Annotated in this window: 49 protein-coding genes (2 of these 49 only partly in view); 28 read left to right on the top strand and 21 right to left on the bottom strand. The window is 47.0% G+C overall.

All coding sequences use genetic code 11. The annotated features are described in order from the left end of the window. Both MSG33_RS01290 and MSG33_RS01285 read left to right on the top strand, forming a co-directional pair. Window positions 1–129, top strand: partial view of a PLP-dependent aminotransferase family protein gene (locus MSG33_RS01290; RefSeq protein WP_182018749.1) — the final stretch only. Its footprint begins 1020 nt before the window's first position; 129 of the gene's 1149 nt are visible here — the last part of the coding sequence; its start codon lies beyond the left edge, outside the window; it ends in the stop codon at window positions 127–129. Window positions 130–541: 412 nt separating this feature from the next. Continuing rightward, on the top strand, window positions 542–1570 hold the full coding sequence (locus MSG33_RS01285) for a hypothetical protein (protein ID WP_134645462.1): 1029 nt from the start codon (window positions 542–544) through the stop codon (window positions 1568–1570). Window positions 1571–1673: 103 nt separating this feature from the next. Here MSG33_RS01285 and MSG33_RS01280 read toward each other — a convergent pair whose 3' ends face one another. Further along, window positions 1674–2003, bottom strand: coding sequence for a DUF4156 domain-containing protein (locus MSG33_RS01280; RefSeq protein WP_005392758.1), 330 nt, complete (start codon window positions 2001–2003; stop codon window positions 1674–1676). A 195-nt stretch (window positions 2004–2198) separates the two neighbouring features. Here MSG33_RS01280 and MSG33_RS01275 point away from each other — a divergent pair, with 195 nt between their 5' ends. Then, window positions 2199–2909 carry a lipoate--protein ligase gene (locus tag MSG33_RS01275; protein WP_248379518.1) on the top strand — a complete coding sequence of 237 codons (711 nt, stop codon included), beginning with the start codon at window positions 2199–2201 and terminating at the stop codon, window positions 2907–2909. Between the two features lie 62 nt (window positions 2910–2971). Here the strand turns inward: MSG33_RS01275 and MSG33_RS01270 are convergent, their stop codons facing one another. Genes MSG33_RS01270 through MSG33_RS01260 form a run of 3 tightly spaced genes read right to left on the bottom strand, consistent with a single transcriptional unit; the run spans window position 2972 to window position 6669 of the window. Then, window positions 2972–4009 carry an HlyD family efflux transporter periplasmic adaptor subunit gene (locus tag MSG33_RS01270; RefSeq protein ID WP_248379515.1) on the bottom strand — a complete coding sequence of 346 codons (1038 nt, stop codon included), beginning with the start codon at window positions 4007–4009 and terminating at the stop codon, window positions 2972–2974. Between the two features lies 1 nt (window position 4010). Then, a complete protein-coding gene (locus tag MSG33_RS01265; protein WP_248379513.1) occupies window positions 4011–5327 on the bottom strand; it encodes a glycosyltransferase in 1317 nt (438 codons plus the stop codon). Beyond that, the gene (locus MSG33_RS01260; protein ID WP_248379511.1) at window positions 5314–6669 is read right to left on the bottom strand and encodes a diguanylate cyclase; all 1356 of its coding nucleotides are present in this window, start codon (window positions 6667–6669) and stop codon (window positions 5314–5316) included. Before MSG33_RS01260 ends, MSG33_RS01265 begins: the two co-directional genes overlap by 14 nt. Before the next feature lie 717 nt (window positions 6670–7386). Here MSG33_RS01260 and MSG33_RS01255 point away from each other — a divergent pair. Beyond that, entirely contained in the window at window positions 7387–8955 is a 1569-nt protein-coding gene (locus MSG33_RS01255; protein ID WP_248379506.1) for a DEAD/DEAH box helicase, read from the top strand. 105 nt (window positions 8956–9060) lie between these two features. Here MSG33_RS01255 and MSG33_RS01250 read toward each other — a convergent pair whose 3' ends face one another. After that, window positions 9061–11940 carry an amylo-alpha-1,6-glucosidase gene (locus MSG33_RS01250; protein ID WP_248379504.1) on the bottom strand — a complete coding sequence of 960 codons (2880 nt, stop codon included), beginning with the start codon at window positions 11938–11940 and terminating at the stop codon, window positions 9061–9063. Between the two features lie 220 nt (window positions 11941–12160). Here MSG33_RS01250 and MSG33_RS01245 point away from each other — a divergent pair, with 220 nt between their 5' ends. Then, entirely contained in the window at window positions 12161–13072 is a 912-nt protein-coding gene (locus tag MSG33_RS01245; RefSeq protein WP_248379501.1) for a LysR family transcriptional regulator, read from the top strand. On the opposite strand, the gene MSG33_RS01240 is transcribed toward MSG33_RS01245, so the two are convergent. Beyond that, window positions 13025–13960, bottom strand: a complete 936-nt coding sequence (locus MSG33_RS01240; RefSeq protein WP_248379498.1) for a LysR family transcriptional regulator — start codon at window positions 13958–13960, stop codon at window positions 13025–13027. The two genes, MSG33_RS01245 and MSG33_RS01240, sit on opposite strands and share 48 nt — an antisense overlap. A 198-nt stretch (window positions 13961–14158) precedes the next feature. On the opposite strand from MSG33_RS01240, the gene grxB reads away from it, so the two are divergent. Continuing rightward, window positions 14159–14788, top strand: coding sequence for a glutaredoxin 2 (gene grxB, locus MSG33_RS01235; RefSeq protein ID WP_248379496.1), 630 nt, complete (start codon window positions 14159–14161; stop codon window positions 14786–14788). 10 nt (window positions 14789–14798) lie between these two features. Continuing rightward, a complete protein-coding gene (locus tag MSG33_RS01230) occupies window positions 14799–15923 on the top strand; it encodes an alkene reductase (RefSeq protein ID WP_025547529.1) in 1125 nt (374 codons plus the stop codon). Between the two features lie 83 nt (window positions 15924–16006). On the opposite strand, the gene MSG33_RS01225 is transcribed toward MSG33_RS01230, so the two are convergent. The 3 genes from MSG33_RS01225 to MSG33_RS01215 are packed head-to-tail and all read right to left on the bottom strand — an operon-like array spanning window position 16007 to window position 18393. After that, the gene (locus tag MSG33_RS01225) at window positions 16007–17065 is read right to left on the bottom strand and encodes a zinc-binding dehydrogenase (RefSeq protein ID WP_248379485.1); all 1059 of its coding nucleotides are present in this window, start codon (window positions 17063–17065) and stop codon (window positions 16007–16009) included. Window positions 17066–17069: 4 nt separating this feature from the next. Next, the gene (locus tag MSG33_RS01220; RefSeq protein ID WP_025633388.1) at window positions 17070–17582 is read right to left on the bottom strand and encodes a 2,4'-dihydroxyacetophenone dioxygenase family protein; all 513 of its coding nucleotides are present in this window, start codon (window positions 17580–17582) and stop codon (window positions 17070–17072) included. 49 nt (window positions 17583–17631) lie between these two features. Beyond that, entirely contained in the window at window positions 17632–18393 is a 762-nt protein-coding gene (locus MSG33_RS01215; protein ID WP_047008061.1) for an SDR family oxidoreductase, read from the bottom strand. A gap of 131 nt (window positions 18394–18524) precedes the next feature. Here MSG33_RS01215 and MSG33_RS01210 point away from each other — a divergent pair, with 131 nt between their 5' ends. Next, a complete protein-coding gene (locus MSG33_RS01210; RefSeq protein ID WP_248379483.1) occupies window positions 18525–19526 on the top strand; it encodes an AraC family transcriptional regulator in 1002 nt (333 codons plus the stop codon). Between the two features lie 68 nt (window positions 19527–19594). Here MSG33_RS01210 and MSG33_RS01205 read toward each other — a convergent pair whose 3' ends face one another. Further along, a complete protein-coding gene (locus tag MSG33_RS01205) occupies window positions 19595–21577 on the bottom strand; it encodes a beta-L-arabinofuranosidase domain-containing protein (RefSeq protein ID WP_248379482.1) in 1983 nt (660 codons plus the stop codon). An 11-nt stretch (window positions 21578–21588) separates the two neighbouring features. After that, on the bottom strand, window positions 21589–22971 hold the full coding sequence (locus tag MSG33_RS01200; protein ID WP_248379481.1) for an MFS transporter: 1383 nt from the start codon (window positions 22969–22971) through the stop codon (window positions 21589–21591). A 410-nt stretch (window positions 22972–23381) separates the two neighbouring features. On the opposite strand from MSG33_RS01200, the gene MSG33_RS01195 reads away from it, so the two are divergent. The 5 genes from MSG33_RS01195 to araC all read left to right on the top strand — a co-directional run bounded on the left by MSG33_RS01195 (window position 23382) and on the right by araC (window position 29261). After that, complete coding sequence (locus tag MSG33_RS01195; RefSeq protein ID WP_248379480.1) at window positions 23382–25058, top strand: ribulokinase; 1677 nt, start codon at window positions 23382–23384, stop codon at window positions 25056–25058. A gap of 2 nt (window positions 25059–25060) precedes the next feature. Then, window positions 25061–25777 (top strand): L-ribulose-5-phosphate 4-epimerase, encoded by a 717-nt coding sequence (locus MSG33_RS01190; protein ID WP_248379479.1) that lies wholly within the window; start codon window positions 25061–25063, stop codon window positions 25775–25777. A 63-nt stretch (window positions 25778–25840) separates the two neighbouring features. Next, the gene (gene araA / locus MSG33_RS01185) at window positions 25841–27343 is read left to right on the top strand and encodes an L-arabinose isomerase (RefSeq protein ID WP_248379478.1); all 1503 of its coding nucleotides are present in this window, start codon (window positions 25841–25843) and stop codon (window positions 27341–27343) included. Between the two features lie 196 nt (window positions 27344–27539). Further along, a complete protein-coding gene (locus MSG33_RS01180) occupies window positions 27540–28364 on the top strand; it encodes a Cof-type HAD-IIB family hydrolase (RefSeq protein WP_248379477.1) in 825 nt (274 codons plus the stop codon). Window positions 28365–28424: 60 nt separating this feature from the next. Beyond that, on the top strand, window positions 28425–29261 hold the full coding sequence (gene araC, locus MSG33_RS01175) for an arabinose operon transcriptional regulator AraC (RefSeq protein WP_025540604.1): 837 nt from the start codon (window positions 28425–28427) through the stop codon (window positions 29259–29261). A gap of 42 nt (window positions 29262–29303) precedes the next feature. Here araC and galM read toward each other — a convergent pair whose 3' ends face one another. The 6 genes from galM to MSG33_RS01145 form a co-directional block, all read right to left on the bottom strand. Further along, window positions 29304–30392: a galactose-1-epimerase gene (gene galM, locus MSG33_RS01170; RefSeq protein WP_248379476.1), complete on the bottom strand. Its 1089-nt coding sequence runs from the start codon at window positions 30390–30392 to the stop codon at window positions 29304–29306. A 56-nt stretch (window positions 30393–30448) separates the two neighbouring features. Beyond that, window positions 30449–31387, bottom strand: a complete 939-nt coding sequence (locus MSG33_RS01165) for a glycoside hydrolase family 43 protein (RefSeq protein WP_248379475.1) — start codon at window positions 31385–31387, stop codon at window positions 30449–30451. Window positions 31388–31397: 10 nt separating this feature from the next. Beyond that, the gene (locus MSG33_RS01160; protein WP_025522719.1) at window positions 31398–32792 is read right to left on the bottom strand and encodes an MFS transporter; all 1395 of its coding nucleotides are present in this window, start codon (window positions 32790–32792) and stop codon (window positions 31398–31400) included. A 227-nt stretch (window positions 32793–33019) separates the two neighbouring features. Further along, window positions 33020–34297 carry a TRAP transporter large permease gene (locus MSG33_RS01155; protein ID WP_248379473.1) on the bottom strand — a complete coding sequence of 426 codons (1278 nt, stop codon included), beginning with the start codon at window positions 34295–34297 and terminating at the stop codon, window positions 33020–33022. Beyond that, on the bottom strand, window positions 34294–34851 hold the full coding sequence (locus tag MSG33_RS01150) for a TRAP transporter small permease (protein WP_226420398.1): 558 nt from the start codon (window positions 34849–34851) through the stop codon (window positions 34294–34296). The genes MSG33_RS01155 and MSG33_RS01150 overlap by 4 nt, the downstream gene beginning before the upstream one ends. A 132-nt stretch (window positions 34852–34983) precedes the next feature. Then, window positions 34984–36417, bottom strand: a complete 1434-nt coding sequence (locus MSG33_RS01145; RefSeq protein WP_104973447.1) for a PLP-dependent aminotransferase family protein — start codon at window positions 36415–36417, stop codon at window positions 34984–34986. A gap of 273 nt (window positions 36418–36690) precedes the next feature. Here MSG33_RS01145 and doeA point away from each other — a divergent pair, with 273 nt between their 5' ends. The 10 genes from doeA to MSG33_RS01095 all read left to right on the top strand — a co-directional run bounded on the left by doeA (window position 36691) and on the right by MSG33_RS01095 (window position 47418). Beyond that, on the top strand, window positions 36691–37878 hold the full coding sequence (gene doeA, locus MSG33_RS01140) for an ectoine hydrolase DoeA (protein WP_005392731.1): 1188 nt from the start codon (window positions 36691–36693) through the stop codon (window positions 37876–37878). A gap of 54 nt (window positions 37879–37932) precedes the next feature. After that, window positions 37933–38940 (top strand): N(2)-acetyl-L-2,4-diaminobutanoate deacetylase DoeB, encoded by a 1008-nt coding sequence (gene doeB, locus MSG33_RS01135; protein WP_248379471.1) that lies wholly within the window; start codon window positions 37933–37935, stop codon window positions 38938–38940. A 332-nt stretch (window positions 38941–39272) separates the two neighbouring features. Next, window positions 39273–40286 (top strand): TRAP transporter substrate-binding protein DctP, encoded by a 1014-nt coding sequence (dctP, locus tag MSG33_RS01130; protein ID WP_248379461.1) that lies wholly within the window; start codon window positions 39273–39275, stop codon window positions 40284–40286. Window positions 40287–40377: 91 nt separating this feature from the next. Continuing rightward, the gene (locus tag MSG33_RS01125) at window positions 40378–40857 is read left to right on the top strand and encodes an Lrp/AsnC family transcriptional regulator (RefSeq protein WP_006741393.1); all 480 of its coding nucleotides are present in this window, start codon (window positions 40378–40380) and stop codon (window positions 40855–40857) included. A gap of 155 nt (window positions 40858–41012) precedes the next feature. Further along, window positions 41013–42533 (top strand): NAD-dependent succinate-semialdehyde dehydrogenase, encoded by a 1521-nt coding sequence (locus MSG33_RS01120; protein ID WP_248379458.1) that lies wholly within the window; start codon window positions 41013–41015, stop codon window positions 42531–42533. 41 nt (window positions 42534–42574) lie between these two features. Further along, entirely contained in the window at window positions 42575–43981 is a 1407-nt protein-coding gene (locus MSG33_RS01115; protein ID WP_139059271.1) for an aspartate aminotransferase family protein, read from the top strand. An 86-nt stretch (window positions 43982–44067) separates the two neighbouring features. After that, on the top strand, window positions 44068–45042 hold the full coding sequence (gene eutB, locus MSG33_RS01110) for a hydroxyectoine utilization dehydratase EutB (RefSeq protein ID WP_248379457.1): 975 nt from the start codon (window positions 44068–44070) through the stop codon (window positions 45040–45042). Between the two features lie 14 nt (window positions 45043–45056). Further along, window positions 45057–46016 carry a cyclodeaminase gene (locus MSG33_RS01105; RefSeq protein ID WP_006741389.1) on the top strand — a complete coding sequence of 320 codons (960 nt, stop codon included), beginning with the start codon at window positions 45057–45059 and terminating at the stop codon, window positions 46014–46016. 56 nt (window positions 46017–46072) lie between these two features. After that, window positions 46073–46849 carry an Asp/Glu racemase gene (locus tag MSG33_RS01100; protein ID WP_248379455.1) on the top strand — a complete coding sequence of 259 codons (777 nt, stop codon included), beginning with the start codon at window positions 46073–46075 and terminating at the stop codon, window positions 46847–46849. 47 nt (window positions 46850–46896) lie between these two features. Next, complete coding sequence (locus MSG33_RS01095) at window positions 46897–47418, top strand: DUF2058 domain-containing protein (RefSeq protein ID WP_006741387.1); 522 nt, start codon at window positions 46897–46899, stop codon at window positions 47416–47418. A gap of 93 nt (window positions 47419–47511) precedes the next feature. On the opposite strand, the gene MSG33_RS01090 is transcribed toward MSG33_RS01095, so the two are convergent. The 3 genes from MSG33_RS01090 to MSG33_RS01080 all read right to left on the bottom strand — a co-directional run bounded on the left by MSG33_RS01090 (window position 47512) and on the right by MSG33_RS01080 (window position 49471). Further along, the gene (locus MSG33_RS01090; RefSeq protein ID WP_006741386.1) at window positions 47512–48126 is read right to left on the bottom strand and encodes a LysE family translocator; all 615 of its coding nucleotides are present in this window, start codon (window positions 48124–48126) and stop codon (window positions 47512–47514) included. A 79-nt stretch (window positions 48127–48205) separates the two neighbouring features. Next, window positions 48206–48598, bottom strand: coding sequence for a ribosome recycling factor family protein (locus tag MSG33_RS01085; protein ID WP_048624767.1), 393 nt, complete (start codon window positions 48596–48598; stop codon window positions 48206–48208). A 3-nt stretch (window positions 48599–48601) separates the two neighbouring features. Then, the gene (locus tag MSG33_RS01080; protein ID WP_005392712.1) at window positions 48602–49471 is read right to left on the bottom strand and encodes a LysR family transcriptional regulator; all 870 of its coding nucleotides are present in this window, start codon (window positions 49469–49471) and stop codon (window positions 48602–48604) included. Window positions 49472–49576: 105 nt separating this feature from the next. Between MSG33_RS01080 and MSG33_RS01075 the strand changes: the two genes are divergently transcribed. Next, entirely contained in the window at window positions 49577–50833 is a 1257-nt protein-coding gene (locus MSG33_RS01075) for an adenylosuccinate synthase (protein ID WP_248379453.1), read from the top strand. 370 nt (window positions 50834–51203) lie between these two features. Further along, window positions 51204–52268: an L-asparaginase 2 gene (ansB, locus tag MSG33_RS01070; protein ID WP_104970498.1), complete on the top strand. Its 1065-nt coding sequence runs from the start codon at window positions 51204–51206 to the stop codon at window positions 52266–52268. Window positions 52269–52348: 80 nt separating this feature from the next. Here ansB and MSG33_RS01065 read toward each other — a convergent pair whose 3' ends face one another. Then, complete coding sequence (locus MSG33_RS01065) at window positions 52349–53185, bottom strand: pyruvate, water dikinase regulatory protein (protein WP_005392709.1); 837 nt, start codon at window positions 53183–53185, stop codon at window positions 52349–52351. Window positions 53186–53436: 251 nt separating this feature from the next. Here MSG33_RS01065 and ppsA point away from each other — a divergent pair, with 251 nt between their 5' ends. From ppsA to MSG33_RS01050, 3 genes are all read left to right on the top strand, one after another. After that, complete coding sequence (gene ppsA, locus MSG33_RS01060; RefSeq protein ID WP_006741382.1) at window positions 53437–55809, top strand: phosphoenolpyruvate synthase; 2373 nt, start codon at window positions 53437–53439, stop codon at window positions 55807–55809. A 169-nt stretch (window positions 55810–55978) separates the two neighbouring features. Further along, window positions 55979–56758 (top strand): hypothetical protein, encoded by a 780-nt coding sequence (locus MSG33_RS01055; RefSeq protein WP_248379449.1) that lies wholly within the window; start codon window positions 55979–55981, stop codon window positions 56756–56758. A gap of 193 nt (window positions 56759–56951) precedes the next feature. After that, window positions 56952–57671: the 5' portion of a helix-turn-helix transcriptional regulator gene (locus tag MSG33_RS01050; protein WP_046876144.1), read on the top strand. 87 nt of this gene lie beyond the right edge of the window; only the first 720 of its 807 coding nucleotides appear in the window; its start codon is at window positions 56952–56954; the stop codon falls past the right edge of the window.

Below are 57671 nucleotides of genomic sequence, written 5' to 3'. Positions count from 1 at the left end.
CCAAGCCCGGTATTTTATCCGGAAGGTTCAAAGGTAAAAGCCGCTCTGCGTCTTAACTTTACCAATGCAACACCAGAAGAACTGACGACTGCTGTCACTCGACTTGCGGATGTACTCAACGCTTTGTAATTAAGCGCATGCGTTAGAATCTGCCTTTGAGATTCGAAAAAGTCTCAAAGGCAGCATCAAAAAAGTTCCCCAAAAAAATTTATATTTTTCTCTCAAATCAACTCTCTACAGTAAGTGCCTGTTTTCTCTTGATCCTCTCACTCATATAAAAATGAGAACCTAATCACGTATTTGATGGTTAGAAAAGTTACGTCTATCTTTCAAACAAAAGACATCAACTTCGCAGCATTAATGTTCTCAATTTCAGACACTTTACTCAGTCGTGGCTTAGCGATTGAGAAAACGACTAGAAAGCATCTGCGGGCATACCCACTACGAAGGATTGACCAGAACCATTCTGAATGTCGCGAGCCAATCTTTTGATTGGCAATTACGTCAGTGAATCGCACCAAATGACAGAGGGGTTATCAGGATGAACACTCGAACCACGACAGGACTCGTCGCCACTGGCTGGTCCGTTATCTTTTCACTTTTTACCGCATTCGCCACGTATGCGAATACGTCTCCAAACTGTAGTGATGTTTTAGCGGGCAACACAACTGCCGTATCGCAAAAAATGATGGTTTTACTGGGCGAAGACATCACTAAATCCAACCGCATCACCACGGTGATTCCAGCCGAAAACAATCCATTTGTGACCGAAGCACTGGTCTCGGTTTCCAACGACGTGTCACCCAATGGACGTTTGCCACAAAAGACATTGGAAGAGATCAGAAAAGTACGCTCAGATTTGGAAAAAGCCGCACAGGAAGTGAGCCGATTACAAGGTACTTTTGAAGTCGCATTTGTTAGCTTGATTGATGGTTACTGCCAGTTCTCGAACCACGAACTTACTCAGCATGCCAAAATCGACTTTGACCATTTGGAAGGTCTCACGTTGTATTCAATCCCCGCTTTGTTAGCAATGGTGGATCAATCCTACGCCATGGCAGAAAATAGAATTGCTAGCGAGCAGGAACAGTTAAGCAACATCGAGAAAGAACAACAGAGACAGAAACAGCAAGCCAGTGCTGCCGCAGCAGCTCGTTACCAAGACGGTAACGTGTTGGTGAAAGTCGAGAATTTTGATGGCTCTAATGTGACGTTTTCCGTCACTAACGTCGGTTCACAAGGTTCATTACAGCCAAACTTCAACACGTTTAATGCCTATCGCACCGAAAGCGGAGAGCTAGTGTATAAATCGGAGTCTTTATTGAACTTAGCAGATACTGCGGGTAATACGCTTGAAACCATGGGAATCGCAGAGCTCTCATCACGAGGGGGAAACAACTTGTCAATCTCTCCGGGTGAAACCCGAAAATTCGTCACCAGTATCGCGTCAGAAGTCGCACCACACGCACAGTTAAGCTTAGAGTTCCCAGCCAAAGTATTAAATACCGAACAAGACTTCACGCTGTCGTTTTCTGACACGACGGCTGTGGCTACAGCGAATGTAAATTAGCTGAAAAGTGCTCATCACAACGCGCACAGACGTAAACTTGTTGTTTGGCAGCAAGAGCAAAGACAGGCACATTTCGCCTGTCTTTGCTTTCGGAAAAGTAAAATTATGGCTGTTTGCACTTATAAGCATTGGCAAACATGGTAACCGATGTGGAGAAGTCCAACGGCTCATATAAATACAATGTATCTGCGCCCAAATCTGCCGCTTTGATGCGCATTTGGTTTAACGTACCCCAAACCATGTCTTTATCTGCGTGCAGCCAATAATCATAAAAGTGCCCTTCCGAGCCAATTACCGTTCCCATTAGCTCACAGTTTTCAATCGCATTCACGTTGTCCCAAAGCACTTGGACTTGCTCAGATTCTTGGGTCGGGAACGTCACACATCCCGTCAATGATGCCGCTAACGCAAGACACATCACTCGCTTTTTCATAGTCATATCGCCTAAAAATTATTTAGATGGCGGATTTTATGAATTGCTTATGTGATGACCAACAAAATATTTCTATCGCCCCTTTAAATAGAAATAATGGAAGCGAAGAAAACTCTAAAGGCAGCGTATACCGCTAGTAATCACATGGCATCTAAGATAAAACAGTAGCGATAATATACGGATGAGGAATAGAGTTTGGTTTCTAAAAACAAGCTAATTCGCTATACGGCTACGGAAGTCGCTGATGCATTTGAAAAAGAAGATGAGCTCATTAAACAAGTTCAGTCCAACCAACTCTCGCAAGTGCTATTACTTTGGCAAGTAAAAAGCCCGACGCTCGTGCTTCCCGCAGGTAAAAAGTGGCCTATTTCTAACGAGTTAGAACATGCGTTAAATGCGTCTGGCTGGAAACTCTTTTCCCGTAAAACTGGTGGTGCCCCCGTCCCTCAAGTACCGGGTATTATTAATCTATCCCACATCTATCACTGGCCAGACGGTGAGCCTTACGACATCAAGAAAGCGTATCTCGATTTATGTGCGATATTAACGGTTTTCTTTAAACAGCTCGGCGTGAAAGTGGATGTTCATGCTACGCCTTATTCCTACTGCGATGGCGAGTACAACCTCAACATTGGCGGGCAAAAAGTCGTGGGAACCGCGCAGCGTGTTTTACTTAAAAAAGGCGGCGGACAAGTGGTATTGTCACAAGCATGCATTCTGATTGATGCCGACGTCGAGAAGATTGTCGAACCAGTACGAATGTGTAATCAGCTTTGTGGTCACAGCGATGATATTCGTGGCGATGTCCACACACCGCTCTTCAATCATATATCCGACCGCCTCTCGATAGATTCACTCTTTCAGCAACTGACTAGCGCGTTTTTAATGCATGCTAAAGGCCACTAAAGGCGCGTTAACAACCAAAAGGAAAGGAGCTTTTCGCTCCTTTCCTACTCAATCAACCAACGTTAAAAGCGAACTTCCACTTCGACCCCTTCAATCCATCGACTTTTTTCCAACGGCTCATCAAAGCTCAGTGTGACTTTTAAATAGGCAGGCTGCCCTTCAAATGGGCTTTGAAGTTCCGAAGGCAATTTGTTCACAACCTCAACCGGCTTCGATACCGTCGCATTAAACTTTCGACCATCAGGAAATACGACTTTTGCTTTGGTTTCCATATTGCTGTATTCGAGGTATTTAGGATTTAGAAAAGCCGTAATTTCAGGTGTCACGTTGCGAGCAATCGTGAGCAATGGCGTATTTTCCGATACATTTTGCCCCTCATGCACATGAATATCGAGTACACGACCGTCCATAGGAGAACGGAAGGTGAGATCTTCTTGTTGAGCACGCTTTACTACCAGCTCACGCATTAAAGAACGATACTCTTGTGTCACTGGACCAGCCAACTCTAACTCTTCCAAGTTACGCATCGCATCCACATAAGCAATTTTCTGACTGCTTAACTGATTGCTCAGTGAGTTATTCACACTCACAATAGCCGCGTAATCCACCTCAGACACTTGCCCTTTCTTTCTGTAAAGGTCGTATTTTTTCTGAATATCACGGACCTTCTTCAAGCCTTCGGCTGAGCTTTCAATAGCACTTTTGTATAGCTCATCAGTACTTTGCACCTGATTTTTAGACAGTTTCACCAGCTCATCTTTAATGAAATCAATCTCTTTATTCAACGCATTATCTTTTAACAACAGCAGCGCTTGATCCTGAGTCACTTCCGTACCGACATTCACAGGCACTGGCCCAACAATCGCAGAGCGAGTTGCCGTCACCGTAAGTGGATGTGACGTGATAATAGCAGGCGCCGTCACTAACACTTGCGTTCTAAACAAGTAATAAGCCATAAACAAAAGCGGACTGATTACAATCGCTAAAATCAAGTACCAACGGAGACGATAACCGCCACGCTTTGCCTGTCCGTAGACGACTTTCATCCCGTTCTCAGACTGCGGTTTGTTTTTCTTATCTAAGTGAAAGTTAACTTTCATACTAAAACTTTTTACCTCGCTTCAATACCCACCAAGGTGCCATACTCGACTCTTCATGACTTCTCCTCACAACTTCATTAACCATTGAGAAAGCGGTAATCAAACGCATGAAAAACTGGTAGACAGGGTAAAGAAATAACCATTTCGCTGACTTCAAATCCTCTTTTTTTCTCTCTGATACAAGCCCAATGTAGACAACAAAAATCAGAGCAGATAAAAAGAGGTAGACAAAATAGAGCATTAGCATCAACGCCAATACAAATTTAAGTGGATAGACAATCACCATGTACACGCTAAATATCACCACAAGCAGCGGCAATAAAACGTTTTGAATCACGCCATAAGCCAAAGTGAATAAGAAGTTTCCCCAACCAAGTAACCGTGGAGACAACCCTTCATTGTGTTTACGCAAAAACAAAAACAATAAATCGCCATCCCAACGCAGCCGCTGCAATACCAAACCTTTCAACGTATCTGGCACATCAGTATGGCCGATGGAGTGCGTCGAAAAGGCCAATTTATTATCAGGGTAACGACGTTTGTATTGCTTCAAGCGCATGGTTAAGTCGAGATCTTCTGCGGTATGCGTATCCCAGCCCCCCACTTGCTTAAGCAGGTTCTTACGAAACGCTCCGAAGGCGCCAGAAATGTTATTGAGCACTCCCCATGTCGCCATCCCCGTTTTACCGGCTTGCATTGACAGCATGTACTCCAAGGATTGCATTTTGGTCAACAAGTTGGCGTTGTGGTTGCGAACTCTTAACGCACCACCGCTCGCAATCACATTTTTATCCGCAAACTGTTTCATCATGGTGAAGACCATGTCGTTATCGAAAGACGTATCTCCATCCACGTTAATGACGATTTCACCACTAGCCATTGATAAGCCGGCATTCAGTGTTGAAACCCGGCCTCCTCGTTGCCATTTGGGCAACACGCGCACTTTACGATTACGAACGCCTGCATGCTTTTTCTCACCATTTAACGCGGCTTGATAGGTATCTTGGTTTTGTACCGCCCCATCAACCACAGCAAGTACTTCAATATGACCTGGGTAAACTTGCTCAACTAACGTATCGATAGTGATCCCAATCGCGTCACCTTCACCATAACAAGTAATAACGAAACTCACTGAAGGAAACCGCTTTAATTCTGGATCTTCTTGCGCATATGACCAACGAAATATCCCTGTTAGCACCAGCAAATATAGAGGTAGCTCGATAATGATCATGACAGGAAACAGCAATAGCCATAACTCTTCATTGTGAAGTAGCATGCCTCGAAGATAGTCGAGCAGAACGAGACTATCTTGCAGCATAAATCTCACCCATCAGCGATTCCATCCAAACAGAAACACCGTCTTCAATGATCGGATCGGGCAGGTCCCAAGCAAAGACATCCAACTCAAACTCTTCGTCTTCAACAAGCTCACCCAGATCCGATAATTTTTGCTGTAAAATGGACAGGCTCGCGTTGGTCGTATTTGGCATTAGGACAAGCAGCACATCCTGTTTGTACTGGCAACAGATATCGGTATCTCTAAACAAGCCGCTAAGACGACGCGTCAGTTGATCCATCAATGAGAATAATTTTGCATCGCCATATTGCTTACCGTATTCATCGATCGTCGGTAAATGCAGTCCAAGTAGAAGGTGCTGTTCTTTGTGCCTCAGCGCGACTTTATTTAACCATGCAAGCAAATTTTGGAAAAAGCTGACTTCCACTTTGCCTTTGATCGATAGTTCAGGAGCTTGAATGGACTTACCGTGTTGGAAAATGTATTCACCCACTTCACCAAGTCGATATTGGTAAATTTTACGGACAACAAGCTCTTCAACTTTGATCTTTGAGTCACAACTTAAACATTGACTGATCGTCGCCGCTTCAACAAATAAACTGGAGCAACTATTACAAACGTGGTTTTCAAGCGGGCGGTCATAATCAACGCCGATATGGCGCAGCTGGGTCAAACATTTAGGGCACTCGAGCTTTCCACGGCGCTGAAAGCTGTGTTGTTCACCAACATGGCCACAAGTGAAACAGTGCAAAGAGCTTTGAGAGTCGATATCGATGCTGCTGCAATCCGGGCACACCTCTACATAATTCAAGTGTCCGCTGTTGCAATGAGAACAAACACGAATTCTATCGATCAGTACTTCCGCTTCTAATACTCCGCGACCTTGCTCTGAGAGCACGTATCGATAAGTCGAATAAATATCAGGAAACAACATATCGATGATTGGGTACGAATAAACCGACATAGACTCTAAACTTTTTAAAGCAGTCACTCTTCGCTGACGATTGACCCCAAGCCAACCAATCAAAGGGTCTAACACTTCCGGTTCATCAATGGCATCGAGCTTATTTTGAATAGATCGCCAAATTTTTATTGATTCTCTAACTTCAAATACACCGTCGGTAACGCATCGAGAATAAGGGGTTTCCACGGAGACATAAACCGCCCAAGACCAACGCCCTTTCTCCTGATAAAACGCTTTCAGCGCGGTATCTATTTGGTGTGGATCTTGATAAGCAATACACACCATGCCACCGAGTCCCGTTGCCACCTCATCAATATGATTAACCAAAACCATATCTTCAGCTAACTCACTGACAGGCTGTTCACCAACCCAGTAGAAATTGTTATTTATTGACGACATTTTATTAGTTCTCACAACCACAAAATTAATTCATAACATCAGAAATATAGAACTTGCAGTAACAAAGCACTCTAGGTAGACAAGCCTTGCCACCGTTAAATACAACAATAGAACAAATATTTAGAGAGCTTTAACTCAGGCAGTAAAAGCAGAAAGATCTCTGAATAAAGTGTGAAGGAGGCCGTGAGTAGAGAAATCGGATAGCAAAGCGCATAGTACAACCTTTGTTAGCAAGCTGGGATAATAGTGCGATTTGATGCTGAATGAGATCCTTGCATTCACATCAAGCTCATTGTTTTATATCAGTCGATTCCTTTCTGCTCAGCATTTAACCACACCGACATGTATCAAATCTGAGACTTGGTAATACTTTACTAACTAATTTCCATTAAAATTGAGTGGCAAAACACTGAATAACATTCAATCATTCTGATTATTTATCAAACAAGTACTTTTAAGCCGTTTGAGTGATTAATAATCACCATTTGTCTCGCTGTTTTTTCCGAAAGAACACGTAACACATTCAAACTACAGAATGAATCTACGTCACTTTTCTATGCTCTTTTTTGTTCAAAAAAGAAATGAGATCCGGTTCAAATATTTATCCATAACAGAATTAGTTGAAGCCAGCGCGTAAAAGCCTCAGAATGTCGCACTTTTCGTACCGATTTGTTTTCGGCGCGTTGTTATCTAACTCTACAATTGAGAATCATACATATGGGTTTTACCTCTTTAGGTCTATCTGCTCCAATCCTTAAAGCTATTCAAGAAAAAGGCTACGACACCCCTTCGCCAATTCAGGCAAAAGCAATTCCTGCTATTTTGGAAGGGAAAGACGTAATGGCAGCAGCGCAGACTGGTACAGGTAAAACTGCAGGCTTTACGCTACCGATTCTTGAGCGTTTATCGAACGGCCCTCGCGTTCGTGCTAACCAAGTTCGTGCACTTATCCTGACGCCAACACGTGAGCTTGCGGCTCAGGTGCAAGAAAACGTATTTATGTACGGCCGTCATCTTCCACTAAGCAGTGCGGTTGTTTTTGGCGGTGTGAAGATCAACCCGCAAATGCAGCGTCTTCGCAAAGGTGCGGATGTGTTGGTCGCGACACCAGGCCGCCTAATGGATTTGTACAACCAAAATGCGGTGAAGTTCGACCAACTGGAAGTTCTGGTACTGGATGAAGCAGACCGCATGTTGGATATGGGCTTTATCCGCGACATTCGCAAAATCCTAGCCCTGCTACCAAAACAACGTCAGAACCTACTTTTCTCGGCGACTTTCTCGGATGAAATCCGCGACCTTGCGAAAGGCTTGGTGAACAACCCGGTTGAGATTTCCGTTAACCCGGCAAACTCGACAGCGAGAACGGTTGAGCAAAGCATCTACCCAGCAGACGTGAAGAAGAAAGCACCGATGTTGGTTAAATTGATCAAAGACGGCGATTGGAAGCAAGTGCTGGTGTTTACGAAAACGAAACACGGCGCAAACCGTCTGGCGAAGTTCCTTATAGAACAAAACCTACCTGCTGCTGCCATCCACGGCAACAAGAGCCAAGGCGCGCGTACCAAAGCACTGGCGGATTTTAAATCGGGTGAAATTCGTGTGTTGGTCGCGACGGACATTGCTGCACGCGGTATCGATATTCCTCAATTGCCGCAAGTGGTGAACTTTGAACTACCTAAAGTGGCAGAAGACTACGTTCACCGTATTGGTCGAACTGGCCGTGCTGGCGAAGTAGGTAAAGCGATTTCACTGGTGTGTGCGCTAGAAGCATCTGAGCTGTTTGCGATTGAACGTTTGATTCAAGAAGTGCTACCACGTAAAGAGTTGGAAGGTTTTGCGCCAACCAATGTAGTGCCAGAATCTAAACTGGATACTCGACCAATCAAACCAAAAAAACCTAAGAAGCCGAAAAAACCAAAAGCGCCAAATGCTGCGGGTGAAAACGCTCCAGCAACCGAAAAGAAAGCAGGCAATGGTGCAAACAAACCTAAACGTCGCTTCAACGGTGGTAACAACGGCAACAAAAACAGCACCAATCAAGGTGGTGCGGGCAAGCCTAAAGGTAACCGTGAAGGCCAAGGTCGTGCACACAGTAAACCAGATGACCGTAAACCTAACGGCAACAAGCCAAATGGCAATAAACCGAATGGAAATAAACCAAACGGTAGTAAGAGTGGCAACGCTGGTAAACCGTCAGGTAACCGCAAGCCAAACAATGCTAAGCCTGCAGGAAACAAACCGTCAGGTCAGCGCCGTAAGCCTCGTCCGCAAACTGCAAACTAACCTGTAAACGGCCTCCGATAGCAAATACAACAAAGCCGCTGATAATCTCAGCGGCTTTGTTTTTCTTAGAACACAGTTTTTAGAACGCAGCTTTGTTAAAACAGCCTACATTAAAGGTGTGATTCGAATATCTGCGATTTGAGCTTCGTTCTTTTCACCCTCAATACCACCAGCGTAGATGTAGGTTTCATTCGATGTGAGGTAACTCATATTGAAGTGGTCCTTCAGCGCGATCTGATAGGTTTTCCCCTGCTCCAACGCCACTTCAATTGGCGTTGAGTAACGCATACCTTGGTTTTCACCAATATGGCCCATCTGCAAGTAACCTTGACCAACCACTTTACCTGCATCATCCAATACCTCTAACAATTTCACGGTGTTCGTAATGCCAGTATTAAGTTGCCCTAGGTTATTGTTGTACCAAGCATCGAACTGGTAAGTGCCCGTTACAGGAGCTGTAAACGACTCTGCACCCTTTACGATGCCACTGTCTTTGCTCACCGTAACCACTGAGACATTGTCTTTGAGTGGCTGATATTCGCCAGCAAGTTTGATGCGGCTCTCTTCACCGACACAAACTGGTTGGCTTGGGTTAGAACGGAAGCCTTTATCGTTAATGCTTTCAGCCAAATAACAAGCAAAACCTGTTGGCGTATCGGAATAAGATTGAGCAATCACGTTCTTTTGAATCAGCTCGCCATTGCGATACAAGTTCACGTTGTACTTGCTCGTCACGTCAATCGAAACCGAATTATCAACGCTTTTTACTACCAGTTTTGGCTCTTGCGGAGAATAAACGCGGCTGTCTTCACTCACATACGGTTTCACACCAGAAACTAAAGTAATGCTGCTATCTACATTCACAAGCGCGCCCAGTGTCACGTGGAAATGCCCCTCTTCGTCCATCGTGACATTTTCAACTGGGTAGTAGCCTGTTTCATCTTTGCTTACTTCAGGCAAGTCAATCGTTACCGAGTAGTTCTTTCCTTTGAAGGCAAAGTTTTCCAACGTGATTTGTTCAGACTGAGCCAACAAGTTATTGCGCACCCAACTTGTGATAAATGGCTTCACTTCCAACTTACCTGTTTCGGTATGGATGCCAAATAGGGTCTCTACCACCATGTTCAAGTAGCCACCCACAGACCAAAGCTGACGCTGAGAGTTAATCACTGGGCCATCCAAGCTCGGATCTTCGCCATGATCACTATGGATGATGAATGACTTACCAGAAAGCCACTCTAAGTTTTCCATGTTGGATAAATTGGTCGCTGTACCACGAACCAACGATTGAATGGCATTGTTCGCCGCAGCCACGTTTTGTGTTTGATGCGCGGCGCGCAAGCTGTACGCGGTAACAAATGGCCAAATTGCGCGGTTATGGTACACAGGCACATCCGGTTGTTGAGGGAAATAAACCGGCACGCCAAACTCACTGTGTGGGTAATTGGCCATGATTTGTTTCGCCTGCGCATCACTTGCCACGCCACTGATGATCGCAAGTGCTTCGCCCAACATGTCGTATTTGTCGACCGCGATGTCTTTGCCATTATCAAACAAATAGCTTACGTACATACCGCGTTCGGCATTCCAAAACTGCTCGTTGATAGCGGTTTTTAACTGCTCAGCCCAATCGGTGTATTTGACCGCGTTGGTTGAATCGTACTTCTCTGCCAACTTAGCCGCGAGCTGAATCGCGCGGTAGTGAACCACGTTTGTCGATAACGCTTTACTGCTCCCAATCGCATTGACATCGTTTGGCGTCCACGTTGAGTAAGTTTGCTCACGCCAATCGAGGAAGGATTGTTCGCCAGTGTATAAACCGGACTTCGCATCAAAAGCCGCCAGGCGATCGGCTTCAAGTGTATTACTGATGGCTTTATATGCGCGCTCAGCAAACTGGTTGTACTCTTCTCCATCCAATGCCGAAAGTAAGCGTTCTGCACCAAGCGCCCAAGTCGTGCGGTCGGTACTGATTGGCCAGCTGCCGCCAGTGCCCGTGTCTTGCACAATCTGCTCGCCATCATATTGCTGATCAGTCGTATCGCGGAAAGCAGACAATTTAAAGTTAAGACCATTTTGCACGCGAGTTGGATTCATCAATGCAAGCGAAAGGTCTGCTGCGTACGCCAAATCACGCGTCCATACGTAATGCCACTTCGCGCCCGTCTCAAAAACTTCCGCTTTGATTGGGTTGTTGTAGTTGTAATTGCCGTCTTTGATTTCAGAAACGGCAAGCTGGTCTAGCTCTTTCATCGTCAACGCAAACAACGCGTCAAACGCGACATCACCCGATAGCACTCGCGGCCCTGTTTGCTCATTAATCACTAAGCCTTGGTCGAGCGCATCACGCAATTCTGTCGTCGTTGAAATACCAAATTCACGCAGCTCAGCTTTAGGATCTTTCACCGAAAAAATCACGGTATCACTCGAGTCATCGTAATTGGCGAACAGTTTCACTTCTTTATTCTGATGCCCTTCATGCACCATTGCAGGGTCGAGAATCGCATCAGAGTAGTATTTTTCCGCTTCTTCTTGCGTTGCTTTCGTCACAGTCATTGTCGCGCGACTTTCATCGGCAAAGCTCACAGAAAACTTGTAATACCCTTTGTCTTCAAACGTGATCTCAGAGTTACAATCATCGTTCATACACGCTTCATTCGTGTCTGGTTTTGGCAGGTACTCCTGAGCTTTATCGAACGCCGCGGGCTCCTCAAAATAGGTGTATTGGATCTGCCAACCCGGATCAGCAATCTTGAACTGATTGCTACCTCGAGCGACGCGCAGTACGGTTTCGTACTCGTTATTACCCAAATAGTTTAGCTTGGCATGCTCTGCCGTGCCCCAATCCCCATTTAAACCACGTAAATATAAGTCGGCTGAAATAATTGGTTTGTCGACCGGCACAGGCGCATCAGAAGAATCTGATCCACATCCAGCAAGACCAATACAAGACGCGACAGCAAGCGCAATAAAACTCGGTTTCATGTTCATCCCTTAGATTGTTGTTTTGGCGACAGTCTAAAGAACACCCTTTTGAGGGGAAAATAGGAAGTCAGGAGCGAGCTATAGATAACATCTATACGTCAAACCCCAACAGTGATGTAGATCTATGAAATGCGCATAATTTCAATCAAATGAGATTACAGATTTGTGATTTATAAATGAAATTGTGCAAAATACCCCTCGTTATTAAAGGGGAAAGAAAATGGACAAATCTCTGCAGCAATTTTTACTGGTTGCACGCTGCCAAAGCATCAGTGCTGCGGCAAGAATGGCAGGGTTAAGCCAGCCAACGGTAACAAGCAATTTAAAGAAGCTGGAAGAGAATCTCGGCGTGACGCTGTTTGAACGTCACCCTAATGGCATGGTGTTGACCGAATACGGGCGCATCCTCTATCGCCATAGCAACGCAATGCAGCATGAATACAACCAAATGATGCAAAGCATTGATGAACGGAAACAGTACCAAGTCGGAAAAATTAAAATGGGTACTGGCGATGCGTGGTGGCCGCTGTTCGTCAAACAAGCACTCAATGAACATCTGGCCAAGCAGCCATCGGCATCTACGCACGTCGAATTTGGCAACCACTTAGGCTTGATGGATTCATTAATCAACGAACAGATTGAATTCTTCATCGGCCACGAGATTGTCGGCTTGTCGTCTAAATGCGATGTTACGTTTATTCCACTATTTCAAACGGTTGATGCCTATTTTGTTTCCCCAAACCACCCACTTCTAGGGAAAACCGTCACCGAAGAAATGCTGCACGAATACCCCGCTCTTTCGGTCACTTATGACGCTAAGAAATTCTCTCACGTCATCGATAACCCAATCCCGAAACAAAATGAACGCGAAAGGCAGCAACTGGATGACAGACCGACTTACGAAGTGGATTCTCTGCTCGCCAGTATTGATGTACTGAAAGAAAGCGTCGCGGTGATGTCTTATACCCGCCATCTGCAACCGTATTTGGAATCCTTTGGCTTACGATGCTTAACCATGGTAAACGAACCAAACCCTGGCACCGTCGGGATTTATCGCCACCGACGAGAAACCTCGGAATCGCATCTAGATCTGATTGCTGGCATCACTCAGCGCGCTAAATTGCTCAACTAGAAAGTCCAAAAACAGGCGAACTCTTTTCGCTTGATATTGGCGGCTTTGATAAATGACGTGCAGATCCGCTTCTGCGCCTTGCGAAAAGGCGCTGAAGTTTTTCATATACCCATCCAAAACCGTTACTAAACGTTGTTGTTTTAGGTCTTGCTGAATATCTAAAATCGATTTCAACGCAATCCCCGCACCGTCCAACGCCCATTGTCGAATCACTTCACCATCATCAGAAAATCGCTTTGGCGTGACCGTGATCGTTTGGTGAGACTCTTCATCTTTAAAATGCCACGTTTTTAATTCTTCATTGCTGCGCACCATGGCTAAGCAGCGATGAGCCGCGAGATCTTGTGGGCGGTTTGGGACACCTTGCTTCGCCAAATAATCAGGTGACGCGCACAGCACACGTTGACTCGATGCCAGCTTGCGCGAGATGAGATTACTGTCCGCTAACTCACCGTAACGAATCACCAAATCGAGCCCCGATTCAGCCAAGTTCGATAAATTGTCATTAAGATAAAGATAAGGCGTCACATCCGGATATTGCTCAGAAAAAGCCGACACCATCGGCGAAATAATTTGTTTGCCAATATCTCGTGGAGCTGAAATTTTCAACGTTCCGCGCACTTCCGAAATACCCGTTTGCAGCAAGTTTTCCGTCTCTTTCACGCTATCAATGATGTTCAGACAAGCTTGATGGTACATTGCCCCTGCGTCCGTGAGTGATACGTGGCGTGTGCTTCGGTTGAGCAGCTTTACGCCATAGCGTTCTTCTATCGCTTGCAGTCTTGCCGTTACCGTCGCCGGAGATAAACCTAACTCCCTTCCCGCCGCTGCCAGACCTTGATGTTTAACGATGCTGACAAACAACGTCATATCCGAAAACTTATCCATCTTCGCGCCCTTATTATTTGGAAAAACTGAATAATCAATTCAGATATTACCCAATTATCAAATTAAGTCGAATCCATATACTGACCCTATCGACATTGTTTAGACCCAGAACGTTATGTGACAGGGCAAAGTTAAACGCCGTAATACTGTTCAACGCACAACAACACGCCCTGCCCAGCCAGAGATAGGAAACAAAAAATGAAACTGTACATTTATGAACATTGCCCCTTTAGCGCCCGCGTCCGTTTTGTTGCAGGCATGCTGAATATTCAGCTCGACGTCATCAACATTGCTTATGACGACGAGAGCACCACCACAAACATCATCGGCACAAAACAAGTTCCTCTTTTGATCAAAGGCGATGGTGAAGCCATGGCGGAAAGCTTAGACATCATCAACTACTTCCTTGAGCTGGCATCTTCCAGCGAGAACAGCCAACCCTCAACAGCGGTTTTAGACTGGCAAAAACAAGCGTTTTTACCGCTACAAAAAGTCGGGTATCCGCGTTGGTCAAACATGACGTTACCGGAATTTGCAACAGAAACCGCTAAACAAGCATGGCGTGCAAAAAAGGAAACCGAAGCGTTAAATTTTGAAGCTTTGATTAACGATACACCTGCGATTGCGAAAGAAGTCGCCGCTTTGATAGAACAAACCAAACCCTTGCTCAACCTAAGTTCAGAAAAGCAAACGTCACTGGTTGATCAGGCCATTATGTTCTCCATTCTACGTGGTTTTTTCAGTGCGCCCGAAGTGCAATGGGATCCAGCCGTACTTCACTGGATGGCAACCGCTCGTAAAGCGACCAACGTGCCAGTACTTATCTAAGGAGCGCATCATGAAACAAAGAACAAATAAGCTGTTTGAACCAGCTCAATTGAAAGCGTTGTCACTACAAAACCGTATTGTCATGGCACCAATGACTCGCGCACGCACCACTCAGCCGGGCAACATCCCGAATGAGATGATGGCAACGTATTATCAACAGCGCGCTTCTGCCGGGCTGATCATTTCCGAAGCCACACAAATTTCGGACGATTCTCAAGGCTATTCGTTCACACCTGGCGTTTACACCGATGCGCAAGTGGCGGGCTGGCAAGGTGTGACCCAAGCGGTCAAATCACAAGGCGCAGCGATGTTTTGTCAGCTATGGCATGTGGGCAGAGTGTCTCACCCAACATTCCAAAATGGTGAACAGCCTATCGCGCCATCTGCGCTCGCTCCGGTAGAGACGCAAGTTTGGATTGCGGATGAACAAGGCAACGGCAATATGGTCGATTGTGTTGAGCCACGCGCCATGACACAAGCGGATATCAACCGAGTTGTCGGTGATTTCGCGAACGCAGCCAAACGCGCCATTGAATCGGGTTTTGATGGTGTAGAAATCCACGGCGGGAATGGGTATCTGATCGATCAGTTCTTAAGAACCAACTCAAACCATCGAACAGACAACTACGGCGGTTCACGAGAAAATCGTATCCGTTTTCTTATCGAAGTAGTGGATGCAGTTATCGCCGCTGTTGGTGCGCATCGAGTTGGAGTGAGATTGGCACCATTCATTACGTTTAAAGATATGGACTGCCCAGATATCGTGCCAACAATCTTGGAAGCATCAAAACAGCTACAGGAGCGCGACATTGCCTACTTGCACTTGTCCGAGGCCGATTGGGCCGATGCACCAACGATTCCCGAGACGTTTCGAATCGAACTTAGAAAGCGCTTTCGCAACGCTATCATTGTCGCAGGTCGCTACGATCCTCAACGAGCAAACGAAGTATTAGAGAAAGGCTACGCGGATCTTGTCGCATTCGGACGACCATTCGTAGCAAACCCAGACTTAGTCTCTCGCTTGCAACATCACCATCCGTTGGCAGAACTCGATGGCTCAACGTTGTTTGGCGGAAACGAACGAGGCTACACCGATTACCCTGCTCTGCAACAGGAATACGCAGAACAGGCCTAACAAAAAAAGCCCCAACCTAGCTGCTACGGTTGGGGCTGTCACCAAACTAAAATTGGTTTTAGCTAGCTTAATCTGGCTAAGAGTTAAATCACTTCTAACGCGCCGCTGCGCCAAGGCTCGATCACCACTTTGATGTAATCATTTGGCGTCATTAACTGTCTAAACGCGTCTTCCACACCATCGATTCCCACTTTGGCTGTAAGCATTTTCTGCCAAGGCAACTTGTGTTCGGCAATCGCTTGAAGGCATTGCTCAAACTCTTGCGGTTGGTAGTAGTAAGAGAATCTCAAATCGAGCTCTTTTACCGTCGCGTACGCGTAGTTAATGGTTGCTGGAGCCGTATGAATGCCTGATACAACGATTCGTGCTCGAGCAGGAGCACGGCGCATGAAATCATCAATTAAAGTATGTTTGCCAACACACTCATAGATGACCAAACGTGAATTCATTCCATACTGTGCCCCGACGGCGATCTCGTCCTCCTTGGTCGGGTTGATCAATCGATTTGCGCCAAACTCGCTGGCAAGTTGCAGCTTCTCTTCCTGAAGATCGACCGCAAGAATGTTGCTCACACCGCGTTGTTTGAGCGCTGCAATCACCGCCAGCCCTATAGGGCCGCAACCGACAACCAGCGCTGTATCTTCCGTTTCGATTTCACTGCGATTGACCGCATGCAAACCGACCGCCAGCGGCTCGGTTAACGCTGCCGCTTCAGACGGTATTTCGTCGGGCACTGGCAGTAGGAGCGCTTCATCAAGTAGGAAATACTCAGAGTAAGCGCCGTAAGTACCCGGAGTGACACCAACGCCTGCGCCATTTTGGCTGAGCAACATCGGCACAGAGGTGACTCGGCTACCGACAGGCAACGTTTGCTGCGTATCGGCACCGTATTCGACAATTTCCGCACAGAATTCATGTCCCAACATCACTTGAGCGTGCTCACCTACTTCATCAGGCATCAACCCGAGCTGGTAGAATACATCAAACACCTCTTCCGCGTGTCGAGTAATGTGTAGGTCGGAGCCACAAATCCCACAGGCGAGACTACGAACCAAGACTTGTCCCGCTGCGGGTTTGGGGATTTCGACTTGCTTCAGGCGGACACTACCATCCTGCATTACGATACTGTTCATCTGTTGCATGGGGTTACTCCGCTAGCTCATCACTCAGGGCAGCAATCGCACCCGGTTTGATATAGCGCGCAGTGAAGCCTTGCGCTTTGGCAGCGGCAACCACCACTTGCTCAATCCAACCTGCATCCATGATGTTGATAAAGTTACCCTCTTCGTCAAAGTTAATGTTCGCACCTTGGATCACCATAAAGCCATCTGCGCCACCCGACTCTTCTGGACAGTGAAAGGTATGAATCGAACCGCCCGGCTCATATAAGTAGCTACCAGCGGTTTGGACTTGGTCTGGATACTCGATGTAGTGCCACGCGCCACTCAGTGTATAGAAATGCACCACACCAGTATGGAAGTGCTTAGGCAGAGTGATACCCGGTTTGAACTTGGCGCGAATCACCCACGTACCATTTTCTGGGTCAAGAAACAGCGGGTAAACATCAACACCCGGTAGCGCGTCTTTAATGATCGACTCTTCATTAGTATTAAGAGTTAATAGGAAATCTTGATGCTGAATAACTTCTGGTAATGACATAACTTACATCCTCACTATTGCTGTAATTTGGCGTGCTCGCCTATTCCATCTATCCCATGAGCGGGTACTTAAAATTCTCGAAACCGTCAGATGCGCTAATGGTGCAGCCGTTGATACAGTTGGCTTTCTCGCTGACAAGAAACGCTACCACGTTGGCAATCTCTTCTGGTTGCGTGAAGTTTTGGCGCATCTGTTCTTTGCGGATGTGGTTCCACAAGCCGATCTCTTCGTATTGCCTTAACATCGGAGTATCGACACGTCCCGGAGCGACGGCACACACACGAATATCCAGAGGCGCTAACTCTAGAGCGGCGCATTTGGTCATCATATCGACTGCGGCTTTACTGACGTTGTAGGTAAACGTCATCTCGGAGGCCATTTGGGCGTAAACGGAAGAGGTATTGAGGATCACGCCCGGTGTCCCTTGCGCTTGGAATTGTCGTCCAGCGGCGAGAATGCCATAGTAAACGCCGTTTTGGTTGACTTTAGAGATAGGCTCAAAGTCGGCGATAGGATCATGTTCAAGCAGAGGTTTCGGTGCGCCGATACCTGCATTGTTGACCATGATGTCAAGTGAGCCAAATTGTTCGACCGCGTACCTCACCATGGCTTCGACTTGTTGGTAATCGGTGACGTCCGCAACAAAGGTTTCCAACTGCTTAGAGCCAAAACTTGCGTACATTTGCAGTGATTGCTCTGAAATATCGACAGCAAGCACTTTGGCTCCTTGCTCTCTTAGCTTTGCAATAATAGCTTGCCCAATTCCACCCGCAGCGCCAGTCACGATGGCAGTTTTATTGATAAGTTCCATACAGCTTCTCATCCATGCGTTGTTGTTATCGAAATGTAACTTAGATCAACTCACAGAAACTCACTTGACCTTTTACGAAGTAAATTTGATATATTGCGATTTACAACTTGTTAACATTTTAAAATCGAGACATGTATATCGTACGAAGTGGCGCTGCCGATAAATTTGATAGCTTGGTTTCAGAATTAGGTCAGAATCCGCAAGAGATAATGGCCGCTGTTGGCCTGTCTGCCGCGCAGTTTCGCGATCCCGATACCTATCTCGCCTACCCTAGGTTGGCTGAATTACTGGAAGAAGCGGCTGCTCGTTGTAAGCAACCGTTGTTTGGTGCGTTACTCGCCGAGCGCCAAAACCTGCAAAGTTTAGGCGATTTGCCGATGCTGGTTTCTCGTGCTGAAACGGTCGGTGATGCATTGGCGCGGGTGAATGATTATCTCTATCTGCATTCGTCAGGCGTTACTCTCAACATGACGCCACAAGATGATTGGGTACGATTGTCGCTCAATATTGATGTGAATAGTGACCGCGGTATTGCGCAGTTGATGCAGCTCAGTGTGTCACATTTAGCCATGTTTATCGCCAGTTTGCTCGATATTGAAGCAAGCCACTTCGCGCTACATTTGACTCAACACGCAACATTGGAAGTAGAGCAAAGCAAGTTTGCCCAACAGAACAAACTGCGTTTTGGTGATAAGTTTGACGGTGTATTGCTCAAAGCCAACCTGCTCAACGCTAAGAATCACCAAGACGAAGACGCACTGGGTCGCCACTTTCAGCAGCACCTCAAGTATTTACAAACCCGTTATCCTAACAATCTGAGTGATCAAGCAGCGAATATGATTGGTCGTTTGTTGTCGACGGGAGAATGCAGCGTGGAGCGCGTTGCAAGAGCATTAGACCTGCATCCGAGAATGCTGCAAAGCAAGTTAAAGCAGCAGAGCACGAGTTATCGACAGCTGTTGCAGCAAGTGCGTCAGGATTTCGCCGAGCAGCGTTTAAGTGAGAATATTCAGAGTATTACCGATATCGCGTTGCAACTGGGTTATGCAGAAACTGCGGTATTCAGCCGCCACTTTCGCAGTTGGACAGGAAAGTCGCCTAGCCAATGGAGACAAGACAACAGCAGTGAGTAGCCACTTACTCACGCAAATAAAAAGACGCCATTGAGGCGTCTTTTTTGGTTAATGTTTAAATTGGCGGGTTACTTTTCGTTTATCCAAACTCGCATTTCACCTTCCCCACGGTTGGCCCACGCGTAGTAAGGAATCAAGGTGATATCGCAAGTTTGCTCTTGCGGCGTGTACGGATATTGGTGGTACAACGCTTGCTGAGGCGCGTCTTGGATAACCACTTTAGAGCCGCTCGCTTTCAGCAATACGCTACCAGCAAATAATCCTTCGCCTTCCACCTCTTTCAGGCCAGATTTGGCGTCAACCTTAATGGTGTGCAACGCTTCGCCGTTGTCCGCTTGCTCAATACAGTAAACGAAAGGTCCACGCTGCACCGCGACTTTACCAAAGTTGACGCTCAGCAACGGATTCGCTTGGATAAAAAACGCTTCCATCGGCAGCGTTACTTCAATCTTATCGCCGCTATTCCAAGTGTTGGTGATGTACAGGTATCCCTTTTTGCTGTTGGCTTTGACGTCGATGGCTCTGCCATTGAGCGTCGCGCCCATATTGGCACACCAGCTTGGCACGCGCACCGCAATCGAACCGCTGACTTGGTTGGCGTCTGTTACGCTGATCGACACTTTATCGCTTTGCGGGATATTGGCGTCAATGCTCAGCGTGATCGGTTGCTGGTTTAGCTCCAGTTTGGCTTGATTGGAGATAAACAGGTTCACCAGCGCCACATCTTCTTTGACGGTGAAAATGTACTGACCCAAAGATGCCAGTGTACGAGCGACGTTGGTCGGACAGCATGAACAGCCAAACCATGCCTGACGTACCGGTTTGACGTGGTCGTATTTGTGGTTGGCATGAATCACTTTCGGCGTAACTTCCAGCGGATTGACGTAGAAGAAGTGTTTGCCGTCTAGCGCCATGCCCGCAAGGATGGTGTTGTACAGCGCGCGCTCCATAATGTCGCCGTACTCGCCGTCGCTCTCGATTTGCAGCATGCGGTTGGCAAACATCAGCAAACCTACCGATGCACAGGTCTCGGTATACGCGGTGTCGTTTGGTAAATCGTAATCGGTGGTGAATGCTTCGCCACGGCTTTGAGAACCAATCGCGCCAGTAATGTACATCTGTTTGTCGATGACGTTACGCCACAAGTCCTTACACCAATTGAACTTCTCTTGGTCTTTCGATAGACGCGCCAGATGAGCTACACCCGCCAACAAGTAGACAAATCGAACCGCGTGACCAATCGCTTCTTTTTGTTCGCTCAAGTGTTTGTGCGCTTGGCTGTAGGTTTTGTCTTTGATCATCCAAGACGGGCCGTGGTCGTTGTAATGGTAGCCACCGTCACGCTTGGCTTGTTCTTGATCGTAGAAATGTGGATCTTGTTCTTTGCCACGCTGCTCAATAAAGAAGTCTGTTAGATCAGAGTAACGTTGGTTGCCCGTCACTTCGTATAGGCGCATTAACGCCAGTTCGATCTCTGGGTGGCCCGGATAACCTTGAATTTGACCTTCTTCAGGACCAAAGGTGTCGGCAATGTGGTCGGCAAATTTGCAAGAGATGTTGAGCAGCTTATCTTTGCCCGTCGCTTGATAGTAAGCCACTGCCGCCTCAAACAAATGCCCTGCACAATACAACTCGTGGCATTCACATAGGTCTTTCCAGCGATTCTCTGGTTCTTTGATCGTGAAATACGTGTTTAGGTAGCCGTTGTCATCTTGCACTTTAGCGAGTAAATCGACGATGTCATCAATGGTTTTTTCCAACGCCGGATCTGGATTTTTCGCTAAGATGTACGCCGCGGATTCCAGCCATTTGGTTACATCACTGTCTTGGAAAACCATGCCGTGGAATTCACCATCTTGTAGGCCTGCTGCAATTGCGTAGTTATCGATCGCGTGGCTTGGCTCTGCACCTTCGATGTTGTCATTCAGCGCATCCCATTGATACGGAATCACAACGTCTTTCACTAATTTTTGATAGTTAAGCCAAAAGGAGTCTTGAATATCAATATTTTGTAATGCGATTTCAAGTGGCTTGATGGAAGTCATTTTCATGATAAAACCCATTAAATAGATGCTTGACCAGTTTCTAATTTTTTCATTGCTAAGCTGGAAAGCAGTTCTTTATCGACAAAGAAACGCTTCACTGTCAGAGCAAGGAGTAAATGCAGTACGCCTGGGATGATGGTTGAAAGTAGCGAGATACCTTGTAGCGAAAGCGGCGTTTGGTTCTCTGCACCAGCAGAGTAAGACACCGCAACCAATACGCCGCTGATGATAAGACCAGATAGCGCCCAAGCGAGTTTGATAAAGAAGAGGTTGAACGCGAAGTTCATGCCTGATGTTCTGACCCCAGTTTTGAATACGCCGTATTCGTCGGCAAACGCCACCATAGTGAAGTGCAGCGGTAGGGCAAAACCAAACACCACACAGCAGATAAAGACGAGGCCAAGCCATAGAGTCGGGCTGTCTCCCGGTACGAAGTACACTACAAAGTGAGCTACGGCTAGGATTGCGTTAATCGCAAAGTAGATGTCACGCACTTTAAAACGCTGGGTGAAGTAAGGAAGAATCAACGCGCCGATGATGCCGCCAAGCGTCGCCAGACCAAAGAACCATGATACGTAAGTCCCGCCTTCATTCAGCACGTAAGTGATAAAGTACATCGCCGCGCCGCCTTTGGTGTTGAAGATGGTGATCAGCAGTAGCGACATGATGAAAGTGAGGATCAATTGGTCGTTTTGACGGATGTTTTTCAGGTTCTTCTTCAAGTCAAACTTGGTTGTTTTTGCTTTGATATGTTCTTTAGTATTGAAGAAGCAGAAAAGGATCATCAGCATTGCCGCAAATGCGAGAATACCCACGCCAACCTGGTAGCCTAGCGCTTGGTCGCCTTCACCAAAGTAAGTCACCAAGAATGGAAGACCAGCCGAAACAGCAAAACCAGCGACGCCTGAAATGGCAAAGCGATAAGACTGGCAAGAGATCACTTCCGCTGGATTATCCGTGATGCGAGTGATCAGCGCGCAATAAGGGACGTTGTTAAGGGTGTAAAGTAGCGACAAACCAAAGTAAGTGACAATCGCGTAGAACACTTTCCAGCCGTAAGAAAGATCTGGGACGGTAAAGGTCATAATACAGATTAGCGCTAGCGGCACCGCGGTCCATAAGATAAATGGGCGGAACTTGCCGTGTTTGGTTTCTGTTTTATCGGCAATCACGCCAACTAAAGGGTCGGTAACGGCGTCAAAGATGCGCAGCACGACGAAAATGGTACCAACGATCGCCGGTGTTAAACCAAAAATGTCGGTGTAGAAAAAGGTTAAGAAGTTAGAAATCAAACCAGTAATGACTGTACCGCCAGCATCACCGAATCCGTATCCCATCCTTTCGCGGATCGTTAACCCATCTTTTTGTACTGGTGGCGATATCGCCTGCACATTTTCCATAATTAGTTACCCTTTGAATTTTTCACGTTGGAATGGCGTTAGTTTAGGAATGTGAATCTGAAATAAAGCGAACTCGATCACGTGAAAAATTTATAGCGATTTTATCCATTCATATAGCAACTTTTTCAGAACGATTATTTTGAAGATGTATTTCTGTTACTTATTGTTTTATAAAGGAAATAGTGTTTTAAAGAGCTTGTTTTCTAGGTTTAGCAAACGTTTATATGCTCGCTATTTCTTATGCTTTCTAACGCTATCCAGCAAGCCCTTATTAAACCGATCGAAATAGCACTCTTAACTGCCTAGCGATATTGTCTATATATTTAGCCGATGCCTGAATGGTGCTCCCCACGCTGCTCCGATTAAATAAATGAAAACAAACCTTCACTTTCAATCATTGGTAGGCAGTTATGAGTGTTGAAAAATATACGATTGGTCTGGACTTCGGCTCTGATTCTGTTCGCGCTTTATTAGTAAATACAACCACAGGTCAGGAAGTGGCGTGTGGCGTTCAATACTATCCGCGCTGGATGGAAGGACAATATTGTCACGCGGCGATGTCGCAGTTTCGCCAACACCCTCGCGACTACATCGAAGCGATGACAGCCGCAGTCAAAGAGACGCTGGCACAAGTATCAGAACAAGTACGACAAAGCGTTGTGGGTATCGGCGTCGACACCACAGGTTCAACCCCTGCGCCAGTGGACAAAGACGGCAATGTACTGGCGCTGTTGCCAGAGTTTGAACACAATCCGAACGCGATGTTCATTTTGTGGAAAGACCACACCTCGATTCAAAAAGCGGAGCGTATCAACCAGCTTGCGCACAGCGGTGATTTCCCTGATTACACCCGTTATGTCGGCGGCATTTACTCGTCAGAATGGTTCTGGGCGAAAGCCGCATGGATCGGCGAGCAGGACGCAAAAGTCGCTGAGCGAGCTTACACCTGGGTCGAGTTATGTGACTGGATTCCGGCATTAATCTCCGGCAACCAAGCACCGAATGATCTGCGTCGTGGTATCTGTGCGGCGGGGCACAAAGCGCTTTGGCATGATGAGTGGAACGGTCTGCCGTCGCAAGCATTTCTATCCGCAATCTCACCAACTCTGGACGGTATTCGCGAGGGTATGTTTGACCGCGTATATACCTCAGACCAACAAGCCGGGCTGCTGTCGGCAGAATGGGCTGAGCGCTTTGGCTTACCGGAAGGTATCGCAGTCGCTATCGGTGAATTTGACTGCCACATGGGCGCAGTCGGCGCGGGTGCGGGCGAGCACGACCTAGTGAAAGTGATCGGCACTTCTACCTGCGACATTTTGATGGTTGACCCACAGCAACTGGGTGATAAAACCATCGAAGGGATTTGCGGCCAAGTGAAAGGCAGCGCGCTTCCTCAACTGGTGGCGCTCGAAGCGGGTCAATCGGCATTTGGTGATGTTTATGCGTGGTACAAACGCTTATTGATGTGGCCAATCCAACAATGGGTGGCTAAGCACCCTGAAGACCAGCACCTGCTCGACAACCTCGACAATGTCCTGATCCCAATGCTGGCCGATGCGGCGATTGAACACCCACAAACGGAGCATTCACCACTCAGCCTCGACTGGCACAACGGTCGCAGAACACCAAATACCAACCAGCGTTTGAAAGGCGTGGTGAGTGGATTAAACCTTGGTAGCTCAGCGCCTGACATTTTCTACAGCCTCGTGGAATCTACCGCTCACGGTGCCAAGGCGATCATGGATTGCATGACCACCCAAGGCGTCGACGTGAATCGCGTGTTGGCGATAGGCGGGATTGCGCAGAAATCACCACTGGTGATGCAGACCTGTGCCGACGTGATGGGACGTGACATCGCCGTGGTGGAATCCGACCAGTGTTGCGCCTTGGGTGCGGCTATCTTCGCGGCTGTTGCTGCGGATGCGTATGCCAGTGTGAGCGAAGCGCAGGCGGCAATGGCGAGCCCAATCCGACACGTATACACCCCAGTTCAACGCCGTGCGGATTTTTATCAAGGCCGTCATCAGGCGTACTCACAACTAGGTCAGCACATTGAAACCTTGACTGACCAACAGAAGGAGGCATAAGCATGCAGGACGTGATCTCAAATCCGCTGCTACTCCCTGAGCTCAGAGAGCAAGTTTGGCGCGCCAATATGGACTTGCAAGTTCATAAGTTGGTGACGTTTACCTGGGGCAACGTCTCCGGTATCGACCGCAAGTCTGGCTTGGTGGTGATTAAGCCAAGCGGCGTTGCCTACGAAGATCTTTGTCCAGAGAATATGGTGATCGTCGACTTGGATGGCTCGGTGGTTCAAGGCACTCTGAAACCCTCTTCGGATACCGCAACACACCTAGAGCTGTACCGCGCTTTTCCTCAATTGGGCGGTGTGGTGCATACCCATTCGTCTTATGCGACTTCATGGGCTCAAGCAGGCGCGGCGATTCCTGCGTTTGGCACCACCCACGCGGACTATTTCTACGGCCATATTCCATGCGCGCGCGCTTTGACTCAACAAGAGATTGAAAGCGATTACGAGCTGAATACTGGCAAAGTGATCGTCGAAACGATTGGTGAGGGTGACCCGATGGCGATTCCCGGCATCTTGGTTCGCGAGCACGCACCATTTACTTGGGGAACCGATCCGCACAACGCCGTACATAACGCGGTGGTGGTGGAAGAAGTCGCCAAAATGGCGTTCCGCACCCTGACCATCAATCCGAGCACGTTGCCGATTCCACAGACTTTGCTGGATAAGCACTACCTGCGCAAGCACGGTAAAGACGCGTATTACGGACAAAAGTAACCAACAATCGTCGCCTGGCCAATTGGCGAGGCGACCATGCGACACAGAATAACAGAGGCACTTATGAAAGATTTAACAAACAAATCTGTATGGTTTATCACAGGTTCACAGCACCTTTACGGTCCTAAAGTATTGGAGCAAGTGGCAAAGAACAGCGAAGAGATCGTTGCAGGCTTTAACCAGAGCAACGATGTGTGTGTGTCGATTGTTTGTAAAGAGACGGTGAAGTCGCCAGAAGAGATCGTGAGCGTTTGCCAACAAGCGAACAACGACGAAAACTGTCTGGGTGTGGTGCTATGGATGCATACTTTCTCGCCAGCAAAAATGTGGATTTCAGGTCTTAAGCAACTCAACAAACCGTTCGTTCATTTGCATACCCAGTTTAGCGAAGCGTTGCCTTGGGAAAGCATCGATATGAACTACATGAACTTAAACCAAAGTGCGCACGGTGACCGTGAATTTGGCTTTATCGGCACGCGTCTTGGTTTGGATCGCCGCGTTATCGTTGGTCACTGGCAAAAAGCGTCGGTACGCAAGCAGCTTGACCACTGGTGCCGCGCAGCGATTGGCTGGCACGAAAGCCACACCCTACGCGTTGCTCGTTTTGGCGACAACATGCGCCAAGTTGCGGTAACAGAAGGCAACAAAGTCAGCGCGCAAATCGAGTTTGGTTTTGAAGTGCATGCTTACGGTTTGGGTGAACTATCAGAAGTTGTCAACCAAGTGGAAGACAGCGCGATCAACGCTCTGCTAGAAGAGTACCGCGCCACGTATCAAATCGCACCTGAGATCTTTGAAACGCCGGAACAGCTAGAAATTCTTAAGAACGAAGCGCGTCTTGAACTCGGAATGGAAACCTTCCTGCAAGAGCGTGGCTGCATGGCGTTTGTCAACACGTTCGAAAACCTGACGGGTTTGACTAACCTGCCTGGACTTGCAACGCAACGTTTAATGGAAAAAGGCTACGGCTACGGCGGCGAAGGTGACTGGAAAACAGCCGCACTGACACGCATCATCAAAACCATGGGTCAAGGTTTGTCAGGCGGTACGTCTTTCATGGAAGACTACACCTACAACCTAACCGGTGAAGGACAAGTGCTGGGCGCGCATATGTTGGAAGTGTGTCCGACTATTGCGGCTGACAAACCATCGATTGAAATCCATCGTCATACTATTGGTAAAACCGACGATGTGGCTCGCGCAATTTTCAGTGCCAAAGCTGGCCCTGCATTAGTGGCGACCTTGATTGACCTGGGTAACCGTTACCGCTTGTTGGTGAACGAAATTGATACCGTGACGCCACCATCAGAGCTACCAAACTTGCCAGTGGCACACGCACTTTGGGAACCGAAACCAAATCTAGAAGTTTCTGCAGCGGCGTGGATTCATGCTGGTGGCGCGCACCATAGCGTATACACGCAAAACGTCACCTTGGATATGTTGGAAGACTTCGCTGAATTTGCGGGTATCGAGCTGGTTGTGATTGATAAGAACACCACCATTCGTGACTTCAAAACAGAGCTAAAACATAACAGCCTGTTCTACCGTTTTAGCAGCGGTATCTAACAACACGCCAACGCCTATTTGGCTGACGAGTTCAGTTGAATAGGCGTTTTCTCCAATCTACTTCCGCACTTCGTACCTTCTTTCCCCCAATGACTTGAACTATTCCCTCAACCCCTCGTTTTCGTTACTTATTTCGTTCTTGCGCGGAATAATCGAGTAAAATTGGATCTTTATGCGGATGCCAAAAGGAACAATTATGTCATACCAAGTGCTTGCACTAGACCTTGATGGAACCACGCTCAGAGACGACCACACGTTGAACCCTTGGGTTATCGAGTGTGTGCAGCAGCTAGCGAAAAAATATCACGTGATGGTGGTGACTGGGCGTCATCATACGGCGGCCAAGCCTTACTACGAAGAGCTTGGCATTGATACGCCAATCATCTGCTGTAATGGCGTGTATCGTTATGACTATGCGTCGGATACGGTTGAAACCAGCATGCCGATTCCTAAATCTTTGGCGAAAGACTTCTTAAGCTTAGCCAATCAGCACGCGCTAAGAATGGTGATGTATACCGAGTCTGGCATGGCGTACTTACAGCAAAATCCGATGCCTTACATGATCCCGCTACAACGTTGGGCGATGAGCTATCCGATTGAGAAAAGACCTAATATTTACCAAATCGAAGACTTTCGCCACGAACTGGAGTTAGCGACTGAGGTTTGGAAGTTCGTGGTTCAGGGTGACGATGATAACTTTCATACCTTTATGCAGGAACCTGCGATTGTTGAGCACTTTTCTGGTTCGTTCTCTGGCGAGAATCGCGTGGATTTGGCGATGAAAGGCCACAGCAAAGGTCAAGCGTTGAAAGACTACCTCGCCACACTGCAACTTGATATCGAGCAGGCGGTTGCGGTTGGTGACAACTATAATGATGTATCCATGTTGAGCATGGCAGGTTGTGGTGTAGTGATGTTGCACGCCGATGAAGGTGTTAAGCGTCACGCCGATAGAGTGACCACGACCGATAACCATGGCGAAGGGTTAGCACAATTACTCAAACAACTCTTCCCACTTTGATTTACTTTTTTGCCGCACGACTTTTGCGGCACTTGTTAATGCTGTCATACGGAAGAGAGAATGCAAAACGATCCATTGAAACCTGGATATGACTTCAATGCTCATTTGGTTGCGGGTTTAACGCCGATCTCAAAAGGCAACGATCTAGACTTTGTGATAGACCGTCCGAATGGGATGAAGGGCTTTATCATCAACCTGACGGTTAAAGGGCAGGGTACCGTGTTCCACGGTGATGAGTCCTTTACGGTCAACGAAGGTGATTTATTGCTCTTTCCGACCGGCGTACCGCACTATTATCACCGCTCAGAAGAGGCGGAGGATTGGTACCACCGCTGGATTTATTTTCGTCCTCGCGCATATTGGATCAACCGTCTTAAGTGGGAAAACTGTATCAACGGTGTGTTTATCACAAAAGGCGTGCACATTGACGATCAAGAAAAGCTTGAGCTGCTGTTTAAGCAGATAGAAGAGCTGAGCAAACAGGACGAGCCATACAGCGATGAACTGACGCTCAACTTGTTAGAGCAGTTACTGATTCGATGCAAGATGAACCAGCCTAATCTGATTAAGAAGCGCGTAGATCCACGTATCACCGAGGTCTTGAACTACATGGCCAAGCACCTCAACGAAGATTTCAGTAATGAAAAATTGGCGGAGTTAGTCTGTTTATCACCATCTCGCTTAGGGCATTTGTTCCGCGATGAAGTCGGCATGACGATTACCCAATGGCGAGATGATCAACGCATCAGTCGTGCCAAGCAGTTGCTAGTCACGTCGAACTACTCCATCAACCAAATCTCTCGCTTGATTGGTTATTCTGACCCGCTCTATTTTTCACGCGTGTTCAAGAACAAAGCGGGTCTAAGCCCGAAACTCTATCGTGAGAAAGTGATGTAAGCGTGATCGGGCAGGAATTTCACCTGCCCGAGTCATTTGTGATTACTTGCTGTGATGGGTTGTAAACTGGTAGCTGGTTTGGTGCTGATAGAACGACTTTTGGGTAATAAAGCGTTTGTTCGTTTCTGGCCATTCTGGATGGTTAGGGCAGTCCGGTAAGAACTGAGTTTCAAGCGCCAACCCTTGATAATCTTGATATTCACCAGTGCGTGAAGGTGTTCCTGCCAAGAAGTTACCGCTATAGAACTGAATCGCCGGTTTGTCGGTAAACACAGACATCACCACCTGTTTATCCGAGCTAATCAGCCGAGCGATCGTGCTTGCGCCGTCAGTCAGCTCCTCTGGCAAAGTAAATGCGTGGTCATAGCCTTTGGCCAGCTTTTGGTCTTCATCTTCCAGTAAACGCGCTCCGATTCGCTGTGCGGTATTGAAGTCAAAACTGCTTTCTTGCACCGCTTTGAGTTTGCCTGTCGGGATAAGCTCTTCATCAGTAGGCAGATATTCGTTGGCTCGCAGTTGCAATTCATGGTCGAGAATGGTTTTGCCTGACTCGGCGCCATCTAAATTAAAGTAGGCATGGTTGGTCAGGTTGATCGGGCAGTCTTGGTCGCAAATCGCCGAGTATTCGATGCACAATTGGTTGTTTTCCGTCAGCGTATACGCGACTTCAGCGGTGAGGTTTCCCGGGAATCCTTGGTCACCATCTGGAGACATTAAACAGTACGTAATGTGAGAGTCGCTTTTGGCTTTCACCAACCAGCGGCGCTTATCAAAACCTTCAATACCACCGTGTAGGCTGTTGCCGTTATCGTTACGGGTAATAGAATACGTTTGTCCGTTTAAGCTGAATTTCCCTTTGGCGATGCGATTGGCAAAGCGGCCGATGGTCGCACCTAAAAATGCCGAATGAGACTGATAATCGCGCAGCGATGTCATGCCGAGCAGAACTTCTCGCTGACCTGAAGGCGTGGGAAGTTGGCAGCTTAGCCATGTGGCACCGATGTCCATAAACGTGGCCGTCATGCCGTGATGATTGCGTAAAATATGAACCTTAGCAGGTTCTCCATCAGTGAAGATATCACGCTCGATAGCGGCTTTGATCGAGTCGGGTGGAATGATGTTGTTGGGCATAAAGGCTCCTTTCAAAAACACAGTACCCGCGAATTGCAGGTACTGAGATAGCAGGGTTAAATCGCTTCGCCGAAGATAGGAAAACCGTCTTTCCAGATGAGGCGTTTGATGCGTGTGTGGCGGTTCGGATCCCAAAGTGGGTCGCCCTCAATTTCGGTGTAATCGCGCGCGTGATACACCAGCAAGTCGTGGCCTTGTTCATCGACGGTAAAGCTATTGTGGCCCGGCCCGTAAACCTTTTTCTCCCAGTTAGTTTTAAACACGGGTTGCTTGGCTTTTACCCAGCTTTTCGGGTCAAGCAAGTCACTGTTTTCATCCGCGTAGAGCAGGCCCATGCAGTAGTTTTCGTCGGTCGCGCTGGCGGAATAAGTCATCCAGAATTTACCGTGACGGTGGATAACCGACGGCCCTTCATTAACCCAAAAGCCGATTTGCTCCCACTCAAACTCTGGAATGGTCAGGCACTGTGGCGCCGTACGTAGTTTGGTCGGTGTTTCTAACTCCGCAATGTACAAGTTAGAGTTGCCGCCAATGTTGTTGTCCTTTTGCGCCCAAACATAGTAGTTAACGCCGTTGTGGCTGAATGAAGTCGCATCCAAACAGAACGTATCCATGCCAGTGTCGATTTGTCCTTCGAATGTCCATTCCGGCGTGATTGGATTCGGGTTCGAATTAGAAATCGCGTACATGCGGTGCTGGAACAAACCATCGATGATTTCTCTTGATGGCGCGGCGGCAAAGTAGACATACCAAGCGTTGTCGATAAAGTGCAGCTCTGGCGCCCAGATTAAGTCACTGTACGGGCCTGTATCGGGTTGGTACCATGCGTTGATTAGTTCGCTGATGGTGTCGAGCTCAGCAATGGTCTTTGCTCGACGAATCTCAATGCGATCATATTCCGGTACCGAAGCGGTGAAATAGTAGTAGCCGTCCGTGTGTTTGTAGATGTGCGGGTCGGCACGTTGCTCGATAATGGGATTTACGAAATCAGTCATACTGCTTACCTTAATTTGCGTAACGTGATTGAGGTTTTGAAGATTGAACATCGCTTAGATTTTTCTCTTCTTCTAGGATGTTGGTCGCTGTCATTGCTTGGTAGTACTTGTCGGTCACTTTGTATTTGAACATCAATGAGCCCATCAAGAAGTGGAACAAGCCAGGGATAACCGTTAGCATCAGCGCGATACCTGTTAGGGCGTAATCTGACTGCGCTTCATTTGGTACGTAGTTGAAGAAGGTGAGTAGCCAACCGACGACCGCGCCGCCAATACCCATGCCCAATTTTTGGCTAAATGAGATACCGCCAAACGCCAGCCCAGATACGCGTTGACCCGTTTTGTACGCGCCGTAGTCGACAGCTTCTGCAATCGCTGACCAGAATACTGGAGCATGCAGATCCACCACGAACGACACCAAGAAATACAACACGAAAGCCAGCGCCAAGTCTTCGCGACCGACAAACAAGTACAGCATCGCGCTAAGCAGTAGCACCGCGACTTGGCTGTAGCGGAACAGTTTAATTTTGCAGTACTTCTTCGTGATCCACGTTGAGGCAACCATCGCCAGAATCGCCGCACTTACACCTGTTGCGAGAAACGCGGAAATCGTACCCGCGTCGCCACCAAGGTAATACTTGGCGTAGTACGCAGCGACAGAACCACGGATTACGTAGCCGATAGTGCCCGTTACACATACCGCGCACAGTACCAACCACTGGTCGTTTTTCATCAGCAGTTTGACTTGGTCTTTAAACGATTTTTTATCGACCACGTGTTCGATACGCTCTTTGGTGGTCGCGAAACAGAACAAGAACAGCAGTGTGCCCATCAGTCCCATTAGACCCATCGAATATTGGTAACCCAATTGGATGTTGTCTTGACCCCAAGCCGCTGATAACTGCGGTACGATGATGGTGACAAGAAACGCCGCGATTTTGGCGAAGAATAAGCGATAGCCGTTTGCAGACAGGCGCTCTTTCGGGTCATCGGTCATCACACTGATTAGTGAGATGTACGGAATCGTCACGGCAGTAAACATCACGGTGACAAGAATGTAGGTCGCGTAGGCGTAAACCAGCTTGGTGTTGTAATCACCATCAGGTGTGCTGAACGCGAGGTAAACCGAGATACCGAAAGGGATCGCTAGAAAGAGTAGGTATTGACGGTAGCGACCCCAACGAGAGGTAAATTTATCGGTAATCATGCCCATTAGTGGGTCGGTCACCGCGTCAATCAATCGAACCACGATGAATAGCATGGCTAAATCTTCGGGTTTGATACCAAAAATATCCGTATAGAAGAAGGTGATGATTAACATCATTGATGAAATCACCACGTTGACTGCCATGTCACCGGCGCCAAAGCCGATCTTCTCAAGGACAGGTAATTTATATTTGTACATAGGGACTAATCCTTTGTTCTCACGATGACGCAGATACTACTTAGGAATTAGTGTGCAGGCTGTTATCACTCTCATAGATAAATGGAGATAGCAATTTTGTGCATGCCTTCAGCCAATCTGTTTATGTGCATGGGCGACTTTGGTTTAGGAAGGGATGGATAAATATCCCAGTTTGAAGAAAAGAAAAAGCCGCTGATGTACAGCGGCTGAATGGATTAAGTGAATTGCTAACGGAAAGCAAGATCGCGCAGCGCAAGCGAAATCGAAGGGAAGAAAATCAGCATCACAGAGACCAAAAGCAAGATGAACACAAACGGTGGTGTGCCGCGAATCACTTCTACATAAGGACGTTTAAACACGGCAATCGCGGTAAAAATATCACAACCGAATGGCGGCGTTGCAGAACCTATCGCAGCTTGCAAGGTCACGATGGTGCCGACCAGTACTGGGTCAATGCCAGAGGACTTAATCACAGGTGCAAAGATAGGGATCAAAATCAGCATCACTACGATTGGATCAACGAACATACAACCAATAAAGAACGCAATTGAAATAACGACCAGTAACTCGGTCTGCGAAAGATCATTAATCCCGATCATACCCAACAATTCTTGCGGGATCTGGGCAAATGAAATTACCCAAGAAAAAGCAGCCCCTGCTGCGACTAAGATAAATACCACCGCGGTAACCATGCCCGTAGAAAGCGCGATTTCGCCAAGCTCCTTCCATTTCACTTTACGGAAGATAACCATTTCTAATAACACAGCGTACAACACCGAAACCGACGCCGCTTCGGTAGGGCTAAATACTCCAGCATAAATACCGCCAACAGTAATGATCGGAAAACCAAATGGTAAAACCGCTTTACGTATTGTGGTCCAACGTTCTTTCCAGCTGGCTCGCGGGGCATTTTCTACAGAGCTTTTACCTGCATAAAAATAACAGTAGACAGAAAACATCAATAAAATCACGATCGCCGGTCCAATACCAGCAATAAACAGCTCAGCAACCGATGTTCCAGACACCACACCATAGATGATCATACCGATACTCGGTGGAATAAGGAGCGCTAAGTCAGAGGCGTTAATAATCAAAGCCAGAGCAAAACTGTCTTTGTAACCATACTCCAACATTTTCGGTCGCATAATAGAGCCAACAGAAACAACGGTGGCTTGTGTAGACCCCGATACCGCACCAAACATCGCACAGCTAAGCGATGAGGTGATCGCCAGACCGCCACGAACGTGCCCAACAAACGCCATTGCGACATCTAGCAAGCGCGTTGCTGCGACGCCTCGGGTAATAATTTCTGCCGCGAGAATAAACATCGGTACTGCGATCAACGCAGCGGGTTTGATGCCAGCAAGCATTTGCTGGATCATAAAATCTGGTCCCAAGCCAAGAAAAACAATAAATCCCAACATGGTCGCCGCTAATAGCGGTACCAACATCGGAAAGCCAAAAGCCAACAACGTGATCATCGTTGCAACAAGAGCGGTCGTCATAGCGCTTTCTCCTGCTTAGTGGCAGAGCCGATGCCATCTGGTCGAGATGAGCGTGAACGCTTTGTCAGCGTTATGAAACGTTTGATATGGCGACCACCCACACGCGCGAACTGAACCGTGCTAAAGAAAAGGCCAATCGGTGCGATTAAGTACACCCAGCTCAGAGGTACTTGCATTGCAGGAGAAAGACGCCCCATTTGGCTCACCTTGCCAATGTATTGCCACGAATACCAAGTTAGCACCGCCACCAATGCGGCGGTGAGTAAATAAATAATGCCGTTGGCTAAAGTTTGTATACGCTTTGGAAGCATATCGGTAAATGCCGTCATACGGATATGGCGAGATTGGCGGGCAGCATAACTGCAACCAATAAACGTGACGGCGATAATGAGGAAATAATTGAGTTCTTCCGAAAAGTAGATGCTTTGGCTAAAGAGGTAGCGCCCTAACACGTTAGCAATTGAGTTCAACGCAATAAGAAGCACCGAGCCAATGAGCAGTGCCGCCTCCGCTTTCTGTATATATTTATCTAGCCACTGAAAAATCCCTTTCATCCGCGCTGCTCCTGATCAACAAAAATGTTAATGAAACGTTATCTTTTTCATGACAATCAAGTCAATCAGGTGAATAAGAAAGATTTTCTGAACTTGGCGCTTTCGCAGAAAAAATTGGTCAGAGCATACTGCTCAGACCAAAAAGTGAGAGGTTGGAGGGTTTGTATCGAGAATTTCTGCAATCACAGATAACCCATGCTTGATGTAGCCTCGATTAGTCTCTGCTCCCAAACTGATTCGCACGTAAGGCATTGGCTGATTAGTATCGAGAACAAAAGGTTTATACCCCGTGATCTGCACCCCAGAACGCTTAGCCGAAGCGACCAGATCATCACTGCTCCACTGCTCGGGTAACCTCAACCAAATGTGCTGACCATTCGGGTGTGAGCTATAAACATGCCCTTCTAAGGTGGCTTTTGCTATTCGCTGGCGCTTGGCAAATTCATTGACTTGAAATCGAATAAGTCGATTTAATGTACCGTTTTCGATCCACAAATGAGCGACTTCAAACGGTAACGGGGTCGCAGACCAACTCGTCGCTGCTAAACGGCCAATCGCATGCTGCAAAAAATGACGTGGGACCGTTAAATAGCCCGTACGCATACCTGGCGCTACGACTTTGGTTAAACTGGTGACATAAAAAGCCTGCTCGGGTAACAGTGCGGCGAGAGGTGGGACACGATTGGGCTCTAGTGCCCCATACACGTCATCTTCAATCACGTAGATCTCATACTGCTTCGCAATATTTGCTATCGCCTCTCGGCGCGAAATATCCATATGCGCACTATTCGGATTGGCCATGCTCGGTGTGCAACACAGCGCCTTGATTGGTTTGTGTTTACATGCCCATTCAAATGCATCCGGCGTGATACCAAACTCATCCATCTCAAGCGGCTGTAACTTAAATCCAAGCATTCTCGAGCGAGAGATCAAGCCATGATCGACTAAGTGGCCACAAGCGACTAAATCACCGTGTTCAACAACGGTGCTTAAAGCCAAGGTCAAGCCATGGCATGCACCGTTTGTGAGTAATATTTGATCGGTACCAACGTCTAACCCTTGGCTACTGAGAAATCGCGCTCCGGACTCAATATGATGAGGCTGACCTGTTACTGGCTTTGCTTTACTGATCAAACTGCGATTGTTTGTTTGCCCAGCAATTTCCATTAACGCCTGATTAAAAAGCGTAATGTGGCGATCGGTTACTACCGGATGAGCGATCGACATATCAATTTCATCCGGCGTTTCTTTCATCTCTTGCGTCAGCATGAACTCCGTGTCCGTGCTTTCATCCACAAAGCCTGATTTTACAAACGTACCGTTTCCCACCCAAGACTCGAGCGCACCCTTTTTCTCTGCATAACCATATGCATGACTGACGGTTTGTACGCTCACGCCAATTTGCTCCGCAAACTCACGATGTGTGGGCAGTCGAGTACCGGGTTTTAGGTAACCACTGCGGACACATTCGACAAGATAATTGCCAATGGAGATGTACTTAGCGGTGCCTGGGCGAATGATCGGGTTCAAAGAAATTGTCATGACACAATATTTTAATTGATTCATTTTTAATGCTCATTGTAACTTCAATTTAACAAATGGCGAGTTTTTAGCCATCAAATGCGGTGTAATGCACAAAAATGAGCCACAATTGTAATGATTGACATGAGAAATATAGATTCAACAAACATGTTAAATGGCATCGTTTAATCCAAACCCAGCCGCAGTGGTGAGTTGCAATAGTTTTTAAACGCAGGTCTGGCTGACCTGGTGGAAGGTAGAAATACCTCAACGTCTCCGAAGGCCCATAAGGCGTCGGATTTTTAACAAGGAGAAAATATGAGAGGCGTTGCTTTGCATTTTACACTGGATGAATTCCAGGACCGATTAACAAAAGTTCGGCAGTCGATGGAAGAACGAGAGTTGGATGTCCTTATCATTCACGATCCTTCTAACATGGCATGGCTGACAGGTTATGACGGTTGGTCTTTTTATGTCCCACAATGTGTCGTTGTAGGATCATCTGGCGAGCCTGTTTGGTTTGGGCGCTGCCAAGATGCCAATGGGGCATACAGAACTGCGTATATGTCGGCAGAAAATATCACCTACTACCCAGACCATTATGTAATGAACCCACCATTACACCCAATGGATTTTCTGGTAGAAGCGGTACTCGCCCCGCGTCTTTGGGATCGCGGCCGTATCGGGGTGGAAAAAGATAACTATTACTTTAGTGCCACCGCTTACGAGTCACTCACCACGCACTTGCCGAATGCTCAACTTCTCGATGCAACCGGGCTAGTCAATTGGTGTCGCGCCGTTAAATCTGATCAAGAACTGGCTTATATGTACCGCGCAGCTCGCATTGTTGAAAATATGCATCGCGTCGCGTTCGATATGATCGAGCCAGGATTGCCTAAACATCACCTTGTCGCCGAGATTAACCGCCAAGCAGTACTTGGGCATGAAGATCACTTTGGCGATTACACCGCGATCGTGCCGCTTTTGCCATCTGGTTCTGATGCTTCTGCACCTCACCTAACGTGGGACGATAGACCTTTCAAAAAAGGCGAAGGTACTTTTTTCGAAATCGCTGGGGCACATCGCCGTTACCATTGCCCACTCTCTCGCACTATTTTTCTTGGAGAACCGGACGACAAATTCAAACGTGCAGATGAAGCATTAACTTTAGGTCTCGAAGCAGGCTTAGAAGTCGCAAGACCAGGCAATACTTGCGCCGACATCGCCAACGCATTGAACCAAGTCCTCGATAAAGCAGGATTCTCACGTGAAGGCGCCCGATGTGGTTACCCAATTGGTCTGAGCTACCCTCCTGACTGGGGCGAACGAACCATGAGCTTGCGAGACACCGATAAAACCGTATTAAAAGAAGGCATGACATTCCACTTTATGCCGGGGCTATGGTTTGAAGATTGGGGGTTAGAAACCACCGAAAGCATTGTGATCACCCGTGATGGTGCAAAAACACTGTGTGATTTCCCACGCCACTTATTTGTTAAACACTAACTTTTCAAACCGTAAGTTCTGTTGAACTGGGCTTAAGAACAAAAAGGACTCGATATGCAAAAGAGCTCGATCACAGCCACCGTAGACTTTGACCGAGAAGGCGTGCAGCACGGCTTTTTAGCGCTGCCCTATTCCCATGATGACTCCGCTTGGGGAAGCATCATGATACCTATCACCGTGATAAAAAATGGTCACGGGCCAACGGCGCTGCTTACTGGCGGTAATCACGGTGATGAATACGAAGGCATCACCAGCCTGCTAAAATTGGCAAACTCGCTGCAAGCAGAGCAAATACAAGGTCGCGTCATTATTGTGCCAATGATGAACTTACCTGCGGTACAAAATGCCTCGCGCACATCGTCTATCGATAAAGGGAATTTAAATCGCAGCTTTCCCGGAAACCCTGTAGGCTCAGTGACCGAAAAAATCGCGGATTACTTTACTCGTTACTTAGTACCCATGTGCGATTTTGCGTTAGACATTCATTCAGGTGGTAAAACGTTAGACATCGTGCCTTTCGCCGCAGCCCATCGCCTCGACAACCTCGATCAAGAAGAAGCATGCATCTTAGGTGCAAAGCTGTTTGGCGCACCTTACACCATGATCTTGCTCGAAATGGACGCCACCAGCCTGTACGACACCGCAGTGGAATCTCAAGGCAAAATCTTCGTCACCACAGAGCTCAGAGGTGGCGGAACCAGCACTCCAGAAACCATCGCTTATGCCGACCGAGGTATTCGTAACTTCTTGCGTTTTTCGGGCAACTTATCAGGTGATTACGAAAAACCAACCCTGCCAACCAGGCTGCTTGATATGCCCGATGCAAGTTGCTACGTGCAAAGCCAGCACAACGGTATCACCGAATACTTATTTGAGCTTGGCGATACCATCAAACAAGACGATGTACTGGCAAGAATCTATTCAACCGAGCGTACAGGGAGCGACCCAATCGAATACAAAGCGCTGCGCAGTGGGATTTTTGCTGCACGTCGTTTCCCTGCCATGGTCAACATTGGTGACACGGTCGCCGTAATTGCCGAAGACTGTGGCGAATTAAACTAACTCTTACTAGGGCGTATTGACCTTTCGCGGTTAAATTTTGTTCGAGGTAAAATCGTTTTAGGCGCGGCGAAGACTATGCAGCCTAGTCATTCTAAGCAAATGGTCTTCAACAAAGCATAAAACGATTTTTGCGGGGGCGCCTAGCTCGAACCCTTCGGGCAGCCTTTGTGGTTCATTTCTACTGCGTTATCGGCTTTTTATGCAGGCCACCCACAAATCGCTGCAAAAATCAGCTCGAAAGGTCAACACGCCCTAAACACGACACAACATCGGGTCTGGTGTATCACCTGCCGTTGGTGAATTGACTCACAAACTGATTAAGGAAGAAATGGATGAATCCGATGAAACACAGCTACCTAACGAGTGCCGTACTGATCGCTGCCAGCTTTGCCACCAGCAATGTTTATGCAGAGACGTGGAAATTCGCTCTAGAAGAAGTCAAAGGCTCGGTGCAAGATGCTTATGCGCAAGAGTTTAAAAAGCGCATCGAAAATGCAACCGATGGCGACGTCACAGTGGAAGTCTATCCATACGGTACATTGGGTCAGTCAGAAGATCTTACCGAGCTTACTGCGAACGGTATTATCCAATTTACCAACGCATCGCCAGGTATTTTTGGTTCATTCGTGCCCGAAATGCAGGTTTTCTCCATCCCTTACCTTTTGTCGCAAGACAATGATGTGAATAAAAAAGTGCTGAGTTCAAGCCCTACTATCTATGACACACTCGGCGGAAAGCTAGAACAGAAAAACCTCAAACTTCTCACTATGTATCCAGAAGGTGAAATGGTGTGGACGACCAACCGTGAGATTCGTTCTCCAAAAGATTTTGATAACTTCAAAATGCGCGTGATGGCATCGCCAATGCTGGTTGAGGCTTATAAATCGTTTGGAGCCGACCCTACGCCTTTACCCTACTCAGAGGTCTATGGTGCTCTGCAACTTAAAATGATCGATGGTCAAGTAAACCCCGTTTTTGCTATCGAAGAAATGAAGTTCTACGAAGTGAACGACTACATGATCTGGGCAGGACAGCAACAATTTACTACGACTGTCATTACCAACAACAGTTGGTTCGAGACCCTCCCACAAGCCCGCCAAGATCAGGTCAATAAAGTCATCGCTGGTATGACTGACTTTATATTTGAAAAACAGGATGAGTTTAACCAAAAACGTCTTGATCAAATTAAGCAAGCCAAACCAGATATGCAGATGATCAAACTCGACAGTGACGAACGTGCAGCATTTGAACAAGCCTCTATGCCAATGCGGGACAAATACATCGAGCTTACAGGCGACAGCGGTAAAGCGGTGCTGAGCTCACTGGAACAAGAGTTCAATCAATAACAGAAAAAGGAGTGGCCTTCGGGCCACCTTATAGCGGTTGACCAGTCATCAACTATTCTGAACTGATTGGTATTTTACAGGGAGACCAATTATGCGCCTCGATCGCTACGACGTAAAAATTCTACAAATACTTCATGACAATGGCCGTATTACCAAATCTCACCTTGCCGAGGCCATTAACCTATCTGTGAGCCCTTGCTGGGAGCGAGTCAAAAAACTGGAAGAAGCAGGCATCATTGAAGGCTACGGGGCAAAAGTAAATACCGATGTTTTGTTCAAACGAACGTCAGTCATGGTTGAAGTTACGCTCAAAGAGCACAGCGCCCAAGCATTCAAACGTTTCGAGCAACTGGTTCAACACTCACCAGAAGTCACTGATTGTTATGCCACAGGCGGCGGTGTCGATTACATACTCAAAATTCAGTCGGAAGATATTGATCAATATCAGCGGCTTATCGACAACTGGTTAGAGTCAGAAGTGGGCATTGAGCGCTACTTTACTTACATCGTGACGAAAACAATCAAACGTGATGCAGGCACATTAGAAGTGAACCAAAACGCCTTGTTCTAAAAGGGAAAACACGCTTAAAAGACGACCAGAAAAATCACCATATCTGATGGTGTGGAAAAGAAAGTTTTGATGGTTTAAACCTCGGCATCAGAAATTATTTCGGTCACTTCTCCATTACAGTTTAACTATGGACAACGACGCTGGGAGAAGGACTCATGACAGCACTGCACAGCTTACATGCTGAGGAATTAAAAGCCTCACACGACATGATGGCGATAATGAAAGACGTACGTTTGGTGAGAGGTTTAGCGTACGTAAATGGCAAATGGGTAAGTGGTGACCAATTTCATCCGGTGGATAATCCAGCGGATGGGACGGTCATAGGCTACATCACCAAGCTATCTCAGCAACAACTCTATCAAGCGATTGATGAAGCCGACCAAGCCTTTCGTCAATGGCGAAAAATGCAAGCAGAAGAGCGCGCTGAAATTCTCATGCGTTGGCACGATCTGATTTTAGAATCAAAACAAGATCTTACTCGTTTGATGGTTATGGAACAAGGCAAAACATTAGGTGATGCTTTGGGTGAAATCGACTACGGCGCATCCTTTGTTCGTTGGTTTGCAGAGGAAGCACGCCGCAGTTATGGCGAAACCATCCCAAGTCATATTCCGAATGCGCAGCTATCGACGGTACGCGAACCGATTGGTGTCGCAGCACTGATTACACCATGGAATTTTCCTAATGCAATGGTCACCCGTAAAGCCGCCGCAGCATTAGCGATAGGCTGTCCGGTGCTCATCAAACCTGCCAGCGAAACGCCTTTCTCCGCATTGGCCTTGGCAGAATTAGCAGACCGAGCCGGCTTTCCACCTGGTGTATTTAACGTGATTACTGGCGATGCGGTGATGGTGTCACAAACTTTGTGTCACTCCGATAAAGTCAAAGCGCTCTCGTTCACAGGTTCAACTCGAGTGGGTAAGTTGCTGCTGCGTGACGCGGCACAAACCGTGAAGAAGTGCAGTATGGAGCTCGGCGGTAATGCCCCTTTCATCGTGCTGCCAGATATGGATGTCGAGCAAGCAGCCAAAGCCGCCGTGGATGCCAAGTTTCAAACTGCAGGACAAGACTGCTTGGCCGCAAACCGTATTTTCGTCCCCGAAGATAAGTACGAAGCGTTTTTGGAAGCGTTTGCCAAAGAAATGAGCCACATCGTTTTAGGCAATGGTTTAGATGAAAAAACCACCATGGGGCCGCTGATCAATCGCGCTGCGGCGGATAAAGCGCATGATTTGGTGCGTGACGCACTCGACAAAGGCGCGCGATTGGTAGCGGGATACCACCAGCCCGTACCAGGCGAAAACTTCTTTGCGCCGACATTGCTGGCCGATGTCACCCCTGATATGACGGTGTATCGCGAAGAGAATTTTTGTCCTGTGGCAGGCGTGTTGCCTTACCAAGACTTAGATACCGTGATTGAAATGAGCAACGACACTGAGTACGGATTAGCTGCCTATGTTTATGGTCACGATATTCACCAAATTTGGCGCTGCATGCGTGGTTTGGAATTTGGCATGGTGAGCGTGAACTCCGTCAAGATGACTGGCCACCCTATCCCATTTGGCGGTGTGAAACAGTCAGGGCTTGGACGAGAAGGCAGTCGCCACGGCTTTGAAGAATACAGTGAAATCAAATACTGCTGCTTAGGCGCTTTACCAACCGTCAGTGGCAGTTAAGGCACGAAATATGGATATCCAATTATTCGAGGAGAAGGATCATGAGCAACAAAACCAAACAACTTTTAGAGATCGACCGTCAGAGAGTATTTCATGCCTCAACCCACCTGAAGCAGTATGCGGCTGGGGAGCTTTCGGGAAGAATTATCTCGAGCGGAAGCGGAATACGCATCACCGATTCAGAAGGCATCGAGCTGATAGACGGCTTTGCCGGGTTGTATTGTGTGAACATTGGCTATGGCAGGACTGAAATGGCCGATGCTATTTATGAACAAGCCAAAGAGCTGGCGTACTACCACACTTACGTCGGTCATACGAACGAAGCACTAGTGACACTATCAGATCGCATCATCAAAATGGCCCCTGAAGGCATGAGTAAAGTCTACTACGGCATGTCGGGCAGCGATGCGAACGAAACTCAACTTAAGTTGGTGTGGTATTACAACAATGCCCGTGGTCTACCAGAGAAGAAAAAAATTATCTCCCGTGACCGCGGCTACCATGGCTCAAGTATCGCTTCGGGTTCAATGACAGGGCTGCCTCTATTCCACGCTCATTTTGATTTACCGCTTGAGCGCATCAAGCACACCATGGCGCCGTATTACTATCGCCGTGAAGACGAGAGCATGTCTGAGCTTGAATTCTCTCAATATTGTGCGGATCAACTCGAAGCAATGATCTTGGAAGAAGGCCCAGAAACGGTAGCAGCGATGATTGCGGAACCAGTGCTCGGTACTGGCGGTATTGTGCCACCACCAGAAGGATACTGGCAGGCGATTCGCAAAGTACTCGACAAATACGATGTACTCTTGATTGCGGATGAAGTTGTCTGTGGCTTTGGTCGCCTCGGCTCCGATTTTGGCTCACTGCACTACGACATGAAACCGGATCTCATCACGGTAGCGAAAGGGTTAACCTCAGCGTATCAACCGTTGTCTGGCGTGATCGTCGGTGAACGAGTTTGGAGTGTGCTAGAAAACGGCACCGACCAATGGGGCGCTATCGGACACGGTTATACCTACTCCGGTCACCCAATGGGAGCGGCAGCCGCGAACTGCAACCTCGATATCATTGAACGTGAAGGCTTGGTGCAAAACGCAGCCGAGGTCGGCGCTTACTTGCAGCAACGTATGGCAGAGACGTTTAACGATCATCCATTGATCGGTGATACTCGTGGCGTTGGCTTGTTGCATGCGTTGGAGTTTTCTTCAGACAAACTCCGCCGAGCACACTTTGATCCAAACTTGAAAGTGGGTCCGCAAATCGCGGCGGCCTGTTTAGAGCAAGGCTTAATCGCTCGCGCCATGCCACATGGTGACATCCTCGGCTTTGCTCCACCGCTTATCGCGAATCGTAATGACATCGACACTATTGTCGACAAAGCGCACCAAGCGGTCAATAAAGTGATGGATAACCTCGTCACGTCTAAACAGTGGCAGCCAAAATAGCCGCGAATTAACCAACTCACAAACCTACCAATGATTACCGCCCCCTCTGACCAAATTAGAGGGGGCGGTCCTAAGAGACGTACTACATGGAAACACAAGCAATCTTTGCCGCAAAGAAAGCGATTAACGGATTAGTCAGTCGCACACCATTACTTCACTCACCACGGTTATCGCAACAATATCAATGTGAAATTTGGTTAAAACTGGAAACACTACAACCTATTGGTGCTTTTAAATTGCGTGGAGCGACTCATGCCATGAACAAACTGAATGAGGAACAAAAACAACATGGCGTCGTCACTTGCTCTACTGGTAACCACGGCCGTGCCGTGGCTTATGCTGGGCAACGACTAGGAGTCCGCACCGTGATTTGTATGTCCAATTTAGTGCCACAAAACAAAGTCGACGCAATTAAAGCATTAGGCGCAGAAGTTCGAATAGTTGGTCAAGCTCAAGACGACGCGGAGCGAGAAGCATTGAGGCTAACAGAAGAAGAGTCGATGACCTATCTCTCACCATTCGAACACCCAGACATCATCGCCGGACAAGGGACCATTGGGCTAGAAATCATTGAAGATCTTCCTGATGTCGACGTCATTTTCGCCGGGTTATCTGGCGGCGGATTGATTGGTGGTATTGGCTTAGCCGCAAAATCAAATAGCAGCAAAGTGAACGTGTATGGCGTTTCCATGGACAAAGGCGCAGCGATGGTAGAAAGCATTAAAGCAGGAAAACCAGTACAAGTTGAAGAGCACGAATCGTTTGCTGACAGCTTAGGTGGCGGCATAGGTTTAGACAATCGCTATACCTTCAAACTCGTGCAAGAAGTCATGGATAAAGCGTTTTTAGTCAGTGAACACAGCATCGCCAAAGGCATGGCAGATATTTTCGATGCAGAAAAATTTGCCGTAGAAGGCGCGGCCGCAGTGGGGCTTGCCGCCATTCACCAGCATCAACTGGACTTACGCGGTAAGAAAGTCGTTTTGGTGCTCAGTGGAAAAAACGTCTCATCAGACACTTTTGAGACGGCATTAAAAATTGGCCGCCAAGTCAAAGAGTAACCGAGGTCGTGCGAATGAAAATCTATAATAAATCTCAGATAGAGCAAGTGACTCAGTTAGATCTTAATGCGTTAGCGGCCGTGGAAAATGGCTTCAAAGCGCTTGGGCAAGGCAACGTCACTATGCCTCCGATTCTTAGCATGGCAATTGAAGAGCATAACGGCGAAGTGGATGTAAAAACGGCGCATATCAAAGGTAATGAGCGCTTCGCGATAAAAATCAGCCCAGGATTTTTTGATAACCCAAAACTAGGACTACCCAGCCTAAATGGTTTGATGGTGCTCTTTAGCGCGAAAACAGGGCTGGTTGATAGCGTATTGTTTGACGAAGGGTATCTAACCGACATTCGTACTGCTCTCGCTGGCGCTATCTCCGCGAAATACCTGTCGAACTCAGAAGCATCCAAAATTACGGTTATTGGCAGTGGGCTTCAAGCAGAACTCCAAGTCGCTGCAATAAAATTAGTTAGGCCAATCTCCCAAGTGAACATCTGGGCAAGAGACAACACAAAATCGCAGGCTTACAAACAACGCATGGAGCAACGATACGATCTATCCGTATCCGTACACTCCTCTATCCAGCAAGCATGCCAAGAAGCCGACATTATTGTCACGACAACACCATCAAAAGAACCTTTGCTGAATTGGGAAGATATCCCATCAGGAGCACACGTGATCGCTATGGGTTCAGACAGCCCTCATAAACGTGAGCTTGCCACCTCAGTGATCCTAAACGCTGAGCATCTGGTGGTCGATCGAATCAGTCAGTCAGAATCACTTGGCGAATTACGTGGTGTAGACAAACCGCTCACCCGTAGCCTAGTCGAACTTGGCGACATCATTTGCGGCAAGCACCCCTACTCAAGGCGTGTTGACGATGTTTCGGTATGTGATTTAACGGGAACTGGCGTTCAAGACACCGCAATCGCTGACTATACCGCTCAACAACTCACCAGCATTCAATCCACGATGTAACTTATTCCCTGTGACTTTGGCGGTGGGCAACCACCGCACTTTTTGAGGGCCGTAACATGCCAGAGCTCTGTACGTTTCAATCTTTAACCACTCAGTTTGAGTTTTCGGCGGATGTATCCGCTTATCAACGTTCAATCGGACTCATTCAACTCGCGACCGACTATGTGCTAGAAAACGAATGGCGCGAGCATTTACCCGCAGATGTTCGCTTATACACTTCACGCTTTCTCACCACAGGTACTGTCGATCCTCTGCACTTAACAGATATGCAAAACAGTATCCGCGAGTGTGTACGCACCATCGTGCCAATGTGGCCAATCAACGTCATGGCGTTTGGCTGTACGTCAGCTAGTGTGCTCATTGGCTCCGATCAAATCACTGATTTAATTCGTCAAGAGAGACCCGAAGCCATAACAACTAACCCTTGGCAAGCCGCACTGAGAGCGCTTGAACACCATAAAGCTAAAAGAATCGTTATGCTGACGCCGTATACCAATGACGTCAATCACCCACTTTATGAGTCCATGACCGAACATGGCATTGACGTTCTGGCCTTTGGGTATTTCAATCTCGACTACGATCCCCATATCCCAACCATTGGAGGGCAAGACGTAGAAAATGCCTTAGCGCAGCTGCTTGAGTCGATTGATTGCACTGTGGACGCGGTATTTATTTCATGCACGAACATGCGAGTCATGCATCTACTGCCTTATTTCTCAAGCCGCTTTGGTATTCCTGTACTAAGCTCCAACCAAGTGATGCTTTGGGACGCATTGCGTTTGCTTGAGTCCGATAATTTCTCCGACGTGTCATCATCGCCCTTTCCTTGCTGATAAGGACTCGCTAAAATGCACAAAATTGCGCACTAACTGGATGAAACATGGCAAAACTTACCCTTCAAGAACAAATGCTGAAAGCTGGCTTAGTTAATGAAAAGAAACTAAAGAAAGCGAAGAAAGGCTCTAAAAAATCACGCGTTCAAGCACGCGAAGTAAAAGCGGCGGTTGAAGAGAATAAACGCCAACAGTTAGAGCGTGATAAACAATTGAGCGAACAGCAAAATGCCGAGCGTTTGAACAAAGAGATCAAAGCGCAAATCAATCAATTGATTGAGATGAACAAGATCGACTTAAAAGATGGCGATATTAAGTACAACTTCACCCATGGCACCTTGGTTAAGTCACTGTATGTTGATGCTCTCATCCGTGAACAGTTGATTAAAGGCATTCTAGCCATTGCGATTGTCGGTGAAAGCTACGTTGTCATTCCACGCGGAGTAGCGAATAAAATTGCTCAACGTGATGAATCCGTCATCATCGAACAGAAAGAACCAGAATCGGACATTCCAGCAGAAGACGACCCATACGCAGATTTCGTCGTGCCAGATGACTTGATGTGGTAACAACAAACAATAGATGCATCAACGAAATGAGCCGCTGATATAACATCAGCGGCTCTTTTTTAATAGAAAAATACGCTACAGAAATGATGTGCGTTATTGCTTACTTAGTAGCAAATTCACACCAGATGCGGCTAAAAACAGCGAACATCCGCGATTAAAACGTTTCGCCATTTTTGGATTTGAGAACCAATGTCTAAGGTACAAACCAAAAATCGCGTAAATTGAAATGGCGACCATTTCTAAAATCAAAAACGTGGAGCCAAGGGCAAAAAACTGCTCTTGAACGTTGGCGTTCACGTCTACAAACTGCGGCAAAAATGCAGTAAAAATAAGAATCGCCTTCGGGTTACCGGCGGCAAGCGTAAACTCTTGTTTCGCAAGCCCTGCATAGTTGCGTGAGTTAGTTAACTCAGAGATCGGGCTCGATTCCGAACGCCAAAGGTTGAATGCAATCCACAATAGATACAACGCACCCACCAGCTTTAACGCTAAAAACAGCATTTCTGATGTGTACAAAATCACTGCCAGCCCAGAGGCAGACAACGCGATCATGCCAGAAAATGCCGTAATACGCCCTAAACTAGCGACAAACGCGGCACGAAAACCGTAACAACGCGCATTATTCATTGCCAATAAGTTGTTTGGGCCTGGAGTCATATTCAGAGCAAAGCAAGCGGGAATAAAAAGGAGGAGCTTCCAAATATCCATGATAAAAAATGGCCTTAATTTTTAGTAATAGCCAGCACCGTAACATTGGCTGCTAGAATGAGTAAATAAAAATTCTACGCTAGAGCATTTCCGCTTCAAACCGAGCTGCTCTGGCTTGTGCAATCGTACAGTGTGTTTCTGTCATTAACTCCGCCAAGGTGATATTTGGGTTTTGCACCACCAACCGAATCAGTTTTTCTTCCAACGGTTCCAGTTTGTCCTGATGAACGGATAACCCTTTCTCCAACTTATTCATCACAAACCTTAGCTCTTCACACTGCCCTGCTTTTAGCTGATCAAGTAACGCTTTTAAGTTCAAAGCTTCTCCAGAAACTTGCCAATGACGAGAGCGCCTAACTCGCTTAACGTCACACCCGCAATCCGCCGCAATGACTTTAATGCGTTTAGCATTCTCACCGCCAATGCGATGAATCAGAGAGGGAAGCGAAACAATAATGTCGTCATCTTTCATCCGTTACTCTCCCACCACTGACACATTCTCTCCAACCCAAGTGAGTAGCTGTTTGGCGGCTTTGGAGAGTACCTGATTTTGGCGCACAATGTAGCCGAAATCGGTGTTTGGAAAACTAGGCAAAGGCGTGATCTCTCGGGAAAGCGTTAACCTCGGATCAAGAGAGAAATCCGGCACAATGGCGGTCCCAAATCCTGCTTCTGCCCAATCGATTTGTGCTTCCACACTGCCCACTTCCATCACACGATGCTTAGGCAGATTTAACTCAGGTAAAGATGCATCTATCAGCTCACGGGTTCGCGTGTCGTGCCCTAGCAGAATCAGCGTCTGGCTCTCTTTTCGATTGTCCTGCCACTCAAAAATGTTATCGCCAAACGCACACCAGTGAATTTGCGTGAGAGGCGTAAAATGCAACGGTTGACTCTCTTTTTGTGCGATAACAAAGCCAATATCGGCACGCGCACTTTTCACCAAATCCACCGCTTGAGAAGACGTGGTATTGAACAATGCCAAGTCGATACCCGGGTATTCACTTTTGAATTGCTGGAACGGTTTGATAAGCAGTAAACGTGAAACGATATCGCTCGCAGCAATAGAAAGCGTTCCCTGCGTAAGATCGTTGATGGCATTGAGATCCGATTGGCAAATTTGCAGCTCATTAAGCATCCGCTGCGCCGTATCTAACAAACGCTTTCCCGCTTGCGTCAACTGCACAGGATTTCGCTCAATCAATTTAGTGCGCGTGGCCTGCTCCAACTGCTTGATATGCAAGCTGACGTTCGGTTGCGTCATGTGCAGTTCCGTCGCTGTTTTGCCGAAATGCTTTACCTCTGCAAGAGTTACGAAGGTTCGCAGCCAGTTCAAATCTAACATTGCCAATTCCGATATGAGATTCTTATCAAGTTAATGAGTATAATTAATTTCTCTTATTATGGCGAACGCCTTAAGATTTTTGCATCTGTTTTTGGAGATTAAATTATGTCGTCTATCGTTGTTGTGGGTGCAAACTGGGGTGATGAAGGCAAAGGCCGCATCGTTGACTTTTTGGCAGAGCAAGCTTCTGCGAGCATTCGTTTCCAAGGTGGTAACAACGCGGGTCACACCGTGGTTAACGATCTAGGTACGTTTAAGCTGCACCAGCTACCAAGTGGCGTATTCAACCCAGACTGTTTGGCAGTGTTAGGTCCGGGTATGGTTATCAGCCCTGCGTTGCTGTCTCAGGAGATTGCGGAAGTTGAAGAAGCGGGTGTAAAAGTGAATATGTGCGTCTCTGATCGCGCAACACTGTGTCTACCTCTACACGCACTAGAAGATACGCTAGAAGAACAGCGTTTAGGCGACAAAGCATACGGTTCAACTCGTCAAGGTATTGCACCTGCGTACGGTGACCGCGTAATGAAGAAAGGCATCCTTGTTGGTTGGTTGAAGCAACCAGAAGTATTGGTTGAACGCCTTCAATTCATGATGGATTGGAAACTTCCGCAACTGCGTGCGCTCTACCCGACGTTCGAGTTTGAACAAACCGCTGAAGAAATGGCGAACTGGTTGCTAGAAGTGTCTGCACCTTGGCGCGATTCAATTTGCAACGTAACGCTTCCTCTAAAAGAGCTACAAGCAAAAGACAAAACACTATTGTTCGAAGCACAGCTTGGCGCGGGTCGTGACCTTGTTTACGGTGAGTACCCTTGGACAACATCTTCTAACGTTGTATCAATGTATGCGGGTATCGGCAGTGGTCTTCCAGCACTTCGTCCTGAGCGCGTTATTGCGGTTGCAAAAGCATTCAGCTCATCAGTAGGTACTGGTACGTTGATCACGGCAATGGAAGAGCAAGACGCTTTTCGTGAACTTGCAGGCGAGTTCGGTGCAACTACAGGTCGTCCGCGCGATATGGGCTACTTCGACGCTGTCGCTACGAAGAACGGCGTTGAACTGCAAGCAGCAACTGAAATTGCGCTAACTAAAGTAGACTGTTTGACTGGTCTTAACGATCTGAAAATCTGTGTTGGCTACGAAGGCGACCACAGCGAAAACCCAATCTGGCCTCAAACGGCAGCACTAGCACCAATCTACGAGAAAATGGAAAGCTGGAGCGAAGACATCACAGGTTGTCGTAAGTTTGAAGAGCTACCAGTAGCAGCACAGAAGTACGTTCTACGCATTGAAGAACTGATGGGCGTACCAGTAAAAATGGTGTCTGTGGGTCCAGGCCGTGAACAAATGATTATGCGATAAGATGTGAATTAACACATCATTGGCAAGCGGCTTTTATCTGTTCCGGGGTAAAGCCGCTTTTTTTTACACTGTAAACTTTGAAGAAATTGCACTTCTCAATTCGTGTTTAGTAACCTAATCGCGCCTACCTTCCCTCTTTATTTATCAATCAATAGATTAGAGCATATAACGCATTGTGCACGTTATTAGTACATCTCACTTGTTAAAGAAGCACGTTATTTAAGTTAATTGTTTGAATTAATGTTCTTTAACTGATTGCTTGATCACGATCTTCATCTGCAATTTGTTGAACTAGTGCTCAAAAAATCTAACCCGCTGTTTTTAGGATAGATGAGTTCCCCAACATCCAACCTAACAGCAGGTGATTCCCATGACGAAAAATCTTTTCCGCCTCAGTACGATAACTCTCGGTTTATGCATCAGTTCGTTCTCTTTTGCGCAATCCGATCTTCCGAACATTAAAATTCTTGCCACTGGCGGCACCATAGCAGGCGCAGGTCAATCTGCGACAGAGTCAAACTACACCGCAGGTAAAGTCGGTGTCGAATCATTGATTTCTGCGGTACCTAGCATGACCAACATTGCCGATATTTCTGGAGAGCAAGTGGTCAGTATCGGTTCACAAGATATGAATGATGAGGTATGGCTTAAATTAGCCAAACGCGTCAACGAACTGCTCGCTCAAGATGATGTTGACGGTATCGTCATCACGCATGGTACCGATACGTTAGAAGAAACCGCTTACTTCCTTGATCTGACCGTCAAGAGCAAAAAACCAGTCGTGATTGTCGGTGCAATGCGTCCTTCCACCGCAATGAGTGCTGATGGCCCAGTTAATTTATACAACGCCGTCGTGACAGCCACCGATGAAGATTCTGAAGGGCGCGGCGTGTTAGTCGCGATGAATGACACTATATTCGATGCGCGAGACGTAACTAAAACAAACACCACTTCCGTCAGTACTTTCCAGTCACCTAACTTTGGCCCTATCGGTTACATTCATAATAGCGATGCCAAATATCAACGAAGCCCAGAGCGTAAACACACCACAGAAACACCATTCGATGTATCAAAACTTAACACACTACCTAAAGTAGGTATTGTTTATAACTATGCAAATGCGTCGAGCTTACCAGTCAAAGCCTTTGTTGATGCCAAGTTTGACGGTATTGTAAGTGCTGGTGTTGGTAATGGTAACTTGTACCACACGGTCTTTGATGAGCTGGAAAAAGCGAGCAAAGATGGCGTTGTTGTTGTAAGGAGCTCCCGAACGCCTAGCGGCTCAACCACTTTGGATGCTGAAATTGATGACGAAAAATATGGCTTTGTTGCCTCAGGCACTCTAAACCCACAAAAAGCACGTATCTTACTGATGCTGTCACTTACTCAAACCAAAAACTATCAAGACATCCAAAAGATGTTCCAATACTATTAATTCTGTGTAAGGCATCTTTAGATGCACAAGAGGAGGTGTTACTCGCCTCCTCTTGCACACGACGATGTTGGCGCCCCTGGTTAACCAAACAAACGGCGTTTCATCCCTGCTTTTTCAAGAATACGCGTTGTGATCTCTTCCACAGAGAGAGAGGACGTATTGATATATGGGATCGCTTCTCTTCTAAACAACGCCTCTACGGTGTCTAGCTCCAACTTACACTGCTCAGTACTGGCGTAATCACTTCCAGACAAACGATTCTCACGGATTTCAGTCAAACGTTCAGGGTCGATAGTAAGCCCGAACAATTTATGACGATGGATCTCAAACTCAGGCAACAAACGCATCATCTTCACGTCTTCCGCGATAAATGGATAGTTCACGACACGCAAACCAAACTGCATCGCCATATATAGGCTGGTGGGGGTTTTCCCGCTGCGCGATACTCCCAGCAGGATGATATCGGCTTGCTCCAACCCTTTTAGCGTGATGCCATCATCATGCGCCAATGTATATTCAATGGCCGCGATACGGTCGAAATAGGTATCGGAATCTTTCCCCACACTGCGAGAACGCTGCAACTTGGGTTTTGGTGCCATCTGAATGTCGTCTTGCACTTTCTGTACAATGCTTTCCAACACATCGTAGCTGTATGCAGGCGCTTCCAACAGCATTTCACGTACGTCTGGCACCACGATAGAGAAAAACACCAGAGGTTTGACGCCATTGCGTTGGTAGGAAGTTTCAATTTCTTTTACAACGTCAGCAACTTTGTCCTGGCTTTCTACGAACGGAAAGGTTTTTTCGTTAGGAATGAACGGAAATTGACCGAGAACAACATGCCCTAATGTCTCACATGTTATCGCCGTACCGTCAGAAACATAGAACACATCACGACTTTGGTTATTTATTTGCATTTCTGTTTAATTTTTCAAAATCTTTTGAGTAGGATGGTAAACATAATATTAATAAATCAGTTTGGCTTTCAGTTAGGTTCACCACAGCTTTAAAAATTCTTTTGAATTTTTTTCAGCCGGAACGTAATCGTTTGCCTTTGATATCAATCTAAATGAAGCAATATATGGTCAAAGTGTAATAACAGCCAACATGCGATTGTTTAGAGCGATTTAAGTCCCCCTACTAAGCTGCAATGTTTCTGGAGAAAGACATGCAAAAGAACACCCTCTGGTTCAATGGCCTATCCATGGATGATGTCGACAAAGTCGGCGGTAAGAATGCTTCACTTGGCGAAATGGTTTCTAACCTAGCGAACGCAGGCGTTTCTGTACCAAATGGTTTTGCGACAACCTCATACGCGTTTAACCAATTCCTTGACCACGAAGGTTTGGATGAGCGTATTCACCAATTACTTGATGAACTAGACGTTGAGGATGTGGAAGCTCTGCGTAAGACAGGTGCAACCATCCGTCAATGGGTATTAGAGGCCCCTTTCCCTGCGGACCTTGAACAAGAAATCCGTGAAAACTACCAAGAACTGATTGAAGGCAACCCTGAGCTTTCAGTCGCAGTTCGTTCATCTGCTACGGCAGAAGACCTGCCTGATGCCTCTTTTGCTGGTCAGCAAGAAACGTTTTTGAACGTGAAAGGCATCGACGCAGTACTAGAAGCAACTAAGCACGTTTACGCTTCTCTATTTAACGACCGTGCGATCTCTTACCGTGTACACCAAGGTTTCGACCACCGTGGTATCTCGCTATCTGCGGGTATCCAACGTATGGTGCGTTCAGACAAAGCTTCTTCGGGTGTAATGTTTACGCTTGATACTGAGTCTGGTTTCGACCAAGTTGTCTTCATCACCTCTTCATGGGGCCTAGGTGAAATGGTCGTTCAAGGCGCAGTAAACCCTGATGAATTCTACGTTCATAAGCCAATGCTTGAAGCAGGTGAGCACCCGATCGTTAAGAAAACATTTGGTTCTAAGTTGATCAAAATGATCTACTCTGACAACCAAGAGATCGGCAAACAAGTTGATATCGTTGACACTTCTGATGAAGAGCGCAACACGTTCTCATTGAACGACGAAGAGATCAAAGAGCTCGCCAAACAAGCGATGATCATCGAGAAGCACTACCAGCGTCCAATGGACATTGAGTGGGCAAAAGATGGCATCGACGGCAAGCTGTACATTGTTCAAGCGCGTCCTGAAACCGTATGTTCACAAACGGAACAAAATGTGATTGAGCGCTACGAGCTACAAAACAAAGCAGATGTTTTGATTGAAGGTCGTGCAATCGGTCAACGTATCGGTAAAGGTGCAGTACGTTTGGTTGACTCTCTGGACCAAATGTCATTGGTTCAAGAAGGTGATGTGTTGGTTACAGACATGACTGATCCAGACTGGGAACCAGTGATGAAGAAAGCTTCTGCTATTGTTACCAACCGTGGCGGACGTACTTGTCACGCAGCAATCATTGCTCGTGAACTTGGTATTCCTGCAATCGTTGGCTGTGGCGATGCGACAAGCAAACTGACTGATGGCGCAACAGTGACCGTATCTTGTGCAGAAGGCGAAACGGGTTACGTTTACCAAGGTGAACTTGAGTTTGATGTAAAACGCTCTTCTGTTGATGAACTGCCACTGCTGCCGACCAAAGTGATGATGAATGTGGGCAACCCAGATCGCGCATTCGACTTTGCTCAGATTCCAAACGAAGGTGTTGGCCTTGCTCGTCTAGAGTTCATCATCAACAAGATGATCGGTATTCACCCGAAAGCATTACTTAACTTTGATGCGCAAAGCGATGAGCTAAAAGCAGAAATCAAACAGCGCATTCGTGGTTACAAAGATCCTATCGATTTCTACGTAAGCAAACTGACTGAAGGCATCGCGACTATCGCTTCTGCTTTCTGGCCAAAACGCGTCATCGTTCGTATGTCTGACTTTAAGTCGAACGAATACAGCAACTTGGTTGGTGGTAAAGCCTACGAACCGCATGAAGAAAACCCAATGCTTGGCTTCCGTGGTGCGTCTCGTTACATTTCTCCAGTGTTTGAAGATTGCTTCGAGTTAGAAACTCAAGCTATCAAGCGCGTTCGTAACGAAATGGGTCTGAAAAACGTTGAAATCATGATTCCATTCGTGCGTACACCAAGCGAAGCTGCATCAGTGATTGATTTGCTAGCGAAGTTTGATCTGCGCCGTGGCGACCAAGGTCTTAAAGTCATCATGATGTGTGAACTGCCATCCAACGCGGTACTTGCCGATGAGTTCTTGAAGTACTTTGATGGCTTCTCGATTGGTTCAAACGACATGACTCAGCTAACGCTTGGTCTGGACCGTGACTCTGGCGACGTTGCTCACCTATTTGATGAGCGTAACGCGGCGGTGAAAATCATGCTGAAAATGGCAATTGACGCAGCAACCAAAGCTGGCAAGTACGTGGGTATTTGTGGTCAGGGCCCATCAGATCATGAAGATTTGGCGGAATGGTTGATGGAGCAAGGCATCAGCTCTGTTTCACTAAACCCAGACACCGTTATCGATACTTGGTTACAGCTCGGTAAAGTTAGCAGCAAGTAACGCGCTAAAAACTCAAGCCCTCACACTCCCCTTGTGAGGGCTTTGTTATTCATACGTCATTTCGCAATCAGTTCGTGATTCCTCTCTCAAGATCGCCATTTAGTCAATTTCATTATCAAAGTCTGATGACCTAGAATGAAGATGTATCGACAACTCCAGAGAGAATTTGATGAAAAAGTCTATCGCACTCATTACCACATTGATGCTCCTAGCATCTCCCGCTTACGCAGATTGGGATGATATTTCCAACAAAATGTCTGAGCTAGGCGAAGCGGTTTCTGATACTGCGCAAGATGCTTGGGACGATACCAAAGCCTTTTCAAAGCAAGCGTGGCAAGATTTCACTAATTGGTCCGAGGAAGCAATCAATACCGCAGGCGAGTGGACAGAAGCTAGTATCGAGAAAAGCAAAGAATGGATAGATGCAGCCGACAAGAAAATTGATGAACTGATGGAAGGCGACACGCCAGAAGAAGCTCGCCAAGCCGTAGACTTAATGGCGGATAGTGCTTTGCTCAAGTTGTTTAATGAAAAGCCGGAGGCCAAAGCCATTTACGACAACGCTTACGGCTACGCGGTCTTTGATTCTCGTAAATTGTCTTTGTTGTTTCACACCAACTCAGGGTCAGGTGTCGCAATAAATAAGGAAACAGAAAAACGCACTTATATGAATATGTTTGGTTTGGGCGTCGCACTTGGGGCTGGCGGCAAGTTTTACCAACAAGTGATTCTGTTTGAGAGCAAAGAAGACTTTGATACGTTCGTCAACGAAGGATGGGAAGCGACCAGTGAAGCCTCTGCTGTAGCTGGCGAAGACTCAGAGCAACTTTCAAAGCAATTTAACAGTGGCGTCGCCGTTTATCAGTTGAATGCAAAAGGCTTGCTCATCGATGCCAACGTGTCTGGTTCTAAATATTGGGTTAACGAAGAGCTCACCAACTCGCAGTAACGCATAGCAACTAATCGCTTAAACAGAACGGTTGTTATGCATCCTTATCAATAAGTTAACGCAGCTATGACTCCTCAAAACTGAGTACTTGTGCAACTTTCTCATGGGAAGTTACCAGAAGATGGTGACTTCCCTTTCTCGTTGGATGGCTTTTCGTTATGCTTGCCCAAAACCATCTGCGATTCGGTATCCCATGCCTGACAATAACTTTAATAATCTGCTGGCAGAAGCAATTTCTGCTCTTAATACGCCTAACTTTACTCCTAAGCTTATGCGTGTCATTCGCACTCTTTTTCATTTTGATTGCGCGGTTATTTTAGGTTATCGAGAAGGTAAACATCCTATTTATCTCTACGACTCGATTGAGAACGAGCGAGAGTTACTTTTTCAACGCTACCTTACTGACTCATTTCAAAATGACCCTTTTTTTCTCAAACTAAACGAGACAAAGCAACAAGGCGTATTTACGCTCAAAGACGTAGCACGCAAAGGCGTTGATTTTACTTCCTACTGCGAACAGTTCTACCATCAGACAGGGTGGAAAGACGAACTGAGCATGCTAGTCGAAGTCGAACCTGGCCGTTGGGTCATGCTGTACTTCGGGTATATGAATGATGGAAAATACTTTTCTCAACAGCAAATCAATAAATTAAAGCCCTACTTCCCGATAATCCAATCGCTTTGTCAGCAGCACTGGAAACAAACGGAGTTTACCTTTTCTGAGCCTGTTTTTGCCCAGAGTGCTTATTCTGGCAGTATGCGATTGGCCATTGAGCAAGCTTTAGCAACATTTGGCGTAGAATCACTCACTCGTCGCGAGCAAGAGGTGGCTTCACTCCTCGCTCAAGGGTTTGACACCAAAGAAATTGCCGCGCGGTTACACTTAGTGCAAGGCACGGTCAAAAATCATCGA

The organism is Vibrio sp. 1CM7H, assembly GCF_023161645.1.
Taxonomy (GTDB): domain Bacteria; phylum Pseudomonadota; class Gammaproteobacteria; order Enterobacterales; family Vibrionaceae; genus Vibrio; species Vibrio diabolicus.
This window is presented reverse-complemented; position numbering and strand designations above follow the sequence as displayed.

Coding starts and splice junctions, on each gene's coding strand:
- MSG33_RS01285 (WP_134645462.1), top strand. CDS start 542: ATGAACACTCGAACCACGACAGGACTCGTCGCCACTGGCTGGTCCGTT.
- MSG33_RS01280 (WP_005392758.1), bottom strand. CDS start 2,003: ATGAAAAAGCGAGTGATGTGTCTTGCGTTAGCGGCATCATTGACGGGA.
- MSG33_RS01270 (WP_248379515.1), bottom strand. CDS start 4,009: ATGAAAGTTAACTTTCACTTAGATAAGAAAAACAAACCGCAGTCTGAG.
- MSG33_RS01265 (WP_248379513.1), bottom strand. CDS start 5,327: ATGCTGCAAGATAGTCTCGTTCTGCTCGACTATCTTCGAGGCATGCTA.
- MSG33_RS01260 (WP_248379511.1), bottom strand. CDS start 6,669: ATGTCGTCAATAAATAACAATTTCTACTGGGTTGGTGAACAGCCTGTC.
- MSG33_RS01255 (WP_248379506.1), top strand. CDS start 7,387: ATGGGTTTTACCTCTTTAGGTCTATCTGCTCCAATCCTTAAAGCTATT.
- MSG33_RS01250 (WP_248379504.1), bottom strand. CDS start 11,940: ATGAAACCGAGTTTTATTGCGCTTGCTGTCGCGTCTTGTATTGGTCTT.
- MSG33_RS01245 (WP_248379501.1), top strand. CDS start 12,161: ATGGACAAATCTCTGCAGCAATTTTTACTGGTTGCACGCTGCCAAAGC.
- MSG33_RS01240 (WP_248379498.1), bottom strand. CDS start 13,960: ATGGATAAGTTTTCGGATATGACGTTGTTTGTCAGCATCGTTAAACAT.
- grxB (WP_248379496.1), top strand. CDS start 14,159: ATGAAACTGTACATTTATGAACATTGCCCCTTTAGCGCCCGCGTCCGT.
- MSG33_RS01230 (WP_025547529.1), top strand. CDS start 14,799: ATGAAACAAAGAACAAATAAGCTGTTTGAACCAGCTCAATTGAAAGCG.
- MSG33_RS01225 (WP_248379485.1), bottom strand. CDS start 17,065: ATGCAACAGATGAACAGTATCGTAATGCAGGATGGTAGTGTCCGCCTG.
- MSG33_RS01220 (WP_025633388.1), bottom strand. CDS start 17,582: ATGTCATTACCAGAAGTTATTCAGCATCAAGATTTCCTATTAACTCTT.
- MSG33_RS01215 (WP_047008061.1), bottom strand. CDS start 18,393: ATGGAACTTATCAATAAAACTGCCATCGTGACTGGCGCTGCGGGTGGA.
- MSG33_RS01210 (WP_248379483.1), top strand. CDS start 18,525: ATGTATATCGTACGAAGTGGCGCTGCCGATAAATTTGATAGCTTGGTT.
- MSG33_RS01205 (WP_248379482.1), bottom strand. CDS start 21,577: ATGAAAATGACTTCCATCAAGCCACTTGAAATCGCATTACAAAATATT.
- MSG33_RS01200 (WP_248379481.1), bottom strand. CDS start 22,971: ATGGAAAATGTGCAGGCGATATCGCCACCAGTACAAAAAGATGGGTTA.
- MSG33_RS01195 (WP_248379480.1), top strand. CDS start 23,382: ATGAGTGTTGAAAAATATACGATTGGTCTGGACTTCGGCTCTGATTCT.
- MSG33_RS01190 (WP_248379479.1), top strand. CDS start 25,061: ATGCAGGACGTGATCTCAAATCCGCTGCTACTCCCTGAGCTCAGAGAG.
- araA (WP_248379478.1), top strand. CDS start 25,841: ATGAAAGATTTAACAAACAAATCTGTATGGTTTATCACAGGTTCACAG.
- MSG33_RS01180 (WP_248379477.1), top strand. CDS start 27,540: ATGTCATACCAAGTGCTTGCACTAGACCTTGATGGAACCACGCTCAGA.
- araC (WP_025540604.1), top strand. CDS start 28,425: ATGCAAAACGATCCATTGAAACCTGGATATGACTTCAATGCTCATTTG.
- galM (WP_248379476.1), bottom strand. CDS start 30,392: ATGCCCAACAACATCATTCCACCCGACTCGATCAAAGCCGCTATCGAG.
- MSG33_RS01165 (WP_248379475.1), bottom strand. CDS start 31,387: ATGACTGATTTCGTAAATCCCATTATCGAGCAACGTGCCGACCCGCAC.
- MSG33_RS01160 (WP_025522719.1), bottom strand. CDS start 32,792: ATGTACAAATATAAATTACCTGTCCTTGAGAAGATCGGCTTTGGCGCC.
- MSG33_RS01155 (WP_248379473.1), bottom strand. CDS start 34,297: ATGACGACCGCTCTTGTTGCAACGATGATCACGTTGTTGGCTTTTGGC.
- MSG33_RS01150 (WP_226420398.1), bottom strand. CDS start 34,851: ATGAAAGGGATTTTTCAGTGGCTAGATAAATATATACAGAAAGCGGAG.
- MSG33_RS01145 (WP_104973447.1), bottom strand. CDS start 36,417: ATGAATCAATTAAAATATTGTGTCATGACAATTTCTTTGAACCCGATC.
- doeA (WP_005392731.1), top strand. CDS start 36,691: ATGAGAGGCGTTGCTTTGCATTTTACACTGGATGAATTCCAGGACCGA.
- doeB (WP_248379471.1), top strand. CDS start 37,933: ATGCAAAAGAGCTCGATCACAGCCACCGTAGACTTTGACCGAGAAGGC.
- dctP (WP_248379461.1), top strand. CDS start 39,273: ATGAATCCGATGAAACACAGCTACCTAACGAGTGCCGTACTGATCGCT.
- MSG33_RS01125 (WP_006741393.1), top strand. CDS start 40,378: ATGCGCCTCGATCGCTACGACGTAAAAATTCTACAAATACTTCATGAC.
- MSG33_RS01120 (WP_248379458.1), top strand. CDS start 41,013: ATGACAGCACTGCACAGCTTACATGCTGAGGAATTAAAAGCCTCACAC.
- MSG33_RS01115 (WP_139059271.1), top strand. CDS start 42,575: ATGAGCAACAAAACCAAACAACTTTTAGAGATCGACCGTCAGAGAGTA.
- eutB (WP_248379457.1), top strand. CDS start 44,068: ATGGAAACACAAGCAATCTTTGCCGCAAAGAAAGCGATTAACGGATTA.
- MSG33_RS01105 (WP_006741389.1), top strand. CDS start 45,057: ATGAAAATCTATAATAAATCTCAGATAGAGCAAGTGACTCAGTTAGAT.
- MSG33_RS01100 (WP_248379455.1), top strand. CDS start 46,073: ATGCCAGAGCTCTGTACGTTTCAATCTTTAACCACTCAGTTTGAGTTT.
- MSG33_RS01095 (WP_006741387.1), top strand. CDS start 46,897: ATGGCAAAACTTACCCTTCAAGAACAAATGCTGAAAGCTGGCTTAGTT.
- MSG33_RS01090 (WP_006741386.1), bottom strand. CDS start 48,126: ATGGATATTTGGAAGCTCCTCCTTTTTATTCCCGCTTGCTTTGCTCTG.
- MSG33_RS01085 (WP_048624767.1), bottom strand. CDS start 48,598: ATGAAAGATGACGACATTATTGTTTCGCTTCCCTCTCTGATTCATCGC.
- MSG33_RS01080 (WP_005392712.1), bottom strand. CDS start 49,471: ATGTTAGATTTGAACTGGCTGCGAACCTTCGTAACTCTTGCAGAGGTA.
- MSG33_RS01075 (WP_248379453.1), top strand. CDS start 49,577: ATGTCGTCTATCGTTGTTGTGGGTGCAAACTGGGGTGATGAAGGCAAA.
- ansB (WP_104970498.1), top strand. CDS start 51,204: ATGACGAAAAATCTTTTCCGCCTCAGTACGATAACTCTCGGTTTATGC.
- MSG33_RS01065 (WP_005392709.1), bottom strand. CDS start 53,185: ATGCAAATAAATAACCAAAGTCGTGATGTGTTCTATGTTTCTGACGGT.
- ppsA (WP_006741382.1), top strand. CDS start 53,437: ATGCAAAAGAACACCCTCTGGTTCAATGGCCTATCCATGGATGATGTC.
- MSG33_RS01055 (WP_248379449.1), top strand. CDS start 55,979: ATGAAAAAGTCTATCGCACTCATTACCACATTGATGCTCCTAGCATCT.